Here is a 46,748-nt window from a genome sequence, read left to right as displayed (position 1 = left end):
GGCGTCCAACGCTTTGGTGATCACGCGGGCTTTGTCTTGGGACACGACGCCTTCGGCGAGGCCGGCGGCCACGAGGTCGTACTTGGCCACGCCGGCGGCGAGCTTGATCTGGGAGCGGGCGGCGGCCTTGTCGACCAGGAGCTCGGTCCGCATCCACCCCGAGACGTCCTTCGCACCGGTCTCCTCCGTGATGTCGCCCGCGGTGGCCAGCACCCGCAGCTTCACCGCGGCCTGTTGGGCGTGGATCTTCTCCAACCTGGCCAGCAGGTCCTTCTTCTGGCCGGTGCGCCAATAGACCGGATCACTCGTGAGCAGGTCCTGGAGGGAGGATTCGATGGCGGTCAGGGCGGCGTCGATCGGGTCGCCGGGGTTGGTGCCCCAGTGGTCGACGTCGTGCTCGAGACTCATCGTGATCCCTCCCTTCAGAGGCGTGTTGTGATGGGTCTGATTCTACGCCCGCGAACGGATACCTAGCCACCTATAGGTGCAGGTCAGAGGCTATTTTCGCGGTGAGCGAACGGCGTCGTTATTGTGGATGGTAAGTGGCCCGAAGGGCCACCCCTCCGCCCCAACAACACCACCCGTCCCCAGTAGGATTCCGCTGCGCCACACCCGGGCCGCCGCCCCGATAGCCAGCCAAATCTTTCTCGATCTGGTCCGGAGTCCAGGACCGCGAAGCGGCCGGCGAAGCCGGCGGGCCGAAGGCCCGTCCTTGACGCCGGTCCAGATCGAGAACACCCTCCAAGAACGGGTCGGCGGCCCACCCCAGCCACGAAGCAGCCCTAAGTAAGCGCCCGATCAAACTGCTCCTCAGTGATCGCCGGCGCCCCGAAGGCAGACGGCGCATCCCGCCGAGTCCGCAGCCCGTCGAGCATGAGCGTGACGTAGCGCTGCCACAGATCAGGCGCGACGTCGCGGGTGTGATGAGTGACCGCGCCGAGCATCAGCTGGATGAGCGGGAAGTCGACGGGCGCGAGATCGTCCCGGAGTTCGCCTGCCTCCTGGGCGCGGCTGATGAGGGCGGTGGTGGCCGGCTGGAATCCGTTGCGGGCGTCGACGAACGCGTCCGCGGTGCCGCGGTCGCGCTCGAGGACCAGCTCGCGGAGGCCGCGGTTCTCGGCGAAGTCGCGGGCGGAGGCGACGAAGAACTCTTTGAAGCCTTCCCAGGGGTCGGGGTTGGTCAGGGCCTGCTCGGCGTGGTCGGCAAGGCGGCGTACGGCCCCCATGAGCACGGCCTCGATGAGCTCCTCGCGGTTGGCGAAGCGGCGGTAGACGGTGCCGACGCCGACGCCGGCATGACGGGCGACGTCGTCGAGCGTGACGTCGATGCCTCGGGATGCGAAGAGCTCCTGGGCGGCGGCGATGAGCCGCTGACGGTTGCGCTCTGCGTCGGCGCGCAGGGGCCGAGTGTGCTGGGTCGGCGACGTACTCATGACCCCACCCTAACAAAATGGAGGGCTCATCTCCGGTTAGTGCTACGCTCGAAACTAACCGGAGAAAGCGTCTCCGCTTGGGAGGAGAGATGACCATGGCCACACCACGTGCGTTGATCGTCGGGATGGGCATCGCGGGACTGGCGACCGCGATGCGGCTGCGCGAGATCGGCTGGCAGCCGGTGATCGTGGAACGTGCCCCGGAACGCAGGGAGGCCGGCTACTTCGTCGGACTGTTCGAGACCGGACGCGCGACCGCGCAGCGCATGGGTGTGCTCGACGCGATCGGGAACCGTACGGACCGGGACGGGATGACGTACAACGTCGACCGTTCCGGCACGAAGCGCCGGCCGGGCATGGGCTACGGCCGACCTGCCCGGCGACCCGCGTCTCATCCTGCGTGGTGACATCGAGTCGGCGCTCTACGACCAGGCCGTCGAGACGACCGAGATCCGGTACGGCACCAGCCCCGCCGCCATCGACGAGCATGCCGACGGGGTCGAGGTGACCCTGCGGACCACCGACGGCCACGAGAGCACCGAACGCTTCGACCTCGTCGTGGGCGCAGACGGCCTCCGCTCGACCGTACGCCGCCTGGTCTTCGGCCCTGACGAGGAGCTGATGCGGCCGCTGAACCACATCATCGGCGTGGCTCTCCTCGAGGAGCAGGTGCCGGGCTTCGGAGCCTCCGACGGCCTCATCCTCGCCGAGGAGGGCCGCTCGGTGTGGGTGTTCGGCTTCGCCGACCACACGCCGACCGTGATGTTCTCCTACCGGACCGACGACGAGAACGCCCAGTTCCAGGGTGCACCGATCGACCGGCTCCGCGACGCCTTCGGCCCCGAGGAGGCCGGACCGATCCTGGAGAACCTCTTCGACCAGTTCGACGCCGCCGAGGACAGCCTGTTCGACTCGGTCCACCAGGTCGTGATGCCGACCTGGCACACCGACCGCGTCGTCCTGGTCGGCGACGCGGCCTGGTGCCTGACGCTCTACTCCGGGATGGGTGCCTCGACCGGCATCGCCGGTGCCGACCTGCTCGGCACGACGCTCGCCCGCAACCCCGGCAACACCGCGCGGGCGCTGCGGGAGTGGGAGCAGCGTCTGCGGCCGTTCATCGAGGTGCAGCAGCGCTCGGGACGTACCGACGGGCTGGCCATGTTCGTGCCCCAGACCCGGCGCGACCTGATGATGCGCAACACGATGTCGCTGATCGGCGGCAACAAGGTCACCAGGGGTGCGTTCCGGTCGATGATCGCCGGCAAGTTCAAGGAGAAGTCGCTCGACGTCGCCGCGCCGTGACGCGTCGGGGTCAGCTCTTCCTGAGGAGCGCGGCGAGCAGGCCGACCCCGCCACCGACGATCCACGGCAGCGGGAGGAGCCAGCGGAGGTCCTCGATGTCGTGGATGACCACGGTGCCGCTGACGATCAGGGCCCAGACGACGACGAAGACGAGGAAGGCGAGGCCCATCACGAGGTGGCCGATGTTGACCGGGTGGCGGCCGGTCGGCTTCTCCGCGGCCGCCTGGTCCTCGAAGCGCGGCGGGGGAGCGTAGTCGTAGCTCACCGGATGCTCCTCTCGGGAGTGTCGACGAAGCGTACGGCTCGGGGGTCGCTCTCCTCGTAGACGTTGATCGCGCCGAGTTCAGCGGTCGCCGTCAGCCGAAGGTCGGCGTCCTCGGCGAGGCCGGGCTCGCTGCCTTCCTCACCGGCCACGTGCGAACGGGTCACGACGAAGCCGCCGACGTCGCTGCGGGTCTCGTCGAAGACCTTCGCCTCGCCCAGGGTACCCATGGTGGCCTCGACCGAGACGGTGGCGTCGTCGGGGACGATCACGGTGATCTCCCCGAACGTGCTGGTGATGTCCAGGTCGCGGCCCTCGAGCGTCTTCGGGTCGATGGCGCTCATGTCCAGGACGATCGAGCCGGCGTCGACCACGTAGGAGCTCTCCAGTGCGGCGACGGTTCGAGGGTGGGCCTCGATGCTGCTGCCGGTCTCGAAGTTCGACGGGTCGATCATCGTGAGCGGCAGCGCGACCAGAGCCATCAGGCCGAGGAAGATCAGTCCGCCCGCCCGGCCCCAGAACGCGCCGAGCACGAGGAAGCCACCGAAGACGGCCAGCAGCGCCGCCGGGTAGGCACTGGTCGGGACCGGCGCCCAGTCGGCGACGTCGACGAGCCCCAGGACCCCCACGACCAGCGCGGCGACCGCGATCGCGCGACCGAACAGCAGCGGCGGACGCCGGCGGCCGGTCCGGACGAGGGGCGTGTTGGGATCGTAGGATCCGGGCGGCCACGGCGCCGGAAGAACACGTGTCTGAGCTGCGGGAACGTCCAAGCCTGTGGTTGCCGCCGACGCGGCAGGGGGCGGGGGAGGTCCGCCGCGCTTGCGCCCCCACTTGCCGCGGTTGGCGTACCAGAGCGCGACCACCCCGAGCACCGCGAGCCAGAACCAGGGGATGCTGGTGTCGCCGAACGCGTCGCCGAGCAGCGAGATCGCCGCGATCCCGCCGGCGATCCAGAGCAGGAGGTTGCGGGCGGGTGGCCCGACGGGGATCATCCCGTCCTCGGCACCGTCCTCGGGCACCAGCACCCAGGCCGCGACGTACACGATCCCGCCGGCGCCCCCGAAGAACACCGCGACCACCAGCATCACCCGCACCAGCAGCGGGTCGACGTCGAAGTGGCGTGCGATCCCACCCGCGACACCGGCGATGTGCCGTCCCTCCGGAGAGGCATGGGTCGTACGCCGCAGGCCACTGAGGTTGCGCAGCTGCTCGCCACTGGGGCGGGTGCGCTTCTCGGAGACCGGCGATGGCGGCTCCGGGGTGGGAGGCAGGGGTGCCTCGGGCGGGATCGTCACACCCCTACTCTGACTCCTTCGCACCCCGCAGACCATCAGGGACGGCCCTGAGTTCTCGGTGAGCAAGGATCAGGGTGAATCCTCATGGCATGTGCCCGCGGTAGGTGTGACGATGGTTGTCATCATGACGACAACCCATGCGCCGACGGAGCTGCCGGCCCCGCCACCGCCCCCAGGGGTACGCCGCGCCTACCGCGACACCGACGCCTCGGTGATCGGCGGCGTGGCCGCCGGCCTGGCCGAGCACCTCGGTCTGCCGGTCCTGGCGGTGCGCGCATTCTTCGTGGTGACCGCGGTCTTCAGCGGCTTCGGCGTGCTGCTCTACGCCGCCCTGTGGATCTTCATCCCCGCCGCCCCACACCTGGAGCAGTCCACGCCGGGTGGCGAGAGCGCCACTCGCGGCGGCCGCCGGCCCTCCTCGCGCTCCGGGGGCGTCGACAAGGGCCCGGCGATCGCGCTGCTCGCGCTCGGATTCGGTGCCATCGTGCTCTTCGACGCGGTGCTCGGCGCCGGCGCGCTGATCTGGCCGGCGATGCTCGGTGTCGCCGGCGTCGCACTGCTGTGGCGCCAGGCCGACGCGGCCCAGCGCGAGCGCTGGATCGACGGCACCGGCCGCCTCGACCTGGTGCGGATGGTCTTCGGCAAGGGCGGCTGGCGGGCGTACGTCCGGGTCGGGGTCGGTGTCGGGCTGATGCTCTTCGCGGTGATCCTCGCCGGCGGCCAGCTCGACCTGGGCAACGCCACGGCGCTGATCATCGCGGGCCTGATCGTGCTCGGTGCCGGCTTCCTGGTCGCCGGTCCCTGGGTGCGCCAGCTCGCGAGCGACCTGGGCAGTGAGCGGGAAGAGCGGATCCGGAGCCAGGAACGCGCGGACATGGCCGCCCATCTGCACGACTCCGTCCTCCAGACCCTCGCCCTGATCCAGCGCAACTCCGGTGATCCCGCGATGGTGCAGAAGCTGGCCCGCGCCCAGGAGCGCGACCTGCGCGAATGGCTCTTCTCGACCCCCGCCGAGGCCGACGAGACGTTCGCGGCCGCGCTGAAGGCGGCCTCCGCCGAGGTCGAGGACGCCCACGGCGTGACCGTCGACGTGGTGGTCGTCGGCGACGGTCCCTTCGACGAGACCGTGCGCCCGATCGTCGCGGCCACCCGCGAGGCCGTGACCAACGCCGCGAAGCACGCCGGCACCGGCCGCGTCGACGTCTATGCCGAGGCGACCGACGAGGCCTACGAGGTCTTCGTCCGCGACCGGGGTGAAGGCTTCGTCCTGGACGAGGTCTCTGCCGATCGGCACGGCGTACGAGACAGCATCATCGACCGGATGTCGCGCCACGGCGGGTCGGCTGTGGTGAGATCGTCTCCGGGAGAAGGAACCGAAGTGCGGCTGAAGCAGCCTCGCACGAAGGAGGCTGGGCATGAAGAAGGCTGAGCTTGAAGGAGAACGGGCATGAGTGAGGTCAAGGTCGTCATCGTCGACGACCACGCGATGTTCCGCACCGGCGTACGCGCCGAGCTGAGCCGGTCGCCGGTGATCCGGATCGTCGGGGAGGCCGAAGACGTCGACACCGCGGTCAAGGCGATCGCCGAGGGCAAGCCCGACGTGGTGCTGCTCGACGTACACCTTCCCGGTGGCGGCGGTGTCGAGGTGATGCGCAAGGCGCCCGCCGTCGACGGCTCGCCGCGCTACCTCGCCCTGTCGGTCTCCGACGCGGCCGAGGACGTCATCGGCACCATCCGCGGCGGTGCCCGCGGCTACGTCACCAAGACCATCACCGGCGCCGAGCTGGTCGCCGCGATCCAGCGGGTGTCCGGGGGAGACGCGGTCTTCTCGCCGCGCCTGGCCGGCTTCGTGCTCGACGCCTTCGCCGGCACGATCGCCATCGCCGACATCGACGAGGATCTCGACCGCCTGACCGAACGAGAGCGCGAGGTGATGCGCCTCATCGCGCGCGGCTACTCCTACAAGGAGGTCGCCGGCGAGCTGTTCATCTCGATCAAGACGGTCGAGACCCACATGTCCAACGTGCTGCGCAAGCTGCAGCTGTCGAGCCGTCACGAGCTCACCCGCTGGGCCAACGACCGCCGCCTGCTCTAAGAGATCGCGCGGGTAGGGCCGCCTGCTACGCGCCGCGATACGGGCGCGATCTCTGAGGGCTAGGCGGGCTCCGGTGGGCGGGCCTCCATCAGGTGGGCGAGCTCGTCCGTCTCAGCGTCGGTCAGCGGCGTGAAGCCGTCCCCGCGCAGGATCTGCAGCGTCCCGTCGGAGATGTCCAGGAACAGCCCCACGAGACGTACGTCCCGGCCTTCCAGGATCTCCCCGAGCCGGTCGATCATCACCGCGACGTTGACCTGCGACACCTGGTCGACCTCGCTCCGGCCGGCGGCGGCAGCGGCGGCGCCGACCGGATGCCCGGCCCGCCACTCCTGGATCGCCGGGGCCGCGTGGCGCAGCCAGTCACCGACGGGTCCCGCGGGGACCTCCCCGGCCCGGGTGCTCGCCAGCGCCGAGGTCATCGCGCCACAACGTGAGTGGCCGCAGACGACGACGGTGTTGATGCCGAGGTCGTCCACGCCGAACAGCATCGGCGCCGCGACCGAGCTGTCCGCGCTGCCGGGCTCGGGCACGAGGTTGCCCATGGTGCGCACCGTCAGCAGGTCGCCCGGGCCGCTCGAGGTGATCAGGTTCGGCACCACCCGGGAGTCGACGCAGGTCAGGAAGACCGCGTGTGGCTCCTGGCCGTCGGCCAGCCCTTCGTAGACCGGGCGCAGCGGTGTCGCGTGGCGACGGTGATACTCCCGGACGCCGAGGGCCAGCGGGTGGTGCCGGTCGGTGCGGTCGGCACGTACGTCCTGCCAGGCGCCCCACGGCAACAGGCCGCGGGGGCTGATCGGAGGCGCCTTGAGCGCGCGCTCCTGGCGGGGCGCCTCGACGCCGTGGGGTCCGGAGTGCTCCACGAGCACGGTGCCACCGGCGGCCTCGTAGCGAGCGCGCCAGTGGTCGAGCTGGTCGCGCCCGGCCGGGTCGAGGTAGTCGACCAGGAGGTCGAGCTCGACGACCTGGCCCTCCGGGATCGCGTCGAGCCGGCTGACCAGCTTCGGCGTCGCCAGGAAGGAGAGGCTGCCGTGCACCTCGACCAACCACTTCTCGCGGCCGTCGGTGGCCTGGCCGGCCAGGCGTACGTCGATCCGCACGTGGACCAGGCGCCACAGCACCAGGACCAGAGCGGCGACCAGGCCGATCAGGACGCCCTCGATCAGGTTGAGCGCGAGCACCCCGGTGATGGTGAGGGCGTAGATCCACAGCTCACCGCGGGCCCGCGCCTGGGAGATATCGGCGGGCCGGACCAGGCCGGTGCCCATCATGATCAGCAGCCCGGCCAGGGCCGCGAGCGGGATCTGCTCGACCAGGCCGACCAGGACCAGGGCGAAGAGGAGCACCCAGACGCCGTGCAGGATCGCAGAGGCACGGGTGCGGGCTCCGGCGGCGACGTTGGTCGAGCTGCGCACGATGACGCCGGTGACGGGGAGACCGCCGAGACCTCCCGAGACGGTGTTGGCGAGCCCCTGGCCGATCAGCTCGCGGTTCAGGTTGCTGCGCGGGCCACCGTGGAGCTTGTCGACGGCGACCGCCGAGAGCAGGCTCTCGACGCTCGCGATCAGAGCCATGGTGAGCACCGCGCCGGCCACGGCGAGAGGCGTGCCCTCCGGGAGCGCGATCGAGCCGATCTCGTCGAGCAGGTCAGGGCCGAGGTGGACGCGCTCGGCACCCGGGAGCCAGGCAGCCGCGAGCAGGGTGATCGCGACGATGGCCACGAGCTGCCCGGGCACGGCGCGGACCCGCTGCGGCAGCCGCGGCCAGACGATCAGGATGCCGATCACGCCGAGCCCGGCCAGGACGGCCTGGATGTTGGGGTTCTGGGCGTTGCCGACGATGTGCTTGATGTTCTCGATCGCGCTCGCCTGCGACCGGCCGCCGAGCGCGACGTTGACCTGGCCGAGGACGATCGAGATGCCGATCGCGGCGAGCATCGCGCTGACGACGGTCGGGGAGATCGCCAGTGCGTAGCGTCCTAGCCGGCTGGCGCCGAGCACGATCTGGAGGAGGCCGGCCATCAGGGTGATCGCGCAGGTCGCCTCCCAGCCGAACTCGGCGACCGTCTCGGCGACGACGACGGTGAGACCTGCGGCCGGGCCGCTGACCTGCAATGGTGAGCCGCCGAAGAGGCCGGCGACGATGCCACCCGCCGCGGCGGCGATCAGGCCTGCGGCGACAGGAGCACCGGAGGCGACGGCGATGCCGAGCGAGAGCGGCACGGCGACGAGGAAGACGACCAGCGAGGCCGGTACGTCGAAGCGAATGGTCTGGCGGAGCTGATCGAGTGGTCTGGACCCGCCGGTGGGCAGGGTCGGGCGAGGTGATGACACGTCAGAATCCTCCTTGCGGAGCCGAGAGCGATGGTGGCGGTCACCGTGAGAGTAGGCAGACAACCGAACATTCCCCAAGGCGAACGTGATCAAAATCGTGTGATCGTTCGAATACGTGCCTCGAGGGGGTCCCGTCTGGCGGGTGCGGAGGCGGGGATCTAGTCTGTGCGCATGGAGTTCGTGCGGCACATCCTGCTCGTCATTCACCTGCTCGGCTTCGCCGCGCTCTTCGGCGGCCTGCTGGTGCAGATCAAGGCCCCCGACAAGGTGTCCAACGGCCTCATGCGCGACGGCTCCGGCACCGCGTTCCTGGCTGGTCTGCTGCTTGTCGGCGTCCTCGAGATGGGCGACGCTCCGGTCGACCACGCCAAGGTCGGCGTGAAGCTCGTGATCGGCCTGGTCATCCTCGGCCTGGTGATGTCGCAGCTGCGCAAGCCCAAGATCTCCGACGGGCTCTACTGGACGATCTTCGGGCTGACGATCGTCAACGTCTGCGTTGCGGTCTTCTGGTCCTCCGTGCACGTCGCTTCCTGATCCGCGTCTTGTCGGTGCTGCGCTCTAGGCTGGAGGCAGCATGAGTACGCCTGACCAGACCCCTGTTGCCACCATCCCGGGCCTCGAGGCCTTCGCCTCGGCGCAGCCGGCCGACGAGCCGCGTACGAAACGACGCGGACCGAGCACCGAGGAGCTCCTCGACGGGCTCAACGAGCCGCAGAAGGCCGCCGTGCAGCACCAGGGCGCGCCCCTGTTGGTCGTCGCCGGTGCGGGCTCGGGCAAGACCCGGGTGCTGACCCGCCGGATCGCGTGGCTGATCTCCCAGCGCGGTGCCCACCCCGGCAGCATCCTGGCGATCACCTTCACCAACAAGGCCGCCGCCGAGATGAAGGAGCGCGTCGAGGCCCTGGTCGGCAAGCGCGCCCGGATCATGTGGGTCTCCACCTTCCACAGCGCCTGCGTGCGGATCCTCCGCAAGGAGATCGACAAGGTGGGACTGAAGTCCAACTTCTCGATCTACGACGCCCAGGACCAGAAGCGGCTGATGCAGCTGGTGCTCACCGACCTCGACCTGGACCCGCGCCACTACCAGCCCGGCCAGGTGCTCAACTGGGTCAGCGACCAGAAGAACGAGCTGCGCGACGTCGAGGCGGCCGAGAAGGACGCGCGCAACCACCTCGAGCAGACCTATGTCGCGGCCTACAAGGAGTATCAGAAGCGCCTGCGGCAGGCGAACGCCTTCGACTTCGACGACCTGATCATGTCGACCGTCGAGCTCTTCCGGGCCTACCCGGAGGTGCGGGAGGTCTATCGGCGCCGGTTCCGGCATGTGCTGGTCGACGAATACCAGGACACCAACCACGCTCAGTACGCCCTGGTCCACGAGCTCTGCGCGGACCGGATGGACGACACCGCGCTGACCGACTCCTACGCAGACGACGCCCCGCGCAGCGACCCCGCGGAGCTGATGGTCGTCGGTGACGCCGACCAGTCGATCTACGCCTTCCGCGGCGCCAACATCCGCAACATCCTCGACTTCGAGCAGGACTTCCCCAACGCGACCACGATCCTGCTGGAGCAGAACTACCGCTCCACGCAGACGATCCTCACCGCCGCCAACGCGGTCATCAAGCACAACAAGGGTCGCAAGGAGAAGGCGCTGTGGAGCGACGCCGGCAACGGCGACCGCATCGTCGGCTACGTCGCCGACGACGAGCGTGACGAGGCCCGGTTCGTCTCCGACGAGATCGACAAGCTCGTCGACGGCGGCCTCAAGGCTGCCGACGTCGCCGTCTTCTACCGCACCAACGCCCAGTCGCGGGTCTTCGAGGAGGTGTTCATCCGCACCGGCCAGCCCTACAAGGTCGTCGGCGGTGTGCGCTTCTACGAGCGCAAGGAGGTACGCGACGCCCTGGCCTACCTGCGCACCCTGGCCAACCCCGACGACCAGGTCTCGCTCCGACGGATCCTCAACACCCCCAAGCGGGGCATCGGCGACCGTGCGGTGGCCTGCGTCAACGCGCTCGCCGAGCGCGACGGCCTGACCTTCTGGGACGCGCTGCAGAAGGCCGAGGACGCTCCCGGTCTGGCCACCCGGAGCCTGACCAACATCAAGGCCTTCGTCGCGATGGTCGAGGAGCTGCTGCAGATGGTCGCCGCCGGTGAGCGGGCCGACGTCATCCTGGAGACGGTGCTCGACCGATCGGGCTACCTCGCCTCGCTCGAGGAGTCCGACGACCCGCAGGACGAGACCCGCGTGGAGAACCTCGCCGAGCTCGTCGCCGTGGCCCGCGAGTTCTCCGACGACCCGGTCGCGGCTCCCAGCGCCGACCCGGCCGATGTGGACGCCGGCACGGTCGAGCCCGGTCTCGCCGACTTCCTGGAGCGGGTCGCGCTCGTCGCCGACACCGACCAGATCCCCGACGACGAGGACGGCGTGGTCACCCTGATGACCCTCCACACCGCCAAGGGTCTGGAGTTCCCCGCGGTCTTCCTCACCGGTATGGAGGACGGCGTCTTCCCGCACTCCCGGGCCCTCGGTGACGGCACCGAGCTCGAGGAGGAGCGCCGCCTCGCCTACGTCGGCATCACCCGCGCCGAGAAGCGGCTCTTCATCTCGCGCGCGGTCGTCCGGTCCGCGTGGGGCGCGCCCTCGCACAACCCCGGCAGCCGTTTCCTCGACGAGCTCCCGGTCGACCTGGTCGACTGGCGGCGTACGGAGAAGGAGATGTCCTCGTGGGGCCGGCCCAACTTCGCCAACGACAGCTGGGGCGGTGGCCAGCGTCTCGGCCAGCCCACGGCCGCCGGCCGCCGCAACTTCTCCTCGGCCGCGCTCCGCGCCGACGTCGCCGCCAAGTCGAAGCCCGCCCGTGAGGTGCCCTCGCTCGACCCGGGCGACCGGGTCACCCACGACTCCTTCGGCCTCGGCACCGTCGTCACCATCGAGGGCTCCGGCGACAAGCAGGTCGCGAGCATCGACTTCGGCGACACCGGGGTCAAGCGGCTGCTGTTGCGCTACGCGCCGGTCGAGAAGCTCTAGTCGCGCCGAGTCGGCTCGTTGTGACGGGCTGGCTCGGGGGGACGTAGATGATTACGGGCCGAGTCGGCGCATCCGCACGCCTCGCTCGCTTCGCTTCGCTCCAAGGCGTGCAGATGCGCCGACTCGGCTACACACAGGGACGCGCTGCGCGCGTCCGCTCAGCTCGGGTCTACGCCGTGCTCGTTGAGGGCGGCGTCGGGGTCGACGGCGTCACCACCACCGGGGCGGACCTCCACGTGGAGGTGGTTGCCGGTGGAGTTACCGGTCGAGCCGACGTAGCCGATGACCTCACCGGGGGAGACCGTCTGGCCGACGGAGACGCCGTAGTCGCTCTGGTGGCAGTACCAGATCTCGGTGCCGTCCTCGAGGGTGATGATCGTCCGGTTTCCGTACGCTCCGCCCCACGCGGTCTCGGTGACCGTGCCGCGGGCGATCGCGTGAATCGGCGTGCCGTAGGGGGCCGCGAAGTCGAGACCCGTGTGGGTGCTGGACCAGTTGGAGCCCGAGGAGCCGAAGGTGCCGGTGATGCGGTAGACGCCCGCCGGGATCGGCAGCTCCCACATGTTCGACTTGAGGAACTTGTCCTGCTTGTCGGCCTGGACGTCGACGCCCTGGAGCGCCTTCTCGCGGGTGCTCGCCGCGGTGTCGGCCTCGGAGCGCTCGTCGTTGCGGGTGACGGTCGCGGAGCGGTCACCGACGACGACCATGTCGCTGTCGCCACCGAGCGCCGTGGCTCCGACGAGGCGTACGTCATCGGCGGCGACCATCGTCGGACCACCGGTCAGCGCGATGCCACCGATGGCCGCGGCGAGAGCGGCGGCGCCGGCGGTCAGCGGGACCGTCGGGCGGCCACCGGCCGCCGCGGCGGCGGCGCGCCGGGTGCGGGGACGGGTGGGGCCACCGATGCCGACCATCGTCCCGGTGGTCTCGACCGCCGGGAGGTCGTGCAGTTCGGGGCGGTAGGTCGCGATCTCGCTGATGCTCGGCAGGTCGATGCTGCCGGTGTCGGCGCGGAAGTAGGTCTCGGCCTGCTGCGGCTCGCGGTCGTAGCCGTCGGCGTAGTCGTCGGTGTAGTACGCCTCGTGAGCCTGCGGCTCCTCGTAGTAGGGCGCGTCGACGGTGTAGGTCTCGGCCGGAAGGTCGATCGCCATCGAGTCGAAGTCGATCTGCTGCGGCAGCGACACCGGCGGGGCCGGGAACGAGGTCGTGTCGATCTTGAACGACGTCGGCGGCGCGTCGAACGCCTCCTGGAACCCGCGGGGCTCCTGGATCTCCGGCTCGTAGGCCGGAGCCGCAGGCGGAGCCGGGATCTGGCGGGCCTCGCGCACGGCGCGGATCTTGCCGGTCAGCGGCGCGAAAGTGTTGGCCATCCGCAGCGGCTTCGGCGTGTGCGTCGGCTCGGGCGCCTGGAACGTCGGCTCAGGAGCGACGGGCGCCACCGGCTCGGGAAGCGCGGGAGCCGAAGGAACAGCAGGAACAGCCGGAACGCCGCGCGGAGGCGTCTTGGTCGAGACCGCCCTGCTCGACCTCGCCTTGGCAGGCGCGGGCTTGGTCGGCTGGGTCAGGAACATGGTGAGCTCGGAGGTCGTCATTCCTCCGACGCCGAGGTCTTCGAGCACCTCGGGGGTCACCTTGTCCGGGTCGATGCCCATCGAGTGGAGCAGGTCGGCCAGGACCGGGTCGATCTGGTCCGCCCGGCGCTGCACGGGCACGATCGGGGTCGCCGCGGGAGGCGGCGGAGTCGGGAACGAGGCCGGGAAGGACGGGCCGTCGCCCTCGACGAGAGCACGCAGCTCACTCGTCGAGATGCGGTCGTCGTTGGCCTCGTCGTCGCGCGGGGACCCGACGACCGGCAGTTTGCCGGTCTGCTCGAGAACCACGCGGTTGGGCCGGGCCTTGGCGACCGGCTCTTCGGGAGTCTCAGGGGCGGGGGATGGCTTCGCGGTCCCGACGGCGGGGGACGGCGCGGCGCGCCGCTTCCCGACGTAGGAGGTCGATCCGGTCGCTCGCGGGGCAGGCCTGGAGGCAGGGCTGTCGGTCGCCGGCGCTGCGCGCCGCTTCCCGACGTAGCTGCTGCTGCTCGTGGTTGCTCCGGGGGAAGGGGTGACCGAACGCGGACTGTCACTTGTGACGTCGGCTCGGTGGTTGCCCATCAGTTCATATCTCCGCTGTTCGGGGTCAGACGGCGAGCCATGACTGTAACGGACCGGAGGGCGCGGTCAAGAAATGTGGCACGCCCGTTTCGCTGATTTCACCTTCGGCGCCGGCCGAATCAGTCGCTGATCTGCGTATTTCCGCCAGATTCGGAACTCGATTGCGAAACATTTATGTCACCCGAAACGCGTGTCATCGGCCCATTTGGGCATCGATACGCCGTAGAAACCCGCCGGTCCTCGGACCGTGGGCAGCGTCGTACGGGGTCAAACGGGGGTCGCTGCGTAGGGCTGCGCACTGTTACCCAAGGTTGCCGATTTGTTGGTATGTGTCCGGTGTGTCCGGCCCCACGGCCCGCCAGTGGCGTACGTCACGTCGTGTGCCCTGGGCTCGTAACTCCGGCTCGGCGGGGTCTAAGGTGCTTGACGGACACATCTGAAGACGAGGGCGTCGACCGCTGATCCATGCGGTACGCCGCCCCGTACCGCAACACACAGACCAGGTGGATCAGTGGATCTCATGGAGTACCAGGCGAAGAAGCTCTTCGCCAAGCACGGCGTCGCCGTGACCGAAGGTGTCGTCGTCGAGACGGCTGAGGAAGCCAGGAAGGCCGCCGAGGAGATCGGCTTCTGCGTCGTCAAGGCGCAGGTCAAGGCCGGTGGCCGAGGCAAGGCCGGCGGCGTCAAGCTGGCCAAGACCGCGGACGAGGCGTTCGAGCACGCCTCGAACATCCTCGGCATGGAGATCAAGGGCCTGAGGGTCAACCGGGTGCTGATCACGCCGGCGACCCCGCCGGTGGAGGAGTACTACTTCTCCTTCCTGCTGGACCGGTCGAACCGGCAGTACCTCTGCATCGCGTCCGTCGAGGGTGGTGTGGAGATCGAGGAGGTCGCCAAGACCAACCCCGATGCCGTGAAGCAGATCGGCATCGACCCCGGCAAGGGCGTCGACGAGGCCAAGGCGCGCGAGATCGCGACCGAGTGCGGCTTCCCGGAGCCCGTCTTCGAGCAGGCCGTCGCGATGATCCAGAGCCTCTACACGGTGTTCACCGAGGAGGACGCGACGCTCGTCGAGGTCAACCCGCTGGCTCGCCTGGAGGGCGACAAGCTGGAGGCCCTGGACGGCAAGGTGTCGCTGGACGACAACGCCTCCGAGATCCGCCACGAGGACCACGAGCAGTTCGTCATCCGTGACGAGGAGGACCCGCTCGAGGCGAAGGCCAAGGACAAGGGCCTCAACTACGTCAAGCTCGACGGCCAGGTCGGCATCATCGGCAACGGCGCGGGTCTGGTCATGTCGACCCTCGACGTCGTCGCGTACGCCGGTGAGGCCCACGGCGGCGTCAAGCCCGCCAACTTCCTCGACATCGGTGGCGGCGCCAACGCGCAGGTCATGGCCGACGGTCTCGACGTCATCCTGAACGACGAGCAGGTCAAGTCCGTGTTCGTGAACGTCTTCGGTGGCATCACCGCGTGTGACGAGGTCGCCAAGGGCATCGTCGGCGCGCTGGACATCCTCGGCAACGAGGCCACCAAGCCGCTCGTCGTGCGTCTGGACGGCAACAACGTGGACCTGGGCCGCCAGATCCTCAGCGAGGCCAACCACCCGCTGGTCACCATCGTCGACACCATGGACGGCGGCGCCGACAAGGCCGCCGAGCTGGCCAACGCCTGAGGTCGGGAGAGAGAAACATGAGCATCTACCTCAACAAGGACAGCAAGGTCATCGTCCAGGGCATCACCGGCGGCATGGGTGCGAAGCACACCGCCCTGATGCTCGACTCGGGCGCCCAGATCGTCGGTGGCGTCAACGCCCGTAAGGCCGGCACCACGGTGACCCACAAGGACGCCCAGGGCGCCGACGTGGAGCTCCCGGTGTTCGGCACGGTCGCGGAGGCGATGAAGGAGACCGGCGCCAACGTGTCGGTGCTCTTCGTCCCGCCGGCGTTCACCAAGGACGCCGCGATCGAGGCCATCGACGCCGAGATGCCGCTGATCGTGGTCATCACCGAGGGCGTCCCGGTCCAGGACACCGCGGAGGTGTGGTCCTACCTGCAGGGCAAGGCCACCCGGATGATCGGCCCGAACTGCCCCGGCATCATCACGCCGGGCGAGTCGCTGGCCGGCATCACCCCGCACACCATCACCGGCAAGGGCCCGGTCGGTCTCGTCTCCAAGTCGGGCACGCTGACCTACCAGATGATGTACGAGCTGAAGGACTTCGGCTTCTCCACCGCCATCGGCATCGGCGGTGACCCGATCATCGGCACCACCCACATCGACGCCCTCGAGGCGTTCGAGAAGGACGACGAGACCAAGCTCATCGTCATGATCGGTGAGATCGGTGGCGACGCCGAGGAGCGGGCCGCGGCCTACATCAAGGAGAACATCTCCAAGCCTGTCGTCGGCTACGTCGCCGGCTTCACCGCGCCGGAGGGTAAGACCATGGGTCACGCCGGCGCGATCGTGTCCGGCTCCGCCGGCACCGCGCAGGCGAAGAAGGAGGCCCTCGAGGCCGCCGGGGTCAAGGTCGGCAAGACGCCGTCCGAGACCGCTGCTCTCGCTCGCGAGATCCTCTCGTCCCTGGCCTGAGCCTGCGAAGGCCAGGTGAGACGAGAGGGCTGAGGAGGATGAGCGCAGACCCGAGCTTGCTCGGGGCTCGCTCGTCCGTCTCGAAACCCACGCAGTCCCTCTGACGTACGTCAGATCCTGACCGCCCCGCGACCGTCATGGTCGCGGGGCGGTCGTGTTTTCGGGGATCGGTTCGAATGGGCGCGCGCGAGCGTCCGAACGGATTACTGTGACGGCTATGGCCAAGAGAATGACGCGTTTGATCTCGGGTGCGGTCGTTATGGCTGTTTCAGCCTCGGTCGGAACGTCGATCACCGGGTCGGCCGCGGCAGTGGCGGCACCGACCCAAAGCTCGCACCAGAGCGTGGATCAGGCACAGGCGGAGCGGAAGACCCACACCGTCCAGCCGGGTGAGACGCTCTCCGGGATCGCCGGGAAGTACGGCGTCACGGTCACCGACCTGGCGACCTGGAACAAGATCGCCGACCCCGCCAAGATCCGGGCGGGCGCCGAGCTCGTGGTGAGCCCGCCCGCGAAGCCGGCCGAGAAGACCTACCTGGTGGTGCCCGGTGACACCTTCTCCGGCATCGCTAAGAAGTTCGGCGTCGAGGCGGGCGAGCTGATGGCCTACAACGGCTACGAGGATCCCACCAAGCTGCTGGCGGGGAGCAAGATCAAGATCCCCGAGGCGAAGCCGAAGCTGAAGAAGTACAAGGTCGTCGCCGGTGACACCTTCGTCAGCATCGGCAAGAAGTTCGGCGTCACCGCGGACGCGCTGATGAAGCACAACGGCTACGCGGACCCGACCAAGCTGCTCGCCGGCACGACGATCGAGATCCCGGCCAAGCCCGCCAAGCCGAAGCCCAAGCCGAAACCCGAGCCCGGCACCGGGGAGACGGTCTACACGACCGTCGCCGGCGACACCTACGCGAGCGTCGCCAAGAAGTTCCGCATCACCGAGGAAGAGCTGCGGATCTACAACGGCCACAGGGCACCCGACAAGCTGCCTGCGGGCTTCAAGCTCTACATCCCGCCGAGCTGACCTCAGACCGCGCGCAGGGCACCGGCGCGGTGGCGCCGCATCGCGTCGAGCGACTCGGCGGTCGCCGTATCGGCCGGCATCAGCACCAGGATCTGCTGGTTGTCGGCGGCAGGGAGCTCCAGCTCCTCGACCTCGAAGCGCAGCTCGCCGGCGTCGGGATGGCGCCAGCGCCACACGCCGCCGTGCGGCTGGTCGTGGCGGTTCAGCCGGTCGGTGAACTCCTGCCCCGCCTGCTCCGACATCGCCTCGATCATCGTTCGCGAGGCGACCGGGTTGGGACCGCGGTAGAGGTTGGCGACCAGGTCGTCGGCGACCCGCGCCCAGGCGGGGAACGCCTCGTGGGCGCGCGGGTGGAGGAAGGCGTACGCGGTCAGATTGGGCTCCGCGTGGTCGAGCATGCCGAGGGGCCGGGCGAGCAGGTCGAACGTGGAGGTGTGGGCGAGCAGGTCGCCGAGCCGGTTGGTGAGCACGGCGACGCCCGGCTCGAACTGCTCCACCAGGGCGCGTGCGCCCGGGCGTACGTCACGACCGGAGGAGAACGGGCCCAGGCACTGGCCGCCGGAGGCCATCGCGAGGGTGCGCAGGTGCTCGTGAGCGGCAGCGTCGAAGCCGAGCGCGTCACCGATGGCCCGCAGGACCTGCGGTGAGGGGTGGCGATCGCGGCCCTGCTCGATCCGGACCAGGTATTCCACGCTGATCCCGGCCAGCGTGGCCAGCTCGGAGCGCCGCAGACCCGGGGCCCGGCGGCGTACGCCCTCCGGGAGACCGACGCTCTCGGGCGTGGTCCGGTCGCGGCGGTCCCGGATGAACGAGCCGAGGGCTCCCGCGTTGGCTGGCATGTCACCAACCCTACGGTCCGGCCGGGCGGTCATCGTGGCCCTGCTGGGGCCAGCCTCGGCTCGGTCTCCCGCCGCTCGTTGATCAGCGTGAATCTGGATGGCATGACCCAACCACTACGTATCGCAGTCATCCTCGCCAGCGTCCGGGAAGGTCGCGGTGGCCCGATCTTCGGCTCCTGGATGGCCGAACAGGCCGAGGCGTACGGCGGTCTCCAGGTCGAGCTGATCGATCTGGCCGACCATGAGATCCCGTTGTCCCTGCCGGCCGAGTCGCCGAAGGCGGCCGGTGACGACTACCCGCGACCCGAGGGCCAGGCGGACCTGACCGACGCCCTCGCCGCGGCCGAGGGCTTCATCATCGTCACTCCGGAGTACAACCACAGCTACCCGGCCTCGTTGAAGTCGGCGCTGGACTGGCACTTCACCCAGTGGCAGGCCAAGCCGGTCGCGCTGGTCTCCTACGGCGGCGACAGCGGGGGCCGCCATGCCGCCCTGCACCTGGAGAACGTGCTCACCGAGTTGCACGCCCACCCGCTCCAGGCCCGCCTCGCCTTCTCGCGCTACTGGGAGCACCTCGACGAGAACGGTCGACCCAACGACCCGGAGTCGGCCGTCTACGCCAAGGGCATGCTCGCGCAGCTCACCTGGTGGGCCGAGGCGTTGCGGGCTGCGCGCGGCGACGCGCCGTACCCCGGGTGAGACGGCGGCGCCCCGGCAGCCAGGTGGCTGCCGGGGCGCTCGATCGCGTACGTCCAGGAGACGTCAGGCCGCGACCGTCTCCTTGACGGGCTCGTCGTCGGCCAGCAGCCCGGCCGCGGAGGCGGAGCGGTAGCGGTCGACGTCGAGGATGCCCTCGCGCTTGGCCACGATGGTCGGCACGAGCGCCTGTCCGGCGACGTTGACCGCGGTGCGTCCCATGTCGAGGATCGGGTCGATCGCGAGCAGCAGGCCGACGCCGGCCAGCGGCAGGCCGAGGGTCGAGAGCGTGAGGGTCAGCATCACGACGGCGCCGGTGAGGCCGGCGGTGGCGGCCGAGCCGACGACCGAGACGAAGGCGATCAGCAGGTAGTCGGTGATGCCCAGGTCGATCCCGAAGATCTGGGCGACGAAGATCGCCGAGATCGCCGGGTAGATCGACGCGCAGCCGTCCATCTTGGTGGTCGAGCCCAGCGGGACGGCGAACGAGGCGTACTCCTGGGGGACGCCGAGGTTCTTGACCGTCACCTGCTCGGTCACCGGCATGGTGCCCACCGAGGAGCGCGAGACGAAGGCGAGCTGGATCGCCGGCCAGGCACCGCGGAAGTACGCCAGCGGGTTGAGGCCGTTGACTCGCAGCAGCACCGGGTAGACGACGAACAGGACCAGTGCCAGGCCGACGTAGACGGCCACCGCGAACCAGGCCAGGGAGCTCAGCGAGTCCCAGCCGTAGGACGCGACCGCGTTGCCGATCAGGCCGAGGGTGCCGATCGGCGCCAGCCGGATGATCCACCACAGCACCTTCTGCACGATGGCGAGGAAGGAGCGGTTGAAGGCGAGGAACGGCTCGGCCTTCTCGCCGGTCTTGAGCGCCGCGATGCCGATCGCGAGGGCGACCACGAGCACCTGGAGGACGTTGAAGCTCAGTGCGGTCTCCGCGAGCGGGCTCCCGCCGACCTGCTCGACGCTGGTCGACGCCTCGAGGCCGAGGAAGTTGCCGGGGATCAGGCCCTGGAGGAAGTCGAGCCACGAGGCGGACGCGCCGGCCTCGGCCGCATCGGCGGTGCTGACCGCGGTGTTGCTGCCGGGCCGGAAGAGCAGCCCGAGGCCGATGCCGATGGCGACCGAGATCGCCGCGGTGATGGCGAACCACAGCAGCGTCTGGCCAGCGAGCCGGGCCGCGTTGCTGACCGTACGCAGGTTGGCGATCGAGGCGATGATGGCGGTGAAGATCAGCGGTACGACGACGGCCTTGAGCAACGAGACGAACGAGCCACCGATCGTGGCGAGGGTCGTCGTCAGCCAGTTGGCCTCCTCGCCTGCCCCGGGGCCGATCGCTCGCGCGATGGCACCGAGGGCGACGCCGAGGACGAGGCCGAGAATGATCTGGACCGAGAAGGACGGAAGCTTCAGCCGTCGTCGGGTGGTGGGTGCGGTGGACACGAGAAGGCTTCTCCAGGATCGGTAAGGTTCGGGGCTCTGATCTGCCCGAACGTCCCGATCGTCAGGTGTCTTCCCGGTCTCGGCGCGTTGTGACAGGAGTCTCCCTCCGGCCTGCTGTCAGCGCAGGTCGCTGATCCCGGCGGTGACCGCCGCCTTCTCGATCGCGAGGATCCGGTCGGGCCACGAGTCCGGCTGGTCGGGCTGGTAGCACGGGTCGTCCTTGTCGCCCGTGCTCGGCGGGCACGGGCCGGCGAGCTCGGCGTAGCCGACCAGGACGAGCCGGGTCTCGTACTCCGCGACCAGCTCGGTCTCGAACCACATGCTGTCGCCGCCGTCCAGGCCCGGGTAGGTCGCCTGTGAGCGGGCCGCGCGCTTCGGCCCGGCGTCGAGGTCGTCGCTGACATCCGTGGGCAGCGAGGTGACGGTCGGGTCGACGCCGAGCTCGTTGGCCGGGCAGACCTCCATCCACTCCATGATCTCGTTGTACGCAGCGCCGGCGGCGTTCTCATCGGGGAAGTCCAGCACCGCGACGTGCACCTGGCCGACCATGGCGCGGTCGGTGTCCCAGCGGTAGTCGGAGGCGACCTTCGCAGAGGCGCCGAGCGAGGAGAGCCATTCCTTCTGACAGGCCAAGGTCGGCACGTCGGGTGTGGGCGTGTACTGGTTCCAGCCGAGCGCGCTCTCGAAGCGGTCGAGCGGGGGGAGGGTGCTGCCGTCGATCAGGTTGGCGGCGCTGAGACCGTCCGCCGCGGGCGACCCTGTCTCGGTCGGGTCGGCGGACGGCTCGCCTGGAGGCGTGGCGCCGACCATCCGGTAGGCGGCGTTGACGGCGGAGGTCTGCAAGGTGGTGGGTGAGACATAGTCCTGGACGCCACGCTTCCGGGTCATCACCAGGACCCGGTCCTCGGCGGCCACGACGGCCGTCGCCGTCTCCCAGACCGCGTTCATCTCGGGGTCGTCGGGCTGGTACGTCACCACGTCGATGCTGCCGCTCGAGACGACGCCGCCCTCGACCGGGAGCGTGCCGGCCAGCTCTGCTCCGTCCACGCCGGGGCACGAGATCGCGGCGTCGGAGAGGTCGACACTCACCTTCTCGGCCTCCTCGGCCGAGCTGAACTCGGCGACAACGGCGTTCAGCGTGCCGGCGGCGTCGGCGTACTCCTCCCCGGGCTTCGCGACGAAGTCGCGGCGGAACGTCGCCTGCGCGCCCGCATCGCCCAGCGACTCGGTGAGGCAGTCGTTGTAGGTGTCGGTGCCGTCGCCGTCGTAGGTCTGCTCCTGGACCCACGCCGGATAGGGATCGTCGGCGACGAGGTCGTCCTCGGTCGGCAGGTTGGTCCGGCTGAGGTCGGACGCCGATGCAGAGGCCGAAGGGCCGGACGCGGTGACGCTGTCGCTCGTGGCCGGTGCGGGGTCGATGCCCGTGTCGCCGAGCCCGGTGGAGAGAAAGATGACCGGCCCGGCGACGACGGCGGCCATGGCCGCGACGCCGGCGGTCACGACGGCACGACGGCGGCGCCGGATCTGGTCACCTCGGCTCCGTGCCTCGGCCGCGGAGCTCATCGGCGCTCCGGGGGCGTCGGCGCGGAACTGGTCCAGACGCGAGATCGGGTCACTCATCTCAGGCCTCCTTCCAGACGGCGCCGGGGTCCTCGGCGAGCAGTTCGGCGAGCGCTGCTCGTCCTCGAGCCAGGCGGGCCTTGATCGTGCCGGTCGGGGCGCCGACCTCGGCGGCCACCTGATGGACGGGCAGATCGGCGATGTGGTGCAGGACGATCGCCTGACGCTGAGCCTCGGGGAGCTTCTTCAGCGCTGCGACGAGAGCCACGTGGGACTCGTCGACCGCGGGCATCTCCGTGCGAGCGCCGACAGCTCGGTCCGCGGCCCGCGAGGCGTACTTCTTCCGGCGCCAGCGGCCCACCGCGAGGCGGTAGGCGGTGGTGCGGACCCAGGCTTCGGGGTAGTCGACCGAGGACATCTTGCGCCGGTGCGCCCAGGCGCGGGCGAAGGCCTCCTGCACGCACTCCGCGGCCTCGTCGAAGTCGCCGATCATGGCGTACAGCTGAGCACACAAGCGGCGGTAGGACGCGTTGTACAGCGCGTCGAACTCGTCCTCGTCCATCGTCTTGCCTCCCCGGCTGGCTTTCCCCGACCCTTGCAGGAGCGTCAGTGTCGCGGATTGATACGTGCGAGCGTCCACGTGGGTTGCATATCCGGTCATCTGGACGAGACCCGATCTGCCGCCGCGGGGAGCATCTGCTGCACCGGCGTACCGCCATCCTCTGCGAGCCAGTTGTAGTCCTGCCCGCTGATCAGCTGGCTGAGGACGGCGATCCGGGTGCCGCTGAGGACGACGCCCATCTCCAGGAACCACCCGTCATCCTCGCGGCCCGCGGGGTCGTACTGCGTCCCCGGGGCGGCCGTGATCGGGCCGTAGATGGCGAGCCCGGTCACGCCCTCGGCCGGCGCCGACATCGGCACGCCGCCGAACGGGTTGGGCTTGAAGCTGTCCGATCCTTCCGGGCTGCAGCCGTCGAACCAGGTGAGCACGTCCTCGTACGCCGCCTGGGCCTCCTCGGCCGAGGGGAACTCGGCGATCGTCTCGTTGAGGTAGGCGTCGGCGTCGGAGTCACCGCCTTCGGAGGTCACCAGGAGGAAGTCCCGCTGCATGGTGGCGATCGCTCCGCGAGCCTTCATGGAGCCCTGCCAGCAGGCGTTGGCCGCGGGCACGGTCTCGCCGGTGGTCGTCGACTCGGAGCTCTCCACCCAGTCCAGCGCTCCGCCGTTCGGATAGATCGCCTCCTCCCCGGTGAGCAGGTTGCGTGCCGAGAGGGTCGGCTCGGGGGCGTCGCTGGTGGCCGGTGCCGAGGCCGGCGGCTCCGAGGTCGCCTCGACCGGCCTCTTCGCGCCGACCATCCGGTGGGCGGCGTTGACCGCCGAGGTCTGCAGGTCGGTCGGCGAGACGTAGCTCTGTACGCCACGCTTCCGCGTCATCACCAGGACCCGGTCCTCGGCGGAGACGACGGCCGTCGCGACCTCCCAGACCGCGTTCATGTCAGGGTCGTCAGGCTGGTACGCCACCACCTCGATGTCGCCACCCGAGATGACGCCGCCCTCGACAGGGAGCGAGCCGGCGGTCTCGGGGGCGTCCACGCCGCGGCACGCGGCTGCTGCCTCGGCGAGCTCGCCGCGCGCCTTCTCGGCCGCCTCGGGCGAGTCGAACTCGGCGACGACGGCCTTCAGCGTCCCGGCGGAGGCCGACAGCTCGTCTCCGGGCTGGGGGACGAAGTCACGGCGCACGGTCGCCACCGCACCTGCGTCGGCAAGAGACGCGGTGAGGCACTCGTTGTGGTCGCCCTGTCCCTCGCCGTCATAGGTCCGCTCCTCGACCCACGTCGGGAACGGATCGTCGGCGACCAGGTCTGCCGCGATCGGAAGGGCGGCGCGGGTGAGGTCCGAGGCCGGCGCGGAGGCCGAGGCCGACGGACTGGGGGCGACCGTGCTCGGAGTCTCGCTGGGCGCCGGCGCAGGATCGATGGCCTTGTCGCCGAATCCGGCGGAGAGGAAGATGATCGGTCCGGCGACGACCGCGGCCAGGGCCGCGGCTCCGGCGGCGACGAGGGTGCGCTGGCGGCGGCGGATCTGGTCACCCCGTCGGCGTACCTCGGCTGCGGACTTCATCGGTGCTCCAGGGGTAGTCGCGCGGAACTGGTCCAGGCGGGAGATCGGGTCACTCATCGCACGCCTCCTTCCAGTGCGGTGCCGGGCGCTTCGTCGGCCAGCAGCGCTGCCAGCGCAGTGCGCCCGCGGGAGAGGCGGGCCTTGATGGTTCCGGTCGGTACGCCGACCTCCGCGGCCACTTGGTGGACGGGCAGGTCGGCGATGTGGTGCAGGACGATGGCTTGGCGCTGGGCCTCGGGGAGCTTCTTGAGGGCGTCGACGAGAGCGACATGGGTCTCGTCGACGGCGGGCATCTCCGTGCGGACGCCGACGGCTCTGTCGGTGGCGCGGCCGGCGTACTTCTTCCTGCGCCAGCGGCCCACCGCGAGGCGGTAGGCGGTGGTGCGGACCCAGGCTTCGGGGTAGTCGACCGAGGACATCTTCCGCCGGTGCGCCCAGGCCCGGGCGAAGGCCTCCTGGACGCATTCGGCAGCCTCGTCGGAGTCGCCGATCATGGCGTACACCTGGGCGCACACGCGGCGGTAGGACGCGTTGTAGAACACGTCGAACTCGTCCTCGTCCATCGTTTGCCTCCCCGGACCGGCCGGACCCTGATCTGGCCCTGCGCCAGTCTCAGAGGTTCAGATGCCTGAGCGGCGGGTCCGGTTGCATCCGGAGGACAAAGAGTCAGCGAGTCTCAGAGATAGTCGAGGCGGTACGCGGCGCGTTTGGTGAGCGCGACGAAGTCGGAGTTGCTGATGTCGGCGTCGCCGTCGGGCACGAAGCTCATCTGGGCGACGCTGGCGCCGCGCCGGATCGCGGCCATCCGGTAGTAGATCGAAGAGTTCTCGAGCTCCACCCGGATGTCCCACACCGTGATCGCGCCGTCCTTGATGGACTCGGTCGCGAGCTGGGTGACATGGCTACCGAGCTGCTTGTCGCTGCACTTGTCGAGCCGGCCCTTGATGGCGACGTTGAAGGCCTGCGCCTCCTTGGCGGAGCCGAACTTGCCGACCGTCTCGGTGAGCCCGAAGGTCGGCGCGAGCTTCTTCTTCGTCTCGGGGATCACGAAGGAGCGCGTCTGGGCGCCGCTCATGCCCTTGACGGTGAACTCGGTGTTGTCGCAGCGGGTCTGGGCAGGGTTCGTCTTGGCAGCCTTCGCCTCGGTGCCCTCCCACGGGTCACCGACCCCGCTGACCGGCGGCAGATCGGTCTCGTTGATCAGCCCGGGTGCCTTGCCGGTGGCGATCGGGACCACCGTCGTCCGTGGCCGCTTGGTCTCCACGCACGCGCCCGCACCCGGCATCGAGCAGAGGTTGTGGACGGCCGTCCCGAGCATGGTCGAGGTCCTGGCCGCGGTCGTGCTGGACTTGCCCTCGGTCTTCACGGTGACCGCGGCGGTGTGCCTGCCGGTGCGCGCGACGCCGTAGGTGACGGCCCGGTTGTTCTCCCAGTCGCGGTAGGTGAAGAGGGTCGCCTGGTCGCCGATGCCGTCGACCGACTCGGTGAGGAGCAGCTGGTAGCGGGGCTCGGCGCACGCTGCGTACCACCCCTGCATCTTCTTGTACGCCGCCGCCGCCGCCGTCGCGTCGACCGATGACTCGATCGTGGTGCCGGCGCTGGTCGCCTTCGCCTTGGCGGTGAAGGTGCGCGCCAGGCTCGCCGCCGGCCGCTTGTCGGCCGAGGTGTCGGCCTGGCAGGGGATGGTGAGGCCGGTGCCCTCGAGGTTGTCGGAGGAGATGTCGACGGCCCAGGTGCCGCCGTAGATCTTCGCGACCTCCTCCTCGGTCATCAGGTCCTTGGCGGTCAGCTTCTTGCCGGGGATCTGGCTGGGCTCGACCTCGAACTCCTCGGCCGCCGACTGCATCGAGAGGGTGTTGAGCCGCGGCGCGGTCTCGGCGCCCTGGGTGACGAAGAAGCCGGTGCCGACCAGGGCGGCGATGGCCGCGGCCGCGCCGATGGTGGTGTGCACGCGGCGGCGCACGGCGCCGGCGGTGGTGATCGTCGAGGTCTTCGGCCAGGGCTGCTCGGTGAGCACGTCGACGAGCGGGTCGAAGATCGACTGCAGCTGCTCCGGAGCGATCCCGAGCTCGGCGCAGATGGCAGCGTTGGCGGCCTGCAGGTCGGTCTCGGTGCGGCTGATCGGGGTGCCGACCTCGCGGGCCAGCTGAGCCAGGTCGACGCTGGTGAGGTGGCCGAGCAGGAAGACCTTGCGGTCGTGGAGCGGCAGGCCGCGCAGCGCGGAGAGGGCCTGGCGGGCCTCCGGTGCGATCGTCTGGTCGCGGTGGAGCAGGGGCACCGAGTGGTTGCGGATCGCCTTGGACCAGGCGATCGGGCGCACCCAGTCCTCGCGCTCGAAGTCGTCCATCGGCTTCACCTTGCGCCAGTGGTGCCAGGTGATGACCAGCGCTCCGCGCACGGCAGCCTTGGCGGCCTCCAGGTCCCCGGTCAGCGACCAGGTTTGGAGCAGGAGGCGTCCACGGACGTCCTGATAGAACGCCTCGAAGGTCTCGTGGTCTGCCGTGCTCATGCCCATGTCAGCGGTCAACTGTAGGTGATTCGGTCGAATGAACGGCAATAGCCGCAGATGCACAGGCGGGTATCAACCGCTGTGACCAACCCGGTGAAGGTCCCTGGCGGCGCGTCGCCGAGATCGAGGCGACGCGGGTTGCGAGGATGAGACGCGATGTCCTCGCTGCTGCCTCCTCGCACCCCCGACCGCGGGCTCTCGGCGGATGATCTCCATGATCTCCGCCACCGCCGCCCGCTGGTCGCGGTCGCTCTGCTCGGCGGCATCGGCACGGCCGCCGCCACGCTGGTCGTGTGCCTGGCGATCGGCATCCTCGGCTGGTTCATCAGCGACATGGGAGCCCACGGCGAGCCCTCGGACGCACTGCGTGTCGCCGCGCTCGGGTGGCTGCTCGGGCACGGTTCGGGTGTCTTCGTCTCCGGGGTCGCGATCACCGTCGTCCCGCTCGGGCTGACCCTCGTCCTCGCCGGGGCGATGTGGCAGGTCGCGGTGCGGGTCGGTGACTCGGTCTCGCTGCACGGCCCCGACGCCAACGCCCTCGCCGACGGCGAGCGTGACCTGACCGTCCCGGTCGTCGCCGGTCTCTTCACGCTCGGCTACGCCGGCACCGCGCTGGCCACCGCGATCATCGCCGGCACCCCGGCCACCGCGCCGAGCATCGCCGGTGTCTTCGCCTGGTCGGTCGGGCTCTGCGTGGTCGTCGCCCTGCCCGCGATCGCGGTCGGCTCCGGCCGTGCGGCGCTCTGGATCACGCTGCTGCCACGCGCCGCCGTGGACGTACTCGTGATGGTCAGGTCGATCCTGCTCTGGTGGTTCGCGGTCAGCACGCTGGTGTTCTTCGCGGCCCTCTTCACCGACTTCACCACGTCGGTCAACGTGGTCTCCCAGCTCCACCTCGACGTCGGCGGGATCATCCTCTACTCGCTGCTCGCCGTCCTGGTGCTGCCCAACGCTGTGCTCTTCTCCAGCGCGTACGCCCTCGGGCCGGGGTTCACCGTCGGCGTCGGCACCACGGTGACCCCGACCGCGGTCACCCTCGGACCGCTGCCGATGTTCCCGATGCTCGCCGCGCTGCCTGACAACGGCGCCCCGCCCGCCTGGGTCGCCGCGGTGATGGCGCTCGGCCCGCTCACCGCCTTCTGGGCCGTCTGTCGGGTCGGTCGTGTCCGGCCCACCCTGCGCTGGTCGGAGGGCGCGCTCCGCGGCGTCAGCGCCGGCGTCCTCGCCGGCCTGCTCCTCGCAATCCTGTCCGGTGTCGCCGGCGGCTCCGTCGGTCCCGGCCGGATGGCCGACGTCGGGCCGTACGCCGGGCAGGTGCTCGTCAACGCCATCGCCTTCTTCGGCCTGGCCGGCCTCCTCGCCGGGCTCACGATGACCTGGTGGCACCGGCGTTCTCTGCCTGCGGACTAGCTGCAGAGGGACCTGGGGAGGGTAGTCCGAGCTGTGTTCGGATAACCCTCCCCAGGGTCAGATGTGCAGCTAGATGGCTGCGATCCGTCACGTAGCGGCGTTGCTCCGAGTCGACTGGTGCCGCACGCGCTGCGGCACCAACCCTGGCTGCGCGAACTGGGGTTGGATGATGACGGGCGGGGTGTCTATCGACCAGGAGTTGCCGAGCGGATGAACACGTGGGACAGCTTGATCCAAGACTTCGAGCGGGTTCAGCAGCATGCTGCGAGGCATGACGGCGAGGGTCTGATTCGACCAGTTCCGGCCCAACCGGGAGCGTCGGAAGAGGTCCTTGCGGAAGTTGAGCGTGTGCTGGGCCAGTCGTTGGACACATCGTTTCGGGCCTTTTTGCACGCCGCGGACGGTTGGGAGAACTTTTTCTACAGTCTCCGAATTTTCAGTACGCAGTTTTTCAAAACTGAGTCCTCGACTCAGGAAATTCTTGACCTCATATTTGTCGAGCGAGATCTTATCGAGGATGCTATTGGCGTGAGGATGTCTGAATGCCTCCCTATCGGGATGAATGAGTACGGCACTGATTCCATATTGCTAATGCTTGATACCTCGGATTCGTATTCGCCTGGTGCGGTGATTTGGCACGATAATGGGCAAATTTACGTGCGCTGCGAGGATTTCGAGGAGTTCTTCACGTGGATGACTAGATTTCAAGCCGGAGAGATCGATCTCGGATCTTGAGAGCGATTCGATGCAGGTCGACGTCAAATTCTGAATGACGTGGCTGCGTGACTCCGGCGGCGCGACGGGACGCGTGAGGTGTTGTTGCAGCCAACCTTGATTGGAGGGTAAGGACGATAGAGATTGGTTCCTGGGACTCTTCATTCCAGATGTGGCATTTCTCGGTGAGTTATAGGCGACTTCTCTGGCGAAGTTTGGGGGAGGGGGTCGGTGGTTCGCGGAGGCGGATCGATGTTCTGTTCAGCAATGTTGAAACCATGCAGGTCGAAACGGAGTACTCGAGCCTTCGCGTAGAGCAGCTGGAAGACGAGGAGGTCGAGCGCATGGCTGCAAGGCCGGGAGTCGGCCGGTGGTATCGGATCAATGGGGGAGACGGATACATTCGGGCGACTCACTGCGAGTGGCACGAAGACGATGGGAACGCCATGTCGCCTTCAAGATTTGGTCCACTTTGCGCGGACGTATTGACGGCCTAGGCGGTTTCCGCATAACAGGGCGCATTTGGGACCTAAAACTCTGGGATCTGTCGGCGTCTGTCCCGATCGTCGCCGTGCTGAGATTTACTGTGTTCCTCGGTCGGGGGAGTGAAGCCTGGCACGCGTCGAGCACGCTCTTGAGGCGCTCGGTATCGACGTCAAGGAGGCGTGAGCAGGGGGCACTGCTCTAACGGGGTGGGGCGGTTGGCGAGATCTGGGCGGCGCGGGAATGAGGCATGCGCTGCTCTACAGTGACGGCGTGGCTCTTCGTCTTGTCGTTCTCGTGTCCGGCTCGGGCACCAACCTCCAGGCCCTGCTGGACGCCTGCGCGTCCTCTGAGTACGGGGCGGAGGTCGTCGCGGTCGGGGCCGACCGCGACGGGATCCAGGGGCTGACCCGGGCGACCGACGCCGGGATCCCGACCTTCGTGCATCGGGTCAAGGACTTCGGGTCCCGCGAGGAGTGGGACGCGGCGCTGGCCGAGTCGGTGGCGGCGTACGAGCCTGATCTTGTCGTCTCTGCCGGGTTCATGAAGCTGGTGGGGGAGGCCTTCCTCGACCGGTTCGGCGGGAAGACGCTCAACACGCATCCGGCGCTGCTGCCGTCATTCCCGGGGATGCACGGGGCGCGGGATGCGCTGGAGTACGGCGTGAAGGTGACCGGGGCGACGCTGTTCGTCGTCGATGCCGGGGTCGACACCGGGATGATCATGGCCCAGGTGACGGTGCCGGTGGAGGACGACGACACCGAGGAGACGCTGCACGAGCGGATCAAGGTCGTCGAGCGTTCGATGCTCATCGAGACGGTCGGGCGCATCGCTCACGAGGGGTACGCGGTCGACGGCAGGCGAGTTCGATTCGGGCCTGCCTGAGCGGTTAGAGTGACGAGCACACGACTGGCGCGGGTGGGGGACCACCGGGGAGTGTGAGAGACGGCATCGACCGCCTGGGTGCCCTCATCGAAATCGTTGACCGATGAGGAGATTGCTGTGCTCGATCAGATCACCATCAAGCGGGCCCTGGTGTCCGTCTACGACAAGACCGGTCTCGAGGACCTGGTCCGAGCGCTCCATGACGCCGGCGTCGAGCTCGTCTCGACCGGCGGCTCGGCCGCACTGATCGAGAAGCTCGGCCTGCCGGTGACCAAGGTCGAGGACCTGACCGGCTTCCCCGAGTGCCTCGACGGCCGGGTCAAGACGCTGCACCCGCGCGTGCACGCCGGCATCCTCGCCGACCGCCGCCTCGAGTCCCACGTCGAGCAGCTCAAGGAGCTCGAGGTCGAGCCGTTCGACCTGGTCGTCTCCAACCTCTACCCGTTCGTGCAGACCGTCGCCTCGGGTGCCGGTCCGGACGAGGTCGTCGAGCAGATCGACATCGGCGGCCCCTCGATGGTCCGTGCCGCCGCCAAGAACCACCCCTCGGTCGCGATCGTGACCTCGCCGGAGCAGTACGCCGACACCCTCGCCGCGGTGCAGGCCGGTGGCTTCACCTACGACCAGCGCAAGGCGCTGGCCGCGGCCGCGTTCGTGCACACCGCGACGTACGACGTGGCCGTCGCCTCCTGGATGGGCTCGGTGCTCACCGACAGCACCGACGGCACCGGCTTCCCGGCGTGGGTCGGCGGGACGTACGAGAAGGCGACCGTCCTGCGCTACGGCGAGAACCCGCACCAGAAGGCGGCGCTCTACCTCAACGGGTTCGGTCCCGCCGGGCTCGCCCGTGCCGAGCAGCTGCACGGCAAGGAGATGTCCTACAACAACTACACCGACACCGACGCCGCTCGGCGTGCTGCCAACGACTTCGCCGAGCCGGCGGTCGCGATCATCAAGCACGCCAACCCGTGCGGCCTGGCCGTCGGTGCGGACATCGCTGAGGCCCACCGGCGCGCGCACGCCTGCGACCCGGTCTCCGCCTTCGGTGGCGTGATCGCCTCCAACCGGCCGGTGACGGTCGAGATGGCCCAGCAGGTCGCCGAGGTGTTCACCGAGGTCATCGTGGCTCCGGGCTACGAGGACGGCGCCGTCGAGATCCTGCAGGGCAAGAAGAACATCCGCATCCTGGTCGCACCCGCCGACGAGCGCGCCCCGGTCGAGACCCGCCCGATCTCCGGCGGCCTGCTGATGCAGCAGGTCGACCATGTCGACGCCGAGGGCGACGACCCGGCTTCGTGGACGCTGGCCACCGGCGAGGCCGCCGACGAGGCCACCCTCGCCGACCTGGCCTTCGCCTGGAAGGCGTGCCGCTCGGCCAAGTCCAACGCGATCCTGCTGGCCTCCGACGGTGCCTCGGTCGGCATCGGCATGGGTCAGGTCAACCGCGTCGACTCCTGCCGCCTGGCCGTCGAGCGCGCCAACACCCTCGCCGAGGACGCCGAGCGCGCCCGCGGCGCCGTCGCCGCCTCCGACGCCTTCTTCCCCTTCGAGGACGGCCCGCAGATCCTGATCGACGCCGGCGTCAAGGCGATCGTCCAGCCCGGCGGCTCCATCCGCGACGAGCTCACCATCAAGGCGTGCGAGGCTGCCGGCGTGACGATGTACTTCACCGGCACCAGGCATTTCGCACACTGATCTCCAACCCAGCCGAGTCGGCTCGTCATGACGAGCCGACTCGGCGGGAAATCGTGTCAGAACGAGCCGACTCGGCCTGGGATTTGGTCAAGATGAGCCGGTTCGGCGTCGCGTACAAGAAATACACAGACTCGAGTGACAGGATGAACACGTGACCGCACAGAAGCTGGACGGCACCGCGACGCTGAAGGCGATCAAGGCCGAGCTCGCAGAGCGGGTCGAGAAGTTGAAGGCCCAGGGCATCACTCCGGGTATCGGGACCGTCCTTGTCGGCGACGACCCCGGCTCGCACTGGTACGTCAACGCCAAGCACAAGGACGCCGCCGAGATCGGTGTCGCCTCGACCCGCGTCGACCTGCCCGCCACCGCCACCCAGGCGGAGGTCGAGAAGGTCATCGACGAGCTCAACGCTGATCCCGCCGTCACCGGCTTCCTCATCCAGCAGCCGACCGGCCTGGACGAGTTCGCGCTGCTCTCCCGCGTGGCTCCGGAGAAGGACGTCGACGGGCTGCACCCGGTCAACCTCGGCAAGCTGGTCCTCGGCGAGGACGGGCCGCTGCCGTGCACCCCGGTGGGCTGCATCGAGCTGCTGCGGCGTCACGGGGTCGAGATTAAGGGCGCCGAGGTCGTCGTGGTCGGCCGTGGGCTGACCGTCGGGCGTCCGCTGGGCCTGCTGCTCACCCGCCGCAGCGAGAACGCCACGGTCACCCTGTGCCACACCGGCACCCGCGACCTGGCCGCCCACACCCGCAACGCCGACATCGTCGTGGCCGCCGCGGGCGTCCCCGGGATCATCACCAAGGACATGGTCAAGCCCGGCGCGGCCCTGTTGGACGTCGGTGTCTCCCGGGTCGACGGTAAGATCGCAGGAGACCTGGCCGAGGACGTGTGGGACGTGGCTGGGTGGGTGTCGCCGAACCCGGGTGGGGTGGGTCCGATGACACGCGCCATGCTGCTCTCCAATATCGTCCTCAGCGCTGAGAAGGCTCTCGAAAGGCTCTGACACCGTGTCCGTCCACCCCCCGCTGACCCCCACGCCGGAGGCTCCCGCACCGGCGGCGGTGGCGCCTGGGCACGAGAAGACGGCCCCCCAGGACGTACGCGGCTTCCCCTCGACCATCGGCGGGTTCGTCTACCTCGGGGTGCTGACGGCGGCGATCGTCGGTCTCGGGCTGGTCGGCTTCGGCCACTGGCGGGTGGGGATCATCGTCCTCGCCGCCGGGGTGGGGTCCGCGTCGCTGGGGCGGGCGGTGCTGCGTACGAAGGATGCCGGGATGCTGGCGGTGCGCAACCGCTGGTTCGACGTGGCCCTGCTGGCGCTGACCGCGGGCGCGCTGTGGATCCTCGCAGTGACCGTTCCCGGAGAATGAAGACGTACAAATAGGACGAAGGCCGCCCCGAGGGGCGGCCTTCGTGCTTCTCGAGACTACTGCTCGATCGGGACCCATTCCTGCTTGGCGTAGTCCCAGCGCCAGCCGTCCTGCTCGTAGACCGGGAGGTCGCCCTCGCTGGTCTGGGTCGGCTGCTGCCAGGCCGGCTGGCCACCGCCACTGCCTCCGGAGACGATGGTGCGGTCGCCCGTGTCCGGCGTGGCCGCGGGCTCGGCAGGAGCTGCCGGAGCCGCCGGTGCTGCGGGCGCCGCCGCCGCAGGAGCGGCCGGTGCCATCGGAGCGGCGGGGGCGGCCTGGCTGCCGTCCCAGCCACCCTGGAAGCTCGGCTGCTGCGCCTTGGCGCCACTGCTGAAGGAGAGGCCGGCGCCCGCGATCTCGGAGCCGTCCTTGCCGAAGAGAAGCGGGTAGACGACGCCGGCGACGGCACCGCCGAGAGCCGTGACGATCAGGAAGACCGGGAGCTGGATCAGGGCGTCGGTGCCGGAGAAGAGGGCCGGCCCGAACGAACGGGCGGGGTTGACCGAGGTGCCGGTCAGCGGGATGCCGACGAAGTGGATCGCGGCGAGAGCGAGACCGATGCCCAGCGGGGCGAGGGTGGCGTTGGTGGCCGCGCGGCCGTCGGTGATGCCGAGGATGACGAAGACGAAGATGAAGGTGAGGACGAGCTCGACCAGGATCGCGCCGACCAGGCCGGTGCCGGCTCCCTCGCCGAAGGCGTTGGCGCCGAGGCCACCGTCGTTCCACGAGTTGTAGTCCGAGGAGAGCGCGACGAGGAACAGCACGAGCGCGCCGAGGGTCGCGCCGACGAACTGGGCGCCGATGTAGACGCCCGCGTCCTTCCAGCTGATCCGGCCGGACGTGGCCGCACCCAGGGTCACCGCAGGGTTGAAGTGGCCACCGGAGATGCGGCCGAAGGTGTAGGCGCCGATCACGACGGCGATGCCGAAGGCGAGGCCGACGGCCGCGACCTCGAGACCCCAGGTCGGCTGCCCGGCGTAGGTGGCGCCGGCGACGACGGCAACGACCGAGCCACACCCGAGGAACACGAGGATGAATGTCCCGATGACTTCGGCTGTGAGCTTCTGGATGATGGTCGGCTCAGCTGCCGACAGTGATTCCTCAGTCATGTCCCCTTTTACCCTTCAATGTCTATTGACGTCGGTCAGACCCATCGACACCCGAGAAGCACTCAGGTATCAGCAGTCACCTGAACAACATGAGGTGTTGACACACAGTAACTCTTTTGCGACGGCACATCGTGGTGCTTAGGTGGGGCGGGGCGGTGTTGCGCCACCCTCTCTGTTATCTTGATGTCAAGACACTTTCGTTTCGTCAGGAGTAGCCACAGCAATGGCCGCACGAATCATCTACACCCACACCGACGAGGCGCCGCTGCTGGCGACGTACTCCTTCCTTCCGATCGTCTCGGCCTACGCGGCCAAGGCGGGCGTCGAGGTCGAGACGCGTGACATCTCCGTGGCCTCGCGCATCCTGGCCCAGTTCGGCCTGGCCGACGACGCGCTCGGCGAGCTCGGTGAGCTGGCGAAGACGCCGGAAGCCAACATCGTCAAGCTGCCCAACATCTCCGCCTCCATCCCGCAGCTCAAGGCCGCGATCAAGGAGCTGCAGACCCAGGGCTACCAGATCCCCGACTACCCCGAGGCGCCCAGCACGCCCGAGGAGGAGGAGATCCGGGCCAAGTACGACAAGGTCAAGGGCTCCGCGGTGAACCCGGTCCTGCGTGAGGGCAACTCCGACCGGCGTGCGCCGGGCTCGGTCAAGGCGTACGCCAAGGCCCACCCGCACACCAACAAGCCGTTCTCCGACGACTCCCAGACGACCGTCGCCACGATGGGTGCGCGCGACTTCAAGTCCAACGAGAAGTCCGTGACCATCCCGGCCGACGACACGCTCTCCATCGTGCTCGAGAAGGCCGACGGCGAGACGGTGACGCTGCTCGCCGAGCTGCCGGTGCTCGAGGGCGAGATCGTCGACGCGACCTACATGTCCGTCGCCAACCTGCACGCCTTCCTCGAGAACGCGCTCGCCAAGGCCAAGGCCGACGACGTGCTCTTCTCGCTGCACCTGAAGGCCACGATGATGAAGGTCTCCGACCCGATCATCTTCGGCCACGTCGTGAAGGCCTACTTCAAGGACGTCTTCGAGAAGTACGGCGCCGACCTCCAGGCCGCCGGCCTCTCCGCCAACGACGGCCTCGGCGCGATCCTCTCGGGCCTCTCCGGCCTGGAGAAGGGCGCCGAGATCGAGGCTGCCATCAAGGCCGCCATCGCCGCGGGCCCGCGCCTGTCCTACGTCAACTCCGACAAGGGCATCACCAACCTGCACGTCCCCTCCGACGTCATCATCGACGCCTCCATCCCGGCCCTGGTCCGCAACGGCGGCAAGCTCTGGGGCGTCGACGGCGGCGAGGACGACACCCTCGCGGTGATCCCGGACTCTTCCTACGCCGGGGTCTACCAGACCGTCATCGACGACGTGAAGAAGAACGGCCCGCTCGACCCGGCCACGATCGGCACCGTCCCCAACGTGGGTCTGATGGCGCAGAAGGCGGAGGAGTACGGCTCCCACGACAAGACCTTCGAGATCTCGGCCGCCGGCACCGTGCGGGTGCTGAACAAGGCCGGAGACGTGCTCATCGAGCACGACGTCGAGGTCGGCGACATCTGGCGCGCTTGCCAGACCAAGGACATCCCGGTCCGCGACTGGGTCAAGCTCGCCGTCAGCCGCGCCCGTGACTCCAAGACCCCGGCCATCTTCTGGCTCGACGAGTCGCGAGCTCACGACGCCTCGCTGATCGCCAAGGTCACCAAGTACCTCGCCGACACGTCCATCGTCGGCGACACCGAGGGCGCGGACATCAAGATCCTCTCGCCCGAGCTTGCCACGGCGTACTCCCTGGAGCGCCTGCGCAACGGTGAGGACACCATCTCGGTCACCGGCAACGTGCTGCGTGACTACAACACCGACCTGTTCCCGATCCTCGAGGTCGGTACGTCGGCGAAGATGCTCTCCATCGTCCCGCTGATCGCCGGCGGCGGTCTGTTCGAGACCGGTGCGGGCGGCTCGGCGCCGAAGCACGTGCAGCAGCTGGTCGAGGAGGACTACCTCCGCTGGGACTCGCTGGGTGAGTTCTTCGCGCTGGTTCCCGCGTTCGAGAAGTACGCCGAGCAGGCCTCCGCCCCGGCGGCGAAGGTGCTCGCCGGTGCGCTCGACCGGGCGACCGCGACCTTCCTCGAGAACGACCGCTCCCCGGGTCGCAAGCTCGGCACCACAGACAACCGCGGCTCCCACTTCTACCTGGGTCTCTACTGGGCCCAGGAGCTCGCCGCGCAGACCGAGGACACCGAGCTCGCGGCTGCGTTCAAGGGCCTCGCCGAGACCCTTGCCGCCAACGAGGCCAAGATCGTCGAGGAGCTCCTCGCGGTCCAGGGCAAGCCCGCCGACATCGGCGGCTACTACCTGCCCGACGCCGAGAAGGTCACCGCCGTGATGCGTCCGTCCGCGACGCTCAACGAGGCGATCGACTCTCTCTGATCCACCCGACGACGGCCCGGCACGGACTCGTGCCGGGCCGTCGTCCTGTGTCAGGACACCTTCCCGGCGTACGTGACCTTCCTCTCCAGATCTTTCTTCTGATTCCTATAGGTGCAGGTCAGCATCGTGTTTGCCCTCGGGTGAGGGCGGAAAACCTTTAGGTGGGTGTCGGTGGTCACGCATACCGTGATCTTCTGATGACTGCGACGCTCTCGACTCCGCCCGTGCCGACCTCAGGCAAGGCTCTCGGAGTCCCCACCGACCCTGCCGACCCGAGCCGGCAGGTCGACTGGCGACGCCTGAAGGGGCCGGTGACGGTCGCGGCGCTGATCGCGCTGGCGGTTGCCATGGTGGGTCAGTCGATCGGCACCGTCGTGGCCGGACGGCTGGCCGAGAACCCGACCGCGAGCCTGGTCGGCTGGTTGGCGTTGTGCGTGATCGGCGCCTCGCTGGTCGACTCGACCGCGAAGATCGCCTGGGTCGGGGTCTCCGACCGGGTCGAGGGCAAGCTGCGCGAGGACGTGCTCCAGGCTGCCATGCGACAGCCGCTGTCCGAGCTGAGCGAGCAGGCCGTCGGAGAGATCCTCGACCGGGTCGACGACGACTCCCATGAGGTCGGCAACCTGCTGCGCTGGCAGCTGTGGATGCTGTTCCGCTCGGTCTTCGCGGCGCTGCCGATGTGGATCGTGGCCAGCTTCACTTGGTGGCCGGCGGCGATCCTGTTCCCGCTGCTCGCCGTGGTGACCTGGTTCGTCATCCGTCGGCTGCTGGGCAAGATCTCCGAGCTCAAGGTCATCGAGGAGGCGTCCTGGACCGACCATGCCGCGGTGCTCGAGGAGGGCATCGCGGGGCGTGACGACCTGCGTACGAGCCTGGGTCAGGACCACGTGGTCGCCCGGGTGGCGCGGCTGTCGGCGACGGTGCACGAGAGGTTCCGTGCCGTGGTCACGGTCGAGGCGAAGGTCGGCCGCCGCGCCGGGCTGCTGCTGCACTCCCTGTTGGCCGGCATCGGTCTCGCCGGGATCGCGCTCGCCGCGACCGACCGCCTCGGGATCAGCGCGCTGGTGACGTTGTTCCTGGTCACGAGCACGTTCGTGGGCCAGATCGCGATGCTCGCCAACCACCTGCCCGACATCCAGGCCGGCCTCGGTGCGGTCATCCGGCTGCGTCAGATGATGGGCTCCGAGCCGGAACCCGAAGGCGGCGCGCCCGTACCCGACGGGGGAGCGCTGGAGGTCGACCTGCGCGACCTGAGCTTCTCCTACGCCGAGGGCACCTTCGCCCTCCAGGGCATCTCGCTGACGGTGCCGGCCGGCGACACCATCGCCCTGGTCGGTCGCACCGGCTCGGGCAAGTCGACGCTCGCCTCGCTGCTGTCGCGGGCGGTCGAGCCGCCGCGCGGCTCGGTGTTCCTGGGTGGCGTGGACGTGCGCGACCTCGACCTGCAGCAGCTGCGCGCCTCCGTGGGGGTGGTGACGCAGCGCACCGAGATCCTGGCCGGCACGCTTGCGGAGAACATCGCGATCTTCGACGACGAGCGTCCGCGCGAGGACATCGAGCGGGCGGTCGCCCGGCTCGGGCTCTCCGAGTGGGTCGGGGGCCTGCCCGACGGGCTCGACACCCTGCTCGGCCCCGGCGGCACCTCGTTGTCGGCGGGGGAGGAGCAGCTGGTCGCCTTCGCGCGGCTGCTGGTGCGCGACGTACGGGTGGTCGTGCTCGACGAGGCGACCGCGCGGATGGACCCGCTCACCGAGCGCCGGGTGGTCGCGGCCGCCGACCGGCTGCTGACCGGACGCACGGGCATCCTGATCGCCCACCGGCTCTCCACCATCGAGCGTGCTCCTCATGTGGCCGTGCTCGACCACGGCCGGGTGATCCAGCACGGCCTGCGGGCCTCGCTGGCGACCGCGCCCGGGCCGTTCCGCGACCTGCTGGAAGCCAGCCGCACCGATCACCACGATTCACCGTCGCCGGACGCCAAACCCGTCGACCACTCCACGCTCGACCATGTCGCGGCGGGCAACGTGGGTGGCAAGCGTCGTTCGGGCGCCCCGCCGGACGTCCCCGAGGTCGGCACCGGGCCGTCTCTCGCTCGCGGGATCGTGCAAGCCCTGTTCCTGCGCCCCGAGTGGGGCGTCGCGGGTGCGCTGCTCTTCCTGTTCGCCTCGATGACCGGTGCGCAGGGTGCCTTCACCGGACTCCTGTGGGGCAGGATCGTCGAGTCGCTGCAGGACGGCGGCAGGCCGACGGTGATGTCGGTGCTGCTCGTGGTCAGCCTGCTGGCCGCGCCGCTGATGCTCGCCGACGCCTTCTACCGCTACCCGCGCTGGTGGATCGAGGTCATGCTGCGGGCCCGGATGGCCGTGCTCTACGGGCAGACCAGCCAGCACCGCCTGACGCGTACGCCGCCGGGTGAGGTCGTCGCTCGCTCGATGGACGCGGACCGCTACGCCCGCTACGCCGACCGCTGGGTCGACTTCGTCAACGGCCTCGTCATCGCGACGATCACCGCCCTGCTCGCCGGCACCGCGCTCGCGGGCGCCGTGCTCCTGGTCGTCATGATCGCCTCGGCGCTGGCCTCCGCGGTCGGCCGGCCGATCGCCGGCCGCTCGGCCTCGGCCTCGTCCGCCGCTCGCGCTCGGTTCGGTCGCGCGGTGGTCTCCGCGCTGGAGTCCGTACGCACCGTGAAGCTGGCCGCGGCGACTCCGCAGGTCCACGCCCATCTGCAGCACGTCGACGCAGGGAGGGTCGAGGCAGCGGTGAAGGAACACCGGGTGCAGGCATTCCTCGACGGGGTCCCCGCGCTCATGGTGCAGTGCGGCGTCGTGGCTGCCTGGGGGATCTACTTCGGCGGCGGCTGGGGTCTGGCCACCGCGCTCCTGGTGGCCAACGCGGTCTCGGGCTTCGACTGGTTCGGCCGGGTGGCCGGCATGGTCGTCACCGAGGCTCCGGGTACGCGTGCGTGGCAGAAGGAGACCAGCAAGTTCGCCGGCGGTCGGGACCTGATGGATCTGCCGCCGGGTGTCGACCTGGTCTCCGGTGACGCGCCGGATCCGGGTCCGGTCGATCAGGTGCCGCTCGACTCTCTCGAGCTCTCCGCCCTGTCAGCGGTCCACGACGACGGCACGATCGGTGTCTCCGACGTCTCGCTCACGATCTCGCGCGGCGAGCTGGTCCTGCTCGTGGGGCAGGTCGGCTCCGGAAAGTCGTCCCTGCTGGCGTCGCTGGCCGGCCTCATCGAGCACACCGGCACCATCCGGTGGAACGACGAGCTGGTCCAGGACCCGCAGTCCTTCCTGAGGCCGGGGCAGGTGGCGTACGTCGCCCAGGTGCCGCGGGTGCTCTCCGGCACCTTCGCCGACAACATCCGCCTGGGCCACGACCGGCCCTTCGACAGCCCGGTCGCCGACGCGCGGCTCGAGCTCGACGTCAAGGAGGCGGGCGGCGCGGATGCGATCGTCGGTCACCGTGGCGTACGGCTCTCCGGGGGGCAGGTCCAGCGCCTCGCCCTGGCGCGAGCGCTGGCCGCCGACACCGAGCTGCTCCTGGCCGACGACGTCTCCAGTGCGCTCGACGCGGCCACCGAGATCGAGCTCTGGCGGGCGCTGCGGGACCGGCACACGACGGTCATCGGAGCGACCTCCAAGCGAGCCGCTCTCGCCCAGGCCGACCGGGTCGTCGTCATGGTCGACGGCGAGATCGCCGCGGTAGGCCCCTGGTCCGACCTCGCACCCTCCTGGTCCCACCTCGCCGGCTAACCCCCGCCGAGGCATCACTGCCGTCGTTCGAGTGGGCACTTCGGTGCCATCTCGGCCGACCGGGGTGACGCCTCGGCCGACGGGGGTGACGCCTCGGCGTCAGGCGGCCTCGCCGTGCTCGAGCGTGCGGCGCAGTGCAGCAGCATCCACGCCGAGGGCCTGTAGGGCAGCATGTCCTTCCCCCTCTGTGCGAAGGATGCCGAGCAGGAGGTGCTCGGTGCCGATCGAGCGGTCCTTGAGCCGGATCGCCTCGCGCAGCGAGAGCTCGAGGACCTTCTTCGCATCCTTGGTGAAGGGGATGTGCCCGCCGAGACGGCGGCGTGGCTTCCCGCTGTCCAGGGCGCCGGCGCCGAAGACCTCCTCCACCTTGGAGCGCACCGCGTCCAGGTCGATCCCGAGCGAGGACAGCGCGTCGGCGTCGTCGTCGCCGAGGCGCCCGTGGGCCCGTTCGACCTCCGCCCGCAGCGCTCCTGCGTCGACCCCGGCCTCGGTGAGCGCCCGGCCGGCGGACGAGTCGGCCCCGGAGGCGATCGCCAGCAGCAGGTGGTCGTCGCCGATGCGCTCGTGACCGAGCTCGGTGGCGTACGTCTGAGCCGCGGTCACCGCATCGCGGGCGGGCTTGCTGAACCTCTCGAACATCACATCTCCTTCGAGTACTTCTTGTGAACCGCCTGTCGGCTGACCTCCAGCGCGTCGGCGATCTCCTGCCAGGCCCACCCCTGTCGGCGGGCGTTCGCCACCTGCAGCCGCTCCAGCGAGTCGGCGAGGCGACGCAGCGCGAGCGCGGCTCGCAACCCCGTGCTCGGGTCGGCGCTCGCGGCCGACTCGGCGAGATCCTTCGCATCCGTCATGGTGTCAATATAAGTTGACACTCGCTGCGTGTCAACTATGGTTGACGAACCGCGGTGTGACGGGATCGGGGTCACACCGATTCACGGAATAGCCCACAAATCGCCGAAGGTTAGGCAGTAGTGACCGACACCGCCAGCCCCGAGACCGCCGTGAGACCGGTCACCCCCGTCCAGTTCGTGATCGCCATGCTCGCTCTCGCGACGGGCGGGTTCGCGATCGGTACGACCGAGTTCGTCACCATGGGTGTGCTGCCCGAGATCGCCGAGGGCGTCGGTGTCGGAACCTCCACGGCCGGCCACCTGATCAGCGCCTACGCGGTCGGGGTGGTGGTCGGCGTACCGATCCTCTCGTTCTTCGTCGCCCATCTTCCGCGCAAGGGGCTGCTGCTGTCGCTGATGGCGGCGTACGCCCTGTTCAACGTGCTCAGTGCGGTCGCGGTCGACTTCCACATGCTGCTGATCGCACGGTTCCTCGACGGGCTCCCGCACGGCGCCTACTTCGGCGTCGCGACCATCGTCGCGACATCGATGGCCGCACCGAAGCACCGTGGCCGGGCGGTCGCGCTGGTGATGCTCGGGCTCTCGGTCGCCAACGTGATCGGTGTCCCGTTCGCGACCTGGCTCGGTCAGACCGCCGGCTGGCGGGCGCCGTACGCAGCCGCAGCAGGCCTCGCCCTGCTGACCGTGGTCCTGGTGCAGCTCTCGGTGCCCCACTTCCCGGGCGACCCGAACGCGACCGGCCGCAGCGAGGCCGGCCGGTTCTTCACCAACAAGCAGGTCTGGCTGACGATGCTCGCGGGCGCGATCGGGTTCGGCGGCATGTTCGCGGCGTACTCCTACATCTCCCCGATCGTCACCGACACCGCCGGGCTGGCCGAGGGGGCGGTGCCGTGGTTCGTGTTCGCGTTCGGCACCGGGATGGTCGTCGGCACCTGGGTCGCGGGGGAGCTGGCCCGCTGGTCGGTGATGGGATCGCTGCTCGCGAGCAGCCTCGGGATGGTGGCGGTGCTGACCCTCTTCTGGCTGGTCGCCCCGGCCGGGTGGTGGCTTGCGCCGGTCGCCTTCCTGACCACCGCGATCGCGTCGGTGCTGGTGATCAACCTGCAGGTGCGCCTGATGGACGTCGCCGATGACGCGGTGACCCTCGGTGCGGCGATGAACCACGCGAGCCTCAACATCGCCAACGCTCTCGGCGCCTTCGCCGGTGGCCTGGCCCTCGACGTCTGGAGCGTCCGCGAGGCGCCGTTGGTCGGCGCCGGCCTGGCCGCCGCCGGGATGCTGGTGCTGCTGTGGAGCACCAGCATCCACCGGCGACGGGCCTAGAAGGCCTCCTCGTTGCCGTCCGAGGCGGTGGCCGCCTCGACCGCCGCGAGGAACCCGTCGGCCCAGGCCTTGGAGTCGTGGTGGCGGATGGTGTCCCACAACCCGCGCATCCGGTCCTTGGCCTCGGCCTCGTCCATGTCGACGGCCTGCAGGAAGACCCGGACCATGTCGGAGACGTCGTGCGGGTTGGTCAGCACCGCGCCACGTAGCTCGGCGGCCGCCCCGGCGAACTCGGAGAGCACCAGCGTGCCGCTCGTGCCGAGGAGACCGTGGACCGCGGCGTACTCCTTCGCGACCAGGTTGAGGCCGTCGCGCAGCGGGGTGATCCACATGACGTCGGCGTTGGCGTAGTAGGCCAGCAGCTCGTCGAACGGGATCGGCCGGAAGTAGAAGTGCACCGGCATCCAGCCCATCCGCGAGAACCGGCCGTTGATCCGCCCGACCGCCTGCTCGATCTGGTTCTGCAGCGTCTTGTAGACGGTCATCTCGCCGGCCGCGGGCACGCATACCAGCACCAGCGACAGCTCACCCTGCAACGACGGGTCCTCGAGCAGCGCCCGCTCGAAGGCCTCGAGCTGCTGCAGCACGCCCTTGGTGTAGTCGAGCCGGGACACGGCCAGCGCGATCCGCTGACCCTCGAACTCGTCCGCCACCCGAGCGATCGAGCTCTGCACCGCCGGGGTGGCCAGCGTCTGCTCGATCCGCTTCGTGTCGACGCTGACCGGGTTGGCGCCCAGGTGCACCCGGCGCCCACCGACGTCGATCACCGAGGGCATGGTGTCCAGACCGAGAGCGAAGCCGTATGTCCGGAACCGAGGCGCCGAGTCCTCCGTCTCGACGACCTCGACCGGCGCCACGCCGCGGGCCACGTCGACGAAGTTCTCGACCTGGCGGGGGATGTGGAACGAGATGTAGTCACACTGCAGCAGCGAGCCGATGATCTCGCGGCGCCACGGCACCACGTTGAACACGTCCGCGCCGGGGAAGTGGGTGTGGTGCAGGAACGCGATCTTCACGTCCGGCCGCATCTCCCGCAGGTAGGCCGGCACCATCCACAGGTTGTAGTCGTGGATCCAGACGATGCCTCCGTACGCCACCTCGGCCGCCGCCTGCTCGGCGAAGGCCCTGTTGACCCGGCAATAGACCTTCCAGTCGTCCTCCTTGAACTTCGCGCGTTCCCAGAAGGTGTGCAGCAGTGGCCAGAACGCTTCCTTGGAGAAGCGTTTGTAGAAGACGTCGACGTCCTTCTTCGACAGCGGCAGCCGGGAGGCCACCAGGCCCGGGTAGAGCTTGGGGTCGACGACCGTGTGGGTGGCGAACTTGCCGCGCTTGGGGTCGTCGATGGACCAGGCGACCCAGGACCCGGTGCGCTCGGTGAAGAAGGAGAGCAGCGTCGGGATGATGCCGTTGGGGGACTTCGGGCGCCGGCGCTTGACCTCCCCGTCCTCGATCACCTCGTCGTAGGGAAGCCGGTGGTAGACCATCACGAGGTCGGACTTCCCCGGGTCGTCGGCGTCGTTCTCCGGGTCGTAGATGTGCTCGTCGTCGAGCAGGTTGAAGTGCCTGATCGCCTGCAGGATCCCGCCCGTGCCGGGGGAGGTGGCGTGGAACGTACGCTCCTTGCCGCGGGTCGCGTCCAGGAGCAGGTCCTCGGCCTCGCCTACACAGACTCCCGGGAATCCGATGTCGTACATCGACAGGTCGTTGAGGGTGTCGCCGGCGACCAGCACGCGGTCCTTGGGGATGCCGAGGTGCTCGACGAGCTTGGTGACGGTGTAGCCCTTGTTGATCCCGGCGGGCAGCACGTCGAGGTAGTGGCTGGCGGAGTAGAGCAGGTCGCAGCCGATCTCCGCGACCAGCGGGGCGAGGTCGTCGGTGACGGCCTCGGGGTCGCAGAAGTAGGAGACCCGGCGGTCCTGCGGCACGTTCTGCCGGACCAGTCCGGGGCGGTCGCCGATCTTCTCGAGCACGGTGAGCTCGCCCGGCCACTTGGCGGCGATCTCCTGCTGGATGGGCTCGACGGCGAGCAGGTCGTGTCCGGTCACGATGGTCGCGCCGACATCGCAGATGATGAAGTCGGGCGTCGGGATGGTCGGGTCCGCGAGCAGCGGCAGCACCGACTCCAGTCCACGACCGGTGACGAAGGACAGCAGTACGTCCTCGCGGCGGCTCAGCGTCTGGTACAGCTTGACCTTCGCCTCGGGGTCGCCGGCCAGGAAGGTTCCGTCCAGATCGGTCGCAAGCAGCATGCGTGCGTTGGCAGCGGACGTGTCGTTCACAAATCTCCTCGAGGGTCGCCTGGCCTCGGGGCCGATTCGGCAGCTGGCCCGAGGCTGCGGACCCCTTGGAGGATCCGCGGGTCGACCAAACAGGTTAACAGGGGCAGATGTCAGGCCCGGAACGGGCAGTTGACGCAGCATCGAATCCGCGCTGAGTAAAGCCTCTCAGGAGGTCCACAAACTCGTAAGAAATTGGATGCACCTGTTCGATAACTCCGTGGATGATCGGTCGTTGATGTGGCATGCGGATCCTGCCCGCGGCCTTCAAGAAGACCGCGGGCGACCACGGTCCTCGACGTTGATCACGGGGGGCGCCGAGGCTCATGGCCGGCACGCAGATCAGTGCCGCGGGCAGGGTCCACAGCTCGTACGGATCGGTTCTCGATCCTCTTCCTCCCACCATTTCGAGCCTTTCGGCGGGTGGCTGACAGAATGCGCACATGACCGGCAGCACTGCTCCTACGACTAGGCCCAGGGTCCTCTCCGGCATCCAGCCGACGGCGGACTCCTACCACCTCGGCAACTATCTCGGCGCGGTCCGGCAGTGGGTGAGCCTGCAGGAGGAGCACGAGCCGTTCTTCTTCATCGCCGACCTGCACGCGATCACGGTCGAGCAGGACCCGAAGGTGCTCCGCGAACGTACGCGGCGGGCCGCTGCCCAGCTCCTGGCCGCCGGTGTCGACCCGGAGCGGTCCGCGATCTTCGTCCAGTCACACCTCCCCGAGCACGCCCAGCTCGGCTGGGTGATGCAGTGCATCACCTCGTTCGGCGAGGCCCGGCGGATGACCCAGTTCAAGGACAAGTCCGCCAAGGGTGGTGAGGGCGCGGCCTCCGTCGGCCTCTTCTCCTACCCGATGCTGATGGCCGCCGACATCCTGCTCTACCGCCCGGCGTACGTCCCGGTCGGCGAGGACCAGCGACAGCACCTCGAGCTGACCCGCGACCTCGCGCAGCGGTTCAACAGCCGTTACAAGAAGACGTTCCGGCTGCCCGAGCCCTACATCCTCAAGGAGGTCGCGAAGATCTACGACCTCCAGGACCCGGCGATCAAGATGTCGAAGTCGGCCTCGAGCCCTAACGGCCTGATCGACATGCTCGACGACCCGAAGGTCTCGGCGAAGAAGATCCGCTCCGCGGTCACCGACTCGGAGATGGAGATCCGCTTCGACGAGGAGGCCAAGCCGGGCGTCTCCAACCTGCTCCGGATCTACTCTGCGCTGACCGGCACCGAGATCGAGACCCTGGTCGGCAAGTACGCGGGAAAGGGTTACGGCGATCTGAAGAAGGATCTCGCCGAAGTCGTCGTCGACTACGTCACCCCGTTCCGGGAGAGGACCTTCGAGGTCCTCGAGGACCGGGCGTACCTCGACGGCATCTTGCAGAAGGGCGCGGAGAAGGCGGGCGTGGTCGCCCGCAAGACTCTGGCCGACGTCTACGAGCGGGTTGGCCTTGTGCCCCCCGCGTCGCCGCTCGGCTAGTAAGGTCGGCGCATGCGCACCATCGGTGTTGCCATCGCTATCCCGGAGCCGTGGGCAAGCCAGCTCCAGGACTACCGGACGTCTCTCGGGGACGCGACGGCGACCATGATCCCGACGCACATCACTCTTGTGCCACCGACGGAGATCCACGACGACCTGCTGCCGGACGTCGAGGGCCATCTCGAGTCCGCGGCCTCGCGGGTCGCCCCGTTCAGCGTGCACCTGCGTGGCACCGGCA

At 69.2% G+C, this 46,748-nt stretch carries 37 protein-coding genes, 1 pseudogene and 1 riboswitch (1 of these 39 running past the window's edge); of the genes and pseudogenes, 21 read left to right on the top strand and 17 right to left on the bottom strand.

Going from position 1 to position 46,748, the window contains the following annotated elements:
• Positions 1 to 408, bottom strand: a pseudogene (locus BLT25_RS28030) (DUF222 domain-containing protein); the annotation flags it as partial.
• A 374-nt stretch (positions 409 to 782) separates the two neighbouring features.
• On the bottom strand, positions 783 to 1,433 hold the full coding sequence (locus tag BLT25_RS28025; RefSeq protein ID WP_091052913.1) for a TetR/AcrR family transcriptional regulator: 651 nt from the start codon (positions 1,431 to 1,433) through the stop codon (positions 783 to 785).
• A 95-nt stretch (positions 1,434 to 1,528) separates the two neighbouring features.
• On the opposite strand from BLT25_RS28025, the gene BLT25_RS30265 reads away from it, so the two are divergent.
• Both BLT25_RS30265 and BLT25_RS28020 read left to right on the top strand, forming a co-directional pair.
• The gene (locus tag BLT25_RS30265) at positions 1,529 to 1,840 is read left to right on the top strand and encodes a hypothetical protein (RefSeq protein WP_218131504.1); all 312 of its coding nucleotides are present in this window, start codon (positions 1,529 to 1,531) and stop codon (positions 1,838 to 1,840) included.
• The gene (locus BLT25_RS28020) at positions 1,806 to 2,735 is read left to right on the top strand and encodes an FAD-dependent monooxygenase (RefSeq protein WP_218131509.1); all 930 of its coding nucleotides are present in this window, start codon (positions 1,806 to 1,808) and stop codon (positions 2,733 to 2,735) included. Before BLT25_RS30265 ends, BLT25_RS28020 begins: the two co-directional genes overlap by 35 nt.
• 10 nt (positions 2,736 to 2,745) lie before the next feature.
• On the opposite strand, the gene BLT25_RS28015 is transcribed toward BLT25_RS28020, so the two are convergent.
• Positions 2,746 to 3,000: a hypothetical protein gene (locus BLT25_RS28015; RefSeq protein ID WP_091052912.1), complete on the bottom strand. Its 255-nt coding sequence runs from the start codon at positions 2,998 to 3,000 to the stop codon at positions 2,746 to 2,748.
• Positions 2,997 to 4,295 carry a PspC domain-containing protein gene (locus tag BLT25_RS28010; RefSeq protein WP_176884366.1) on the bottom strand — a complete coding sequence of 433 codons (1,299 nt, stop codon included), beginning with the start codon at positions 4,293 to 4,295 and terminating at the stop codon, positions 2,997 to 2,999. The genes BLT25_RS28015 and BLT25_RS28010 overlap by 4 nt, the downstream gene beginning before the upstream one ends.
• Positions 4,296 to 4,419: 124 nt before the next feature.
• Between BLT25_RS28010 and BLT25_RS28005 the strand changes: the two genes are divergently transcribed.
• Both BLT25_RS28005 and BLT25_RS28000 read left to right on the top strand, forming a co-directional pair.
• Positions 4,420 to 5,724 (top strand): ATP-binding protein, encoded by a 1,305-nt coding sequence (locus BLT25_RS28005; RefSeq protein WP_091052908.1) that lies wholly within the window; start codon positions 4,420 to 4,422, stop codon positions 5,722 to 5,724.
• Between the two features lie 18 nt (positions 5,725 to 5,742).
• A complete protein-coding gene (locus BLT25_RS28000) occupies positions 5,743 to 6,390 on the top strand; it encodes a LuxR C-terminal-related transcriptional regulator (RefSeq protein WP_091052906.1) in 648 nt (215 codons plus the stop codon).
• A gap of 59 nt (positions 6,391 to 6,449) precedes the next feature.
• Here BLT25_RS28000 and BLT25_RS27995 read toward each other — a convergent pair whose 3' ends face one another.
• Positions 6,450 to 8,720, bottom strand: coding sequence for a SulP family inorganic anion transporter (locus tag BLT25_RS27995; RefSeq protein ID WP_218131503.1), 2,271 nt, complete (start codon positions 8,718 to 8,720; stop codon positions 6,450 to 6,452).
• A 171-nt stretch (positions 8,721 to 8,891) separates the two neighbouring features.
• Here BLT25_RS27995 and BLT25_RS27990 point away from each other — a divergent pair, with 171 nt between their 5' ends.
• Positions 8,892 to 9,254 (top strand): hypothetical protein, encoded by a 363-nt coding sequence (locus BLT25_RS27990; protein WP_091052905.1) that lies wholly within the window; start codon positions 8,892 to 8,894, stop codon positions 9,252 to 9,254.
• Between the two features lie 40 nt (positions 9,255 to 9,294).
• The gene (gene pcrA, locus BLT25_RS27985) at positions 9,295 to 11,754 is read left to right on the top strand and encodes a DNA helicase PcrA (RefSeq protein WP_091052903.1); all 2,460 of its coding nucleotides are present in this window, start codon (positions 9,295 to 9,297) and stop codon (positions 11,752 to 11,754) included.
• A gap of 158 nt (positions 11,755 to 11,912) precedes the next feature.
• Here pcrA and BLT25_RS30260 read toward each other — a convergent pair whose 3' ends face one another.
• On the bottom strand, positions 11,913 to 13,907 hold the full coding sequence (locus BLT25_RS30260) for a M23 family metallopeptidase (protein WP_218131502.1): 1,995 nt from the start codon (positions 13,905 to 13,907) through the stop codon (positions 11,913 to 11,915).
• Positions 13,908 to 14,418: 511 nt separating this feature from the next.
• On the opposite strand from BLT25_RS30260, the gene sucC reads away from it, so the two are divergent.
• The 3 genes from sucC (at position 14,419) to BLT25_RS27965 (ending at position 17,520) form a co-directional block, all read left to right on the top strand.
• On the top strand, positions 14,419 to 15,582 hold the full coding sequence (gene sucC / locus BLT25_RS27975; protein WP_091052902.1) for an ADP-forming succinate--CoA ligase subunit beta: 1,164 nt from the start codon (positions 14,419 to 14,421) through the stop codon (positions 15,580 to 15,582).
• Between the two features lie 17 nt (positions 15,583 to 15,599).
• Positions 15,600 to 16,499, top strand: a complete 900-nt coding sequence (sucD, locus tag BLT25_RS27970; protein ID WP_091052900.1) for a succinate--CoA ligase subunit alpha — start codon at positions 15,600 to 15,602, stop codon at positions 16,497 to 16,499.
• A gap of 343 nt (positions 16,500 to 16,842) precedes the next feature.
• Positions 16,843 to 17,520 carry a muramidase family protein gene (locus tag BLT25_RS27965; protein ID WP_176884364.1) on the top strand — a complete coding sequence of 226 codons (678 nt, stop codon included), beginning with the start codon at positions 16,843 to 16,845 and terminating at the stop codon, positions 17,518 to 17,520.
• A gap of 2 nt (positions 17,521 to 17,522) precedes the next feature.
• On the opposite strand, the gene BLT25_RS27960 is transcribed toward BLT25_RS27965, so the two are convergent.
• On the bottom strand, positions 17,523 to 18,359 hold the full coding sequence (locus BLT25_RS27960) for a helix-turn-helix domain-containing protein (RefSeq protein WP_091052897.1): 837 nt from the start codon (positions 18,357 to 18,359) through the stop codon (positions 17,523 to 17,525).
• Positions 18,360 to 18,461: 102 nt separating this feature from the next.
• Here BLT25_RS27960 and BLT25_RS27955 point away from each other — a divergent pair, with 102 nt between their 5' ends.
• A complete protein-coding gene (locus tag BLT25_RS27955; RefSeq protein ID WP_091052895.1) occupies positions 18,462 to 19,058 on the top strand; it encodes an NADPH-dependent FMN reductase in 597 nt (198 codons plus the stop codon).
• Between the two features lie 63 nt (positions 19,059 to 19,121).
• Here the strand turns inward: BLT25_RS27955 and BLT25_RS27950 are convergent, their stop codons facing one another.
• The 6 genes from BLT25_RS27950 to BLT25_RS27925 form a co-directional block, all read right to left on the bottom strand.
• Complete coding sequence (locus tag BLT25_RS27950) at positions 19,122 to 20,498, bottom strand: dicarboxylate/amino acid:cation symporter (protein WP_091052893.1); 1,377 nt, start codon at positions 20,496 to 20,498, stop codon at positions 19,122 to 19,124.
• 117 nt (positions 20,499 to 20,615) lie between these two features.
• Entirely contained in the window at positions 20,616 to 22,118 is a 1,503-nt protein-coding gene (locus BLT25_RS27945) for a hypothetical protein (protein ID WP_091052892.1), read from the bottom strand.
• A gap of 1 nt (position 22,119) precedes the next feature.
• A complete protein-coding gene (locus BLT25_RS27940; RefSeq protein WP_091052890.1) occupies positions 22,120 to 22,620 on the bottom strand; it encodes a SigE family RNA polymerase sigma factor in 501 nt (166 codons plus the stop codon).
• A gap of 95 nt (positions 22,621 to 22,715) precedes the next feature.
• Positions 22,716 to 24,236, bottom strand: a complete 1,521-nt coding sequence (locus tag BLT25_RS27935) for a hypothetical protein (protein ID WP_091052888.1) — start codon at positions 24,234 to 24,236, stop codon at positions 22,716 to 22,718.
• On the bottom strand, positions 24,233 to 24,742 hold the full coding sequence (locus BLT25_RS27930; protein WP_091052887.1) for a SigE family RNA polymerase sigma factor: 510 nt from the start codon (positions 24,740 to 24,742) through the stop codon (positions 24,233 to 24,235). Before BLT25_RS27930 ends, BLT25_RS27935 begins: the two co-directional genes overlap by 4 nt.
• A 113-nt stretch (positions 24,743 to 24,855) precedes the next feature.
• Positions 24,856 to 26,688 (bottom strand): SigE family RNA polymerase sigma factor, encoded by a 1,833-nt coding sequence (locus BLT25_RS27925; protein WP_143033892.1) that lies wholly within the window; start codon positions 26,686 to 26,688, stop codon positions 24,856 to 24,858.
• A 156-nt stretch (positions 26,689 to 26,844) separates the two neighbouring features.
• Between BLT25_RS27925 and BLT25_RS27920 the strand changes: the two genes are divergently transcribed.
• From BLT25_RS27920 to BLT25_RS27895, 6 genes are all read left to right on the top strand, one after another.
• The gene (locus BLT25_RS27920; RefSeq protein ID WP_091052883.1) at positions 26,845 to 28,098 is read left to right on the top strand and encodes a cell division protein PerM; all 1,254 of its coding nucleotides are present in this window, start codon (positions 26,845 to 26,847) and stop codon (positions 28,096 to 28,098) included.
• 117 nt (positions 28,099 to 28,215) lie between these two features.
• Positions 28,216 to 28,833: an SMI1/KNR4 family protein gene (locus BLT25_RS27915; RefSeq protein WP_176884362.1), complete on the top strand. Its 618-nt coding sequence runs from the start codon at positions 28,216 to 28,218 to the stop codon at positions 28,831 to 28,833.
• A gap of 735 nt (positions 28,834 to 29,568) precedes the next feature.
• Entirely contained in the window at positions 29,569 to 30,180 is a 612-nt protein-coding gene (gene purN, locus BLT25_RS27910; RefSeq protein WP_256328837.1) for a phosphoribosylglycinamide formyltransferase, read from the top strand.
• A gap of 10 nt (positions 30,181 to 30,190) precedes the next feature.
• Positions 30,191 to 30,267: riboswitch (ZMP/ZTP riboswitch) on the top strand.
• Between the two features lie 30 nt (positions 30,268 to 30,297).
• Positions 30,298 to 31,875 (top strand): bifunctional phosphoribosylaminoimidazolecarboxamide formyltransferase/IMP cyclohydrolase, encoded by a 1,578-nt coding sequence (gene purH / locus BLT25_RS27905; RefSeq protein WP_091052878.1) that lies wholly within the window; start codon positions 30,298 to 30,300, stop codon positions 31,873 to 31,875.
• Between the two features lie 151 nt (positions 31,876 to 32,026).
• Complete coding sequence (locus BLT25_RS27900; RefSeq protein WP_091052877.1) at positions 32,027 to 32,878, top strand: bifunctional methylenetetrahydrofolate dehydrogenase/methenyltetrahydrofolate cyclohydrolase; 852 nt, start codon at positions 32,027 to 32,029, stop codon at positions 32,876 to 32,878.
• 4 nt (positions 32,879 to 32,882) lie between these two features.
• The gene (locus BLT25_RS27895; protein ID WP_256328834.1) at positions 32,883 to 33,245 is read left to right on the top strand and encodes a DUF3017 domain-containing protein; all 363 of its coding nucleotides are present in this window, start codon (positions 32,883 to 32,885) and stop codon (positions 33,243 to 33,245) included.
• 56 nt (positions 33,246 to 33,301) lie between these two features.
• Here BLT25_RS27895 and BLT25_RS27890 read toward each other — a convergent pair whose 3' ends face one another.
• Complete coding sequence (locus BLT25_RS27890) at positions 33,302 to 34,393, bottom strand: MIP/aquaporin family protein (protein WP_176884360.1); 1,092 nt, start codon at positions 34,391 to 34,393, stop codon at positions 33,302 to 33,304.
• Positions 34,394 to 34,616: 223 nt separating this feature from the next.
• On the opposite strand from BLT25_RS27890, the gene BLT25_RS27885 reads away from it, so the two are divergent.
• Both BLT25_RS27885 and BLT25_RS27880 read left to right on the top strand, forming a co-directional pair.
• Positions 34,617 to 36,821 (top strand): NADP-dependent isocitrate dehydrogenase, encoded by a 2,205-nt coding sequence (locus BLT25_RS27885; protein ID WP_091052874.1) that lies wholly within the window; start codon positions 34,617 to 34,619, stop codon positions 36,819 to 36,821.
• 197 nt (positions 36,822 to 37,018) lie between these two features.
• Positions 37,019 to 40,579: an ATP-binding cassette domain-containing protein gene (locus BLT25_RS27880; protein WP_091052872.1), complete on the top strand. Its 3,561-nt coding sequence runs from the start codon at positions 37,019 to 37,021 to the stop codon at positions 40,577 to 40,579.
• A gap of 99 nt (positions 40,580 to 40,678) precedes the next feature.
• Here the strand turns inward: BLT25_RS27880 and BLT25_RS30760 are convergent, their stop codons facing one another.
• Together BLT25_RS30760 and BLT25_RS27870 are read right to left on the bottom strand one after the other, a co-directional pair.
• Positions 40,679 to 41,218, bottom strand: a complete 540-nt coding sequence (locus BLT25_RS30760; protein ID WP_091052830.1) for a Clp protease N-terminal domain-containing protein — start codon at positions 41,216 to 41,218, stop codon at positions 40,679 to 40,681.
• On the bottom strand, positions 41,218 to 41,430 hold the full coding sequence (locus BLT25_RS27870) for a helix-turn-helix domain-containing protein (RefSeq protein ID WP_091052828.1): 213 nt from the start codon (positions 41,428 to 41,430) through the stop codon (positions 41,218 to 41,220). The genes BLT25_RS30760 and BLT25_RS27870 overlap by 1 nt, the downstream gene beginning before the upstream one ends.
• Before the next feature lie 120 nt (positions 41,431 to 41,550).
• Here BLT25_RS27870 and BLT25_RS27865 point away from each other — a divergent pair, with 120 nt between their 5' ends.
• Complete coding sequence (locus BLT25_RS27865) at positions 41,551 to 42,753, top strand: MFS transporter (RefSeq protein ID WP_091052826.1); 1,203 nt, start codon at positions 41,551 to 41,553, stop codon at positions 42,751 to 42,753.
• Here BLT25_RS27865 and ggpS read toward each other — a convergent pair.
• Complete coding sequence (gene ggpS / locus BLT25_RS27860) at positions 42,750 to 45,032, bottom strand: glucosylglycerol-phosphate synthase (protein ID WP_256328833.1); 2,283 nt, start codon at positions 45,030 to 45,032, stop codon at positions 42,750 to 42,752. The two genes, BLT25_RS27865 and ggpS, sit on opposite strands and share 4 nt — an antisense overlap.
• A gap of 440 nt (positions 45,033 to 45,472) precedes the next feature.
• Between ggpS and trpS the strand changes: the two genes are divergently transcribed.
• Positions 45,473 to 46,510 (top strand): tryptophan--tRNA ligase, encoded by a 1,038-nt coding sequence (trpS, locus tag BLT25_RS27855; protein ID WP_091052824.1) that lies wholly within the window; start codon positions 45,473 to 45,475, stop codon positions 46,508 to 46,510.
• A 12-nt stretch (positions 46,511 to 46,522) separates the two neighbouring features.
• Positions 46,523 to 46,748, top strand: partial view of a 2'-5' RNA ligase family protein gene (locus BLT25_RS27850; protein WP_091052823.1) — the beginning only. The gene runs 299 nt beyond the window's last position; only the first 226 of its 525 coding nucleotides appear in the window; its start codon is at positions 46,523 to 46,525; its stop codon lies beyond the right edge, outside the window.

It is taken from the genome of Nocardioides sp. YR527 (assembly GCF_900101045.1).
Lineage (GTDB): Bacteria > Actinomycetota > Actinomycetes > Propionibacteriales > Nocardioidaceae > Nocardioides.
The sequence above is the reverse complement of the archived record's forward strand: the minus strand, read 5'-3'. Positions and strand labels throughout refer to the sequence as shown.

Excerpts from the sequence above, each read along its gene's own strand:
- BLT25_RS28025 (WP_091052913.1), bottom strand. The coding sequence starts at position 1,433 with ATGAGTACGTCGCCGACCCAGCACACTCGGCCCCTGCGCGCCGACGCA.
- BLT25_RS30265 (WP_218131504.1), top strand. The coding sequence starts at position 1,529 with ATGGCCACACCACGTGCGTTGATCGTCGGGATGGGCATCGCGGGACTG.
- BLT25_RS28005 (WP_091052908.1), top strand. The coding sequence starts at position 4,420 with ATGACGACAACCCATGCGCCGACGGAGCTGCCGGCCCCGCCACCGCCC.
- BLT25_RS28000 (WP_091052906.1), top strand. The coding sequence starts at position 5,743 with ATGAGTGAGGTCAAGGTCGTCATCGTCGACGACCACGCGATGTTCCGC.
- BLT25_RS27990 (WP_091052905.1), top strand. The coding sequence starts at position 8,892 with ATGGAGTTCGTGCGGCACATCCTGCTCGTCATTCACCTGCTCGGCTTC.
- pcrA (WP_091052903.1), top strand. The coding sequence starts at position 9,295 with ATGAGTACGCCTGACCAGACCCCTGTTGCCACCATCCCGGGCCTCGAG.
- BLT25_RS30260 (WP_218131502.1), bottom strand. The coding sequence starts at position 13,907 with ATGGGCAACCACCGAGCCGACGTCACAAGTGACAGTCCGCGTTCGGTC.
- sucD (WP_091052900.1), top strand. The coding sequence starts at position 15,600 with ATGAGCATCTACCTCAACAAGGACAGCAAGGTCATCGTCCAGGGCATC.
- BLT25_RS27960 (WP_091052897.1), bottom strand. The coding sequence starts at position 18,359 with ATGCCAGCCAACGCGGGAGCCCTCGGCTCGTTCATCCGGGACCGCCGC.
- BLT25_RS27955 (WP_091052895.1), top strand. The coding sequence starts at position 18,462 with ATGACCCAACCACTACGTATCGCAGTCATCCTCGCCAGCGTCCGGGAA.
- BLT25_RS27945 (WP_091052892.1), bottom strand. The coding sequence starts at position 22,118 with ATGAGTGACCCGATCTCGCGTCTGGACCAGTTCCGCGCCGACGCCCCC.
- BLT25_RS27940 (WP_091052890.1), bottom strand. The coding sequence starts at position 22,620 with ATGGACGAGGACGAGTTCGACGCGCTGTACAACGCGTCCTACCGCCGC.
- BLT25_RS27935 (WP_091052888.1), bottom strand. The coding sequence starts at position 24,236 with ATGAGTGACCCGATCTCCCGCCTGGACCAGTTCCGCGCGACTACCCCT.
- BLT25_RS27930 (WP_091052887.1), bottom strand. The coding sequence starts at position 24,742 with ATGGACGAGGACGAGTTCGACGTGTTCTACAACGCGTCCTACCGCCGC.
- BLT25_RS27925 (WP_143033892.1), bottom strand. The coding sequence starts at position 26,688 with ATGAGCACGGCAGACCACGAGACCTTCGAGGCGTTCTATCAGGACGTC.
- BLT25_RS27920 (WP_091052883.1), top strand. The coding sequence starts at position 26,845 with ATGTCCTCGCTGCTGCCTCCTCGCACCCCCGACCGCGGGCTCTCGGCG.
- BLT25_RS27890 (WP_176884360.1), bottom strand. The coding sequence starts at position 34,393 with ATGACTGAGGAATCACTGTCGGCAGCTGAGCCGACCATCATCCAGAAG.
- BLT25_RS27885 (WP_091052874.1), top strand. The coding sequence starts at position 34,617 with ATGGCCGCACGAATCATCTACACCCACACCGACGAGGCGCCGCTGCTG.
- BLT25_RS27880 (WP_091052872.1), top strand. The coding sequence starts at position 37,019 with ATGACTGCGACGCTCTCGACTCCGCCCGTGCCGACCTCAGGCAAGGCT.
- BLT25_RS30760 (WP_091052830.1), bottom strand. The coding sequence starts at position 41,218 with ATGTTCGAGAGGTTCAGCAAGCCCGCCCGCGATGCGGTGACCGCGGCT.
- BLT25_RS27870 (WP_091052828.1), bottom strand. The coding sequence starts at position 41,430 with ATGACGGATGCGAAGGATCTCGCCGAGTCGGCCGCGAGCGCCGACCCG.
- trpS (WP_091052824.1), top strand. The coding sequence starts at position 45,473 with ATGACCGGCAGCACTGCTCCTACGACTAGGCCCAGGGTCCTCTCCGGC.